Raw genomic sequence first — 57671 nt, forward strand, 5'->3', positions numbered from 1 at the left:
TGCCGGGCATCATGATTGACCCGGTGAAGCGCGTGGCCCGGGAAGCCGGCATGGCCGGCAACGAGCTGCAGCAGCAGACCACCCAGGAAATCAGCACGGCCATCGACCGCTCGGCTTCGGCGGCCAATTCCGTGGTGGGCGTGGGCGGCCGGGTGGCCGCCTCGGTGCTGTCGCGGCCCAAGACCCGCACCAAGCTGCGCGACGTGCTGCTGCCCGATGGCTACCCCATCCTGATTACCACCGCGGCCGCCGGCCAGCTGGGCCCGGAAGCCGCGAACCGTTAACCTTTTCTTTTCACCTAACCGGATACGACGATGAAAAAGATGCTTTTGCCGGCCTTCGTGGCCCTGGCGCTGGTTCTGATTCCGCGTGCTGACGCCGCGGCGCAAGCCGTGGTGAACGACCCGCTGCACATGGGCGTGCACATCGGCGACTTCGCCAAGCGCCTCGCTCAGTGGACCGAAACAGTCAAAAATTACCAGGTTATCAAGGACGCCAAGCAGATTGCTGGCGTCACCAAGGACATCACCGGGCAGGTCAAGGACATTACCGACGAGACCCTGCAGCTGCAGCGCCAGGTGCAGGCCGACCTGCGCAAGGTGCAGAGCATTCAGGATTTGCGCCTCTCCAACCCCCAGGAGCTGTTTGCCCGCGCCCTGGCCATGTCCGGCCGGGGGCAGAGCAACCAGTACATGCCCGTGTTCCAGAAGGCCGAGCGCCTGCGCCAGGCCCTGCAGCTCAACAACCCCCAGCAGGACCTGAACACGGTGTACGACGTGTTTTCGCGCTTCGGTTCGGGTGCCACGGCGGGCAACAACCGCATGAGCTCCCAGCAGTACCAGCTCAAGCGTGAGGAAGCGGCCGTCTCCACGTTTGCCTACGAGGAGATGATGCAGAAAAAGAAGATTGCCACGGCCTTCGGCTACTACAAGATTGCCGATGAGATGACCCAGCAGAGCATCGAGCTGAACGCCACGCTGAAGAACCCCGGCCGTTACGCCATGACCGAAGGCGAGCGGATGGTGGCCCTGAATACCTCCAACGACAACATGATTAAGGCCATGCAGCTGCGCCAGGAAGCCGACCGGCTGCTGGCCGAAGCCGCCCAGCCCGGTCCCTCGCGGCAGGCGGCCGAAATGGTCTATTCCGACATCCTGGTGCAAAACGCCCTTATCAAAGCTGACCGGGCCCGCCCCCGCAACTAACCCCGTATGAAAAACCTATTGCTAGTGGCCCTGCTGCTGGCGGAGGCCGGCGCCGTGCCGGCCTCCGCCCAGCGCCACGTTCAACACATTTCCAGCTGGGGCGCCCACCTGGGGCGCTCCGAGAAGGGCGACTACTACGAGCTGAGCTACACCAGCATGCTCACCAACCGCCTGGCCCTGCGCGCCAGCGGGCTGCGCGACGCCGGCACCCTCAGCGGCCGGGGTGAATACGCCAGCTACGTGGGCCGGGTGCTGCTCGCCCCGCAGCTGTTTCGCCTGGGCGAAGTGGCCTACGTGCACCTACTGCTGGGGGCCGCCGCCGGTTACGAGCGTACCGGCGAAAACGGCACTGGTGAGCTGGCCCCTGATGCCAAGGAGCCGCAACGCTTCACCTACGGCCCGCAGGCCGGGGCTGAAGTCGACTGCTTTCTGGGCAACCGGCTCTCGCTCGTGGCCACCGCTACCAAGGGCTACCTGTTCAACACCCCCCTCATCGACCAATGGCCGGGCTATGCCAGCGCCGGCCTGCGGTACCACTTCCGCTAACCCCTGCCTTTCTGACCTATGAAACGACTGACCTATCTGCTGCTCAGTAGCCTCTTCCTGGTTACTGCGGCCGGCTGTTCCAAGGACGATGCGACGCCCGCCGGCCCCAGGGAATACCAGGTTGAGTACCGGATTTCTTCCACCACCGCCCCATTGTCCGATTACCTCAGCTACGACAACGAAAGCGGCGGCACGACTACCCTAAGCAACGTCCCGCTGCCGGCCACCTACCGCTTCAAGCGCACCATGAAGCAAGGCGACCACCTCAGTTTGCTGGCCAGCCTCGACGGGGGCACGGCCGCCTCGGAAATCACGGCGGCCATTTTGCTTGACGGGCGGGAAGTGAAAAAGGAAACCGGCCGCGGCGCCGATGCCCAGGCCGTGCCCGTGTACGTGATTGGGCAATAGGGCAACGGCCGTGCGCCGTCGCATGGCCTAAAGCCATCAGAAAGCCCGTCCAGATAGCTGGACGGGCTTTTCTTGTATACGCTCGTTGCTACTCCGCTTTGGTCAGTTCGCGCTGCAGCAAGGCCTGCAGCTGGGAGTAGGAGTCCGGGCAGATGCGCACGGCGGGCTCCGCGGCGGTGCAGTACAGGAACGTGGGGTCGGCCAGCGCCACGGCACGGGCCCAGGCAGCTTCGGAAACGTGCGCGGAAAGGGATAATAAGGGAGTAAATTCTTCTTGGATGAGCCGAATGACCAGCGTTTGGATGGCAGGGCAAATGCTGGAAAAGCGGCGATACGGACTCGCAGCCATAGAAAATATCAACGGAAAGGGTGGAAAACGCCCCGCCTGCAGCCACGGATTGGGGCCGGGCAGGAAATAGCTTATCAGCCCAGCCGCCCGCTTGAGGGCGCTGCATGTTGCTGATTTCAGTAAGTCAGGGTGCGTTACGCGAAGGAGCCCACGAAGAGGGCAGGCCGCTGCTGGATGGGCAGCGGCTGCCGGTGAGCCCAGCGCAGCCAGTCCGCAGAATGAGCCGCTGACGAGGGGCCGCTAGGCAAAGCGTAGGATTTCTGAGCTAGCATACTCGGCAATCAGTTTGGCAGGCAAAGCTAGCCAATACGGGCAAAACAGGCAGCTGTTACGCTTTTTAACTCGCAAAATTGATAGCATCCGGTACCAACTTTTACCAAGACGGCAACTCCCTGCTTAGGGAGGCCTGTGGTCTACTCAGCAAAACAGGAGAGTCTGAGCTGTAACCGCATACCTTATCAGAATTCCACGCAATCAGTTGCGCAGCTGAGCCTACTTGACGCATTCAGACGCCTCTTATTGGAATTTATTCACCAATTTCCGCCTCATACTGGAATTTTATCCTCATTCGCTATCCCCTGCGGCGCCGTCAATGGAAAATCAGAACACCTGGGCCACTCTGCTGGAGCTGCTGCACCAGGTCGATAGGGACCTCGCTGACCCGAGCGTGTATTACCTACTAGGCGGGCACTACTACGACCGCGACAATCACCCGCGGCGCCGGCACTACCCGGCCGTGTTTTCCCTGCACCACGGCGAGGTCGCCAACCTTGAAATCGGTCCCGACTTCGTGGCCTTCGACACAGAGTTCGTGCGCCACCCGGAAGACGATGAGCCGCACGTCCCGGTCCCCTGGATTGACCGTTTTCGCGCCACGATTCCTTTCGAGCAGCTCTACCAGTTGCTGCGCAAAGTCATCCCGCCCGGGGAGGAAGTAGACGAGCAACTCTCCTTTCTACCGACCGAGTCGGTGTACTACAACGAGCGTATCCACCGCGAGAACTACCCCACCCCGTGGACTATTAACCAGCCGTAACGACCGTCTTATGCCCCGCGAGCCGCATGATGTAGCCGCCGTTCTGCACCAGGTGCACGCCGGCCTTTCCAACCCGCAGCATCACTTCATGGTGTGCACGACCTACTTTGAGACGGAGAACGGCCCGGTCATGCTCGGCACGCTGCATCTGCACCAGAGCACGATGTGGAATCTGCAAATCGGGACCGACGGTTTCGTGTGTGAGGTGCTGCTCCAGCCCGGCAGCCAGCAGCCCCGCTCGTCGGTGCGCGTAGCCTACGCCAACATCTGGCAGGTGCTGCGCGGGGATGGGCCCAACTTCAACGCCGGCAAGCGGGAGGGTGTGCTCTACGAAAACAACCACGTCTTATCCACCTTTGCCAAGCAGGGGCTGACTGAATAGCATGGAAGAACTGTTGCACCCACGCCACCCGCTCGACAAGCACCACCAGGCCCAGCTGCAAACCTTGCAGCAGCTGCCCGAAGGCCAGCGGGCCGAGATGGCCCGGCTGTTCCGCCTGGGCAACGCCACGTATCGGTACCAGCAGTTGGCCGACGGCGAAGTCACGGAGGAGGATTATCGGCACTGGCTGGAAGGATTGCCCGAACGTTTTCGCCAGGCCATGGAGAAAGGCGGCTTTGCGGGCGCTAAATCCAGCCTGGCCCTGCGCCGGCATGCGCTGGAGCGGCGCGACGTGGGCTATTCCGCTTTTATGCAGGCCATTTTGTCCCCGGAAGACTGGGCCTTCGAGCAGCAGCAGCGGGCTGCCGCCGGGCTGTAGAACAGGGTATCATCGGGGAACCTCAACCTGTTGCAAGCGCTGGCTTCTTCCCAAATCGAACGAGCCCCATACCGAGTGAGCCTATTGTGAGCCCATTGCTATGGCATGACCTCTCGCTAAAAAAGGCCCCTGCGTGCTGGAAAACCGCTTCCAACAAATCCAACTCCGGAGTGGTGAGCCCTTTGTGAGCCCATTAGGGAAAAAGTAAACATTAAAACAACCTCTGTTTTAATGTTTACGCTGGTTGTTGACCTTAAAAGACCTGTTTGGTCACCAGCAATATGGCGGATGCGGAGAATATCCTGCGTATTTACCGCATATTATGCGGAGAATAACCCCTTACATCCACCAACACGCTGCATAGCCAAATGCTCCCAGGATAGGCGGGCCGGGACATCGCCGACCTGGTAGAGAAAGTCTCGGCCGGGACAGCGCCGGCGGCCGCAGCACCAACTACCGCCTGCGGTGGCCGGATGCCTCTGGATTGGGTGAAAGCTTGCGCACTCCTTAATTAAGGAGGGGTACGACACAACGGGCACGTTTGATAAGGGCTTAAACCTGCACGCTCCATTTTATAGCGCCAGGCTTAAGCGTCATCGGATGTTCCACCGGGGAGCGTTGGGCAGGGCCGCAGTGGTGAGGCCGAGCCGGTAGGTGGTGAACGGGTTGAGGGTTATCCGCAGTCTAGCGGCCCCCTGTATATCGCCCTGTAGTTCCAACAGCGCACCGAGCACCGCGCGGGCGCGCGGCGGAGCCAGGGTAGTGGCCAGTCCCACAAGGCGGCGGCGCTCTGCTAGGGCAAGGCTTTTAATGTGGCTCTGTACCTGGGCCAAGACTTTATCGGGCCGGGCATCGGGAATGCGGCGCAGGTCGCGCAGTACCTCCAGCCACTGGAGCAACGGCACGTCGCTGGCACGCTCCGGCGCCGGGCGCACCACAAACGCTACCCGCTTTGGCCGGGTGCGCCGCGGCTTGGCTGTTGTCACTTTGATGGTGACAGGCACCTGGGTAGTCAGACCCAGCTGGTTATAAAGTGCGGCGCCAGTGAGGTAGGCTGATACTACTCCTTCTTGGGTAGTCAGGGTGCGTAGTATGGCCCCCTCGGACAGCGGCAGCGGGCCAAACCGGCTGTTCTGTGGCCGGTAGTACTGCCCCTTGGCGTAGCGGACCACCAGCCCTTCCCGGCCTAGGCGACTCAGGGCCGCTGCTACCGCGCCAAACTCTGACGGCTCCGTCACTAGGTCTTCGTAGGTCAGCAGATTACCGGGCTCAGCCGCTAACACCTGCTGGCGGACTCGATGCATAATAGACTCCGGCATAGGACGCGTTGAAATTGATTGGGCAAAGCACGTTACAGTGTCAAGTTTTTACAAGTAAAAACTTGACACTGTTTTCCCCTAGCCGGAGTTCTTGCCGCTGAACGAGCACTGGCTTGTACCCCGGCAAGTGAATCGGCAACACGGAGCAGTCCTGGTACGAGCGAAGAGGCCGGCTTCAGGTCGCTTAGCAGTGTGGTAGGTCACGCACAAATATTCTAGCCAGCCTTACCAAGCTCACCTAAGCCAGTGCCAAGTTTAGACATCATAATTGTTACTTATGATGCCTAAACTATTTTGGCTACTTTTGTCCGCATGAGCACCGAACTCACCCGCATCCCCGACCAGCCGCAGGCCTTAGGTTCCCAACTCGCTACCGCCGCCGATAACGTCGCCCGCTACCTCAAGCTCGGACTGGAGGGCGCTGACAATACGGTGCTCGCGTACTCGGCCGATTTGAAAAGCTTCGGGGAGTACTGCGCGCTGCACGGCCTGTGCCCGCTGCCGGCCGACGTAGCTACTGTGGCCCGGTATGCAGCTGACCTGGCCGACATCCCGCGTAAGCTCTCGACCATCAAGCGGCACTTGGCCGCCATTCACAAGCACCACCAGTTGCGCGGCTACCCCTCGCCGGTGCACGCCGACGAGTTGGCCCTAGTCATAGAAGGTATCACGCGCACGTTAGGCAAGCGGCAAAAGCAGGCGCCGGCGTTTACGGTGGAGGAACTCAAGGAAAGTATTCGTCGACTGGATGTCACCAAAACGGCCGGGCTACGTGACCGGGCCCTGCTGCTGCTGGGCTTCGCCGGGGCCTTCCGCCGCTCCGAACTCGTGGCCCTGAACGTGGAGCACTTGGAATTTACTGAGCGGGCACTGATTGTGCACCTGCCCAAAAGCAAAACCAACCAGGCCGGTGAGGCCGAAGATAAGGCCGTGTTCTATGCGGCGACGGCGGCCTTCTGTCCAGTGCGCTGCACCCGCGCCTGGGTACAACAACTAGGCCGGAGCACGGGACCTTTATTCGTGTCACTCAAGCGCGGCAAAGTCAAAGGCGAGGCGATACCCACTCAAAAGCGCCTGTCGGCCCTGCGCGTGAACAGACTGGTGCAGCTCCACCTGAACCACGACGAGGAAGGTCACAAGATTCCAGAGAAGAACTACTCTGCACATTCCCTGCGCGTCTCCTTTATAACAGTGTCAGTGATACGGGGCCAGTCCAACCGTTTTATTAAGAACCAGACCAAGCAGAAGACCGACGCAATGATTGACCGTTACTCGCGTCTGGATGATGTAGTCAGCTTTAATGCAGCGCAAAACTTAGGCTTATAAACACTATTAAAATGGTCACGAGCGTGGCCCTTATTTTTAGCAAAGCCCACCCTACATTCGAGTACATTTGCTCTTTGCTAGCACTTGAAACCATAGCAAACACTGGAAGGGCTTTCGTCTCGCCACCGACCAAGCTGGAAAGCAATAACAGAAACGAGCGCCCACAACAAAGCGCTAATTGACTTATAGATGAAGATTGAAAAGATAAAGCTCTCCCAGCTGGAAAGCTTTCTGATGAAGGCGGCCGACATCCTGCGCGGAAAGATGGACGCCTCTGAATATAAGGAATTCATCTTCGGGATGCTGTTCCTGAAGCGCATGAGCGATGTGTTTGACCAGAAGCGCGAGCAGTTGCGCCGGCGCGACTATAAGCACTTGGATGCTGACATTCTGCTCACGGTGCTGGAAGACAAGGACACTTACGGCGAAACGTTCTTCGTGCCCCAGCGGGCCCGCTGGAACGAAGGCTTTACGGACGAGAATGGCAACGCTCAGCCACCCATCAAGCACCTGCAGGCCAACATCGGGCAGATGCTGAACAAGGCGCTCGATGCCATTGAGGAGGCCAATCCCGACACGCTGTCGGGCATTTTCAAGGGGCGCATCAACTTCAACAAGGAAGTGGATGGCAAGCAAATCGTCAAGAATGTCGATTTGAAGAAGATGATTGACCACTTCAACGAGTTTCCGGCGCTGGTCAATGACAACTTTGAGTTTCCGGACCTGCTGGGTGCGGCGTATGAATACCTGCTCAAACACTTTGCCGACGAGGGTGGCAAGAAGGGCGGGCAGTTCTACACACCCAACCAAGTGGTGCGCCTGCTGGTGCAGCTCATCAAGCCCAAAGCGGGTATGTCCATTTACGACCCCACGGCGGGGTCGGGCGGGATGCTGATTCAGAGCCAGCAGTACGTGCAGGAGCAGGGCCAGGACGGAGCCGACCTGGAGCTGTTTGGGCAGGAAAACGACCCCACGGTAGTGGCCATCTGCAAGATGAACATCATCCTGCACAACATTACGCGCTACAACATCGAGTACGGCGATACGCTGGAGGAGCCGCTGAACGAGCGGGATGGGCGGCTAATTCAGTTCGACCGGGTAATTGCTAATCCGCCGTTTTCGCAGAACTACAACCGGGCCACTATGAAGCACCCGGAGCGGTTTCAGTATGGCTTCACGCCCGAAACGGGCAAGAAAGCCGACCTGATGTTTGTGCAGCACATGCTGGCCAGCTGCAAGCGCACGGGCAAGGTGGTGGTGGTGATGCCGCACGGGGTGCTGTTCCGGGGCGGCAAGGAAAAGGAAATCCGGGAGGGAATGCTGCGGGCCGACGTGCTGGAAGGCATCATCAGCCTGCCGCCGCAGCTGTTTTACGGCACTGGTATTCCGGCCTGCGTGATGGTGTTTGACAAGAGCAAGCCCGACCACCTCAAAAACAAGGTCTTCATCATCAACGCCGATAAGGACTACGCCGAGGGTAAAAAGCAGAATATGCTACGCCCTGAAGACATCGAGAAAATCGACTACGTATTTGAGCACAAGCTGGAAGAAGATGGCTACTCGCGGCTGGTAGACTTCGATACCATCGAGTCCAACGAATTCACGCTTAACATCCGGCGCTATGTGGACAACACCCCGCCACCCGAGCCCGAAGACGTGACGGCCCACCTGGTGGGCGGCGTACCGGTGGCCGAGATTGAGCAGGTGCAAACCACGCAGGCGCCCAAGTTCGGCTTCGACGGCTACCAGCTGTTTGTCGACCACAACGACCGGTATAAAGCGTTTGCCGTGGCCGAGAAGGCCGCCATTAAGCCGCTGGTGGAAGACGACCAGCAGGTGGAGAAAACGCTGACCGAGCTAGGCCTGCACCTAGCCGAATGGTGGCAGCTGGCTAAAGAAGACTTTTCTACCCTGGCACCCAAGAAAGTGCCCGATAATGCCGTGGAAGAGTCGATGGCCACCTACGTGGCGCTGAGCGGCGACAAGTTCCCCAAGGTGCGGCAGGAGCTGCTAGCCACTATCAAGGAGAAGTTTGTGCCGGTGGGCGTGCTCGATACCTACCAGGTGGCGGGCGTATTCGTGAACTGGTGGGACAACATCAAGTATGACCTCAAAACCATCATGCAGAACGGCTGGGAGGCCAGCCTGATACCTAACGCCTACATGATTGCGGCATTCTTCCAATCGGAGCAGGCCGCGCTGGAGCAGCTGGAACTGACCCAGGCCACGCTGGAAACCAGCCTGGAAGAAGCCGTGGAGGAAGCCCTGAACCTGCTGGACTATGAGGCCGATGAGGAAGAAGGCGAAGTCAAGCTGACGCCTGCCCTAGCCAAGAGCGAGCTGAAAGCCCAGATTGACTACTTGCTGGACGAAAAGCACGCCCCCGCCGAAGCCGAACCGCTGGAAGCCGCCGACGTCCGCATACGGGAGCTGGAAGCGCAGTTGAAGGACGGTAAAGCCCAGCTGAAAAAGCTACAAGGCGAGCTGGAGCTGAAACTTATTCTGAAGCGCTATGGGGCCGATGATGAGAAGGCCGAAAGCCAGGCCCTGCTGCACACTGCGCAGGCCGAGCTGGCCAAGCTCGACGCCGACGTGGACGACCTAATTGCCAGCTTCCGCAAGGAGCTGAAGGGCACCAAGGACTTCGCGGCCATTCGCAAAGCGGTGGGGACGCTGGAGAAGGAGCTGAAAGCCGACAAGTCTGAGCCTTACCAGTTGCAGGATGTGCTGGATGCCCAGAAGATGCTGAAGGAAATAGCCAAGCCCTACAACGCCCGCCAGAAAGACCAGGAAATCCTGCAAGCCAAGCTCGACAGCCTCGACCGGCTGCTGGCCGAAACCGGCGGCATCATCACAGAGGAAGAAAGCCAGCGGCTGATTCTGCAGAAGCATTTCGACATCATCAACAACCAACTGCAACGCTACCTCGGCACCGAAAAGCGGGCCCTGGTGGCCGCCTACGAAAACCTGTTCGACAAGTACTTTACCTCGGCCCAGCGCCTGGAAACCCAGCGCCACGACACGATGGCCGAACTCCACGATTTCCTGACCCAGCTAAACTACCTGAACTGATGGCGTATATGGAAATGAATGTGCCCGATGGGTGGGAGTCAAACAAGCTCGGGGCAATTTGCAAAATCAAGAAAGGCGTTCAATTCAATCGAATTGAACTATCTGATGCGGGAATGTACCCGTGCATCAACGGCGGCATTACACCTTCTGGCTATTCTGATTTATGGAATACGGAAGCCGAAACCATTACCATTAGTGAAGGCGGCAACTCTTGTGGCTTCGTCAATTATCTGACTTCTAAGTTTTGGAGTGGCGGGCATTGCTATTCGCTGCTGGATTTGAAAAAGGGCCTTGACAAAGGCTTTTTATACCAAGCATTGAAGGGCCGGGAAAGCCTGATAATGGATTTGCGGGTTGGCTCGGGCTTGCCGAATATTCAGCAAAAGGCCATCAAGGAATTCGAGCTCTTAGTTCCTGAGTCTGCTGACGAACAGCGCCAGATTGCCCGCATCCTGTCCAAAGTGGATGAAGCCATCAGCCAAACCGAACAGCTGATTGCCAAATACCGCCGCCTCAAAACGGGCCTGATGCAAGACCTGCTCACCAAAGGCATTGACGAGCACGGCAACATCCGCAGCGAAGAAACTCACGCCTTTAAAGACAGCCCGCTCGGGCGTATTCCGGCGGAGTGGGAGGTATCTGAATTCGGGAATTTTATCCTTGGAATCGAAGGCGGCAAAAGTTTGGAATGCCCAAATATTCAGGCAGGCGCTAACCAGTTCGGGATTATTAAGGTCAGTGCGATAAACAGGAAAGGATTTAAGGCAGAAGAGAATAAAGTTCTCTTAAATGAGCACCTGGCAAATGAGAAGTACCTTATAAATGATAGCGACTTCTTGATTTCCAGAGCTAATACCTTGAATCTAGTCGGTGAGGTCTGTATTGTTGAAGGCAAGTACCGCAAGCTTTTGCTATCTGATAAATCCTTGCGGATGACGTTGAATGAAAGTAAGATGCTAAAGTATTTTGCTTTTCATGTTTTGACTCAACCGTACCTAAGAATACAGATAGAAACCGCCGCTACCGGAAGCAGCGCTTCCATGAAAAACATAAGTCAGGCATCAATTGAAAAATTGCAGATGAAATACCCGACAAATGTTTCAGAGCAAGGCAGAATCATTGAAATCATTGACAAGAATCAGCGCTTTCTTGAAACTCTTACGTCTGGTTTACGCAAGCTCCACGCCCAAAAAGCTGGCTTGATGCAAGACCTATTGAGCGGCAAGGTGCGGGTCGGGCAGCTCATCCGCGAAACGGCCGACGTATGAACCTGAGCCCGGAATTAGTAGCCACAGTGCAGCGCCTCATTGCCCAGGCACGGGAGCGGGCCGTACGAGCCGTCGATGCTGAGCGGGTGCAACTGACTGGCATATCGGGCAGGCCATCGTGGAAGAAGAGCAGCACGGCGCCGACCGGGCCGCGTATGGCACCTTTCTGGTACAAGGGCTAGCCGATACCTTGCAGCCGCAGTTTGGCAGCGGGTTTTCGCGGCGGCAGCTGTATTGATATGTGCAGTTTTACCGGGCCTTCCCCATTGTGTCCGCAGTGCGGACACAATTCAGCTGGACGCACAAAAACAAGTGGTTGGCCCGGCAGCTGGAGCGTCTGCTGCTGAGCAACGACGTGGCCGCCGTGCTGGCCGTGGCCCGTGCCATTATCAAAGACGCGATGGTGTTAATGTCACGCAGCGCAACTACTTCATTGGAAACATATTCTGTTCTCCATTACTGAAGTACATCAGCTGGCTTTTAAGCTGATTCAAATAAGATGCCTGTGCATATAACTCCATCCGCGCGAAGTCCCAGTCAAAATATGGTTTTCCCTCAACATCCAAGTCGAATTCGCACCCGCGCACTTTACCAACGTTCATACTGGCATGCTCGATGGGGCGCGCTAATTTGCCAGAATGGTAAACACCCGTGGTAATGTCTCCTTGGATTGCTTTGATGTCCTCCTGATGCTCTGCGACCGACTTGGCGAATGCAGTGGCCTCATCCAAGGGTTGAACGATAAAGTAATTCATTAGCTCGTAATCATACTGTTCTTCTCCCGAGTAGGTAGTGAACAGCGCCAGGTTTTCCTGAATGGCCGACAGATTTTGTTGGGCGTGTCCATCAAGGAGCTTGCCGTCAAACTGCGTGGACGGGAATTTTATGCCGTGGTAGCCGTTAATCCGCAACGCTTCTGTTAGTATCTGGGCCGGGATGTATTCCTCAATAAACGTGTGATTATGGGTGCGTTTAAATGTACAAAGCTGAGTAAGGATAAACTTCTTGAAGTCTTTTTTTAAGTGCTTCAAGTTTGGTCTAAACCCTTCGTCGTCACAAGCCGGCACCCCGACCCCAGCCTGCATCAAACGGTGCAGGGTTTGGGTGATGGTTTTATGAATGTGATTGGTGACATCATACACTTTGAGTGGCGGAAATCGTTTTCCGGTTTTCTCGCTGATGGATGTCTCTATCAACGGGTCGTAGCCAATAGCTGCCAAGGCAATTTTCTGATAATCAGAAAGGTCGCATCTCAACTCGTATAATACATCGAGCACAGAAGACCCAATGTAAAGAATAGGTTGCCCGGAATAGCTAAACCGTTGGTTGGCTATCAAGAACCGCTTTTCAAAGCTGATATGATAGTAATAGTCGTCATCGGTGACCACATCGCCCGGGCGCTTGGTTCGGCCCTTGTAGTACAATCCTAATTCACCTGGTTCGATGACATCCGCCATGTCATACTTTTCCAGCACATCAAAGAGGTGCAGGGTGGCGTGGTAGTGTTTGCCTCGAACGAAAAGCTGGTAGGCATAAGAAATGTCATTGAACAAATTTTCGTATTCGTTAATCTCGCCTTGGAGCCCTTCCCGCACACAGTCTATCCAATCGTACAATCTCGGCTTGGTGTCGGAAACGGCATCCTGGAAGCTATCGACCGTGTGAGCCGAATCCAATCGTCTGAATTCGTCGAAGAAAGCCGCGAAATAATGCTTCAGTGCGTTTTCAAACCGGTTACCCGAATTGAGCGCGGCAGTAGCTTTAAGCTGGTATTGGAAGCTGTCCGATAAAAAACCGGTTAAATCAGGCATATTCGCTGGCTTTATGACAATGATTAGACTGAGCAAATGTAGCGGTCTGTCGCTGCTCTAAGCTCCTTAAAAAGAATGACCAGCAATTTTGAGCCGGACAACTCACCCTAAGCTCATCTAATACCATATCTAGCACCTTTCCTTCATGCAACTCAGCAACGACACCAACTACAAAGGCAACCTCGGCCAGTCGCTCAAGCTTGACGAGTACAGCCACGTCGAAAAGCCCTTGATGGAGCAGTTGCGGGGGTTGGGTTGGCAGCAGAGCGCAGAGGAAGGGCCCAACGAAGTCCTGGAGCTGCCCATGCAGCAAACCCCAGCTCAGAGCTTCCGAACTTCGTTTTCGGAAGTGATTTTGCCGCCCAAGCTGCGCACGGCCCTGCGCAAAATCAACCCGTTCCTGACCGACGGGCAGGTAGAGGAAGTAGTGCGCCGCATCAGCACCTTCGACAAAAACAGCCTGATTGAGAACAACCAGCAGGTGCTGCACTACTTACTGGAAAACACCACTGTAGCCGCCAACGAGCAAACCGGGGAGCTGAGCCCCACCGTGCGCTATATCGACTTCGAGAACCTGGAAAACAACGTTTTCACGGCTATTTCGCAGTTCAAGGTCAACATTCCGGGCACCAACCACCACATCATTCCCGACATCGTGCTGTTCGTGAACGGCCTGCCGGTGGTGGTGGTCGAGGCCAAGTCGAGCAAGGTGAAGGAGCCCATTCCCGAAGCCATCGACCAGCTGCAGCGCTATATGGAGCAGCGCGGCGTGACGGGCGAGGGCAACAAGGAGCTGTTCTATTACAACCAGTTCATCGTCACGACCTGCCGCACCGAGGCCAAGTTCGGCACCATCACCACGGGCATCGAAAAGCTGTTTTACCGCTGGACCGACCCCTACCCGCTCACGGTGAACGACTTGGCGCACGGTAAGTCGGCCCCCAACGACCAGCAGCGCCTGGTGGCCGGGATGCTGGCCCCGCGCAATTTGCTCGACATCATTCGGGTGTTCACGGTGTTTGCCAGCAACGATAAGGGGCACAAGATTAAGGTAGTAGGCCGCTACCAGCAGTTCCGGGCCGTAAAAGTGGCCACCCAGCGCCTGATTGACGGCAAAAACCCCTTGGAGCGCGGTGGCATCATCTGGCACACGCAGGGCTCGGGCAAGTCGCTGACCATGATGTTTATGGTGCGCGAAATGAAGCTGCGCCCCGCCCTTATGGGCTGGAAAATCATTTTCGTGACCGACCGCACCCAGTTGGAGGAGCAGCTGGCCGAAACCGGGCAGAGCATCGGCTTCACCATCAAGCCCGCCAACTTCATCAACCCCAAAGCTACGCCCGATGGCAAGAGCCTAAAGGAGTTGCTAAGCAACGACAACTCCGACCTGGTGATGGCCATGATTCACAAGTTTCAGGAGAACGGCGAGCTGAGCGGGCTGGAGCTTTTCCCGGAGCTTAACAAGAGCCCGCAGGTGCTGGTGATGACCGACGAGGCCCACCGCTCGCAGTACTCGATGCTGGCCGCCAACCTCGACCGCGCCTTGCCGAACGCCACCTCCATCGGCTTCACAGGCACGCCCACCGCCAAAACGGAGAAAAAGTACAAGGACTACATCGACAAGTACACCATGCGCCAGGCCATTGACGATGGCGTGACGCTGGAAATTGTGTACGAGGGCTTCACTCACAACGCAGAGGTAGCCGACAAGAAGGGCATGGACGCAAAGTTTGCCGACGTTTTCAGCGACTACAACCTCACCGAACGGCTGCAGATTCTGGGATTCGGCTCGCGCGATGCGTACCTAGACAACGTGCAGACCATCCGCGAAAAGGCCCGCAGCATGGTGAACCACTACGTGGAGCACATTTTCTCGGGTGGCTTCAAGGCGCAGGTGGTGGCCAACTCGCGCAGCGCGGCCGTGCGTTACAAAGCCGCCCTCGACGAAGCCTTGCAAGCCAAGCTGGCCGAACTGCAGGTAGCTAACCCCATGCTGGTAAACCTAGCCCAACTAGAGGCGTTAACTACCGCCGTGGTCATCTCAGGCAGCCACAACGACGAGCTGGAAATTAAGGCATACACCAGCGCCGATTACCACAAAAAGAGCATCAAGCGCTTCAAACTTCCCTTCGGCAAGACCGACGAGGAAGACAAGACCCTTAACGGCAACGTGGGCATTATTGTGGTGAACAACATGCTGCTCACCGGCTTCGACGCGCCCATCGAGCAAGTACTGTATCTCGACCGGGTCATCATTGCCCACAACCTGCTGCAGACTATTGCCCGCGTGAACCGCGTAGGGCCAGCCGGCAAAGAGCGCGGCTTCGTAGTGGACTACGTGGGTGTCGGCCAACACCTAAAGCGGGCGCTGGACGTGTATGCCGAAAAAGAGCTGCAGGAAATCGTGGAGTGTCTTTCCGATGACGAGGCCGAACTCAACGCCCTCATTAAGGCCCACCAGGATATCTGGAAATTCTTGGAAGGCCACGGTCTGACCGATCTGAGCGACTCTGATGCTTTCTTCGACGTGTTCTATGATGAGGATATCCGCTTCGCTTACATCAAGCACTACAACGAGCTGACCAGTTGCTTCAATAATGTGCTTCCCCGCAAGGAAGCGTTGGAGTATTTCACGGACTGGAAAGCCTTTACGGAGATAAACGCGCTGGCAAACAAGCACTTTCTGGATGGCCGTTTCAGCATGAAAGGCATTCCGCCTAAGCTGCGTGCCATTGCCGACGAGTTTCTAGTATCCAAAGGTATCGACCAGACCATTGCGCCCATTTCCATCATTGCCGACGACTTCCAGCAGCATGTAAAGGGCAAGGCGCGGGAGAAAACTAAGGCGGCGGCTGTGGAGCATGCTATCCGGCACTACATCAACATCAACATTGATGAAGACCCGGAGCTGTTCGCGTCCTTTTCGGAAGCTTTGGAGGAGATTCTCAAAAATTTCAAAGGCAACTGGAAGGTCATCTACGAAGAGCTGGAAAAGCTGCGGGAGAAAATCAAGAACCAGGAAAAAGAGCAAACCTTCGGCCTGGACCGCAAGAAGCAGATGCCCTTCTTCCGTATCTTCAAAGCCGAGCTGTTCGATAACCGCGCCCTGACCGAGGACGAAATCGCGCAGAACGTAAACCTGACGCAGCACGTCTTCCACCAGGTGGCCACTGAAATCAAGCTCACCGGCTTTTGGGACAGCGCCCCGGCACAGGCCAAGCTACGCGGCGAGCTGCAGAAGCTGCTGCTCTCGCCAGAGTTTATCAAAACGCCGAACATCACGCTCAAATACAAAGAGCTGGTTTCCCGCATCATGGAGCTGGCCAAAACCAACCATTTCAAAATCGTCCGCGACTGATGCAGCTGGAGTACGAGGTAAAATTCAGTGCGCGCAAAACGCTCAACATCACTGTGGAGCGCGACCGGAAGATTATCGTCCGTGCCCCAAACCACTTGTCCCTGGAGCGCATTGAAGCCATCGTGCAATCCAAGCGGCAATGGCTGAAGGAGAAGCTCAACCATGCTCAGAAGTATCCGGCCGTGCCGGAAACGAAGGAATTCATTTCGGGCGAGCACCTGATGTACCTGGGCCGGAACTACCAGCTATTGGTAGTGGATGAAGAGATAGATGGAGTTGAATTCAACCAGCGCTTTCGTATCTCCCGTGCCAACCAGTCTAACGCCAATGCTCTATTCAAGCAATGGTATCTGAAGCAGGCCTTGCTGAAGATTGAGCCCTTGGCCCAGGAATACGCGCAGCGCCTGGGTGTGCAGTACAACGAGTGCAAAACGTCAGAGATGAAGTACCGCTGGGGCTCCTGCACGCCCAGCAACAACATCATCTTTAACTGGCGCATCATTAAAGCGCCGTTGTACGTGGTGGGCTATCTAGTGGCGCACGAGTTGGTGCACTTGATGGAAGGCAACCACACCCCGCGCTTCTGGAACATCCTCTCCGTGCAAATCCCAAACTATCAGAAGGCCAAAGACTGGCTAAAGAAAAACGGGGATTTGCTAGAGGTGGATTTTTAGCATCCACCTGACTAATTCCTTGCTCAATCGTCTCAACTGGTTGTTCAATCTGATTAGCATTAGTAGTTAGTTCAGTGTAGGAACGTGAAGAACTGTTGATGATTACACTATACTTGCTGCCCCTTTACCCTTCCCCAGTCGGCAGTTATGCATCCTAAAGAATTCATTGCAGAATTATACCAGAAACGAGCTGTCTATAATCATCATAGTCAAGCCTATACAGTAGCTAGGTTGCTTAAAACAGTTTCGACAGATATCTACTCTGATAGTCTGCGATTTCTGTTTGAGTTGATTCAGAATGCTGATGATGCAGCACTAGGGACAGAAAACGAAGTTCACTTTCAATTTCTGCCAGGGTACCTCATTACTTGTCATCAGGGAAAAGCCTTCACTGAAGGGGATATTGATGCCATTACTGATGCGGATGCCAGCACCAAGACGGCTGACCCTACTAAGACTGGCTACAAAGGCATCGGTTTCAAAGCAGTATTTGCCAAGTCGAAGCGAGTTGTAATCTGGTCTGGAGGGTATCAATTTAAGTTTGACCAAGAAGCCAATCTACCCAAGTACCCTTGGCAAATCATACCAATTTGGGTAGAGTCAGACGAGCTTCCGACCGAAGTCGCTCAGTTCATAGCTCAAAACACCTACAAGGTTTACACATGCTTAGAACTGGATAGCACAACGAAACTGGAAGAAGAGTTAAAGCACCTCCTTAATCCACAATTGCTACTGTTCCTGCGGCGAGTTGGTCGTATTTCAGTGGCCTCTCCTACCCAGCCAAGCTACTCGATTTCCCGACAGCGCACAGACCACTCGGCCGCGTATCAGCATGTAACGCTCATCGACCAAGAACAGCGAACTGCTACTTGGCTGTTGAAGATTTTTGACCAATTACCAGTCCCAGAGGCGCTAAGCCTTGAGATGGCTGAAGATGATAAAACGCCAGAAAAGCTCCGCTTGGCAACCGTTACGGAGGTAGCATTTGCTGCACGTATAGAAGGTAATACGCTTATCCCACTTCGCCCTGAAGAAAGCCGGCTATACACGTATCTACCGACGGAGGAAACCGGATTCGCCTTTCCATTTCTAGTTAACGGCACATTTTTCACTACTTCATCGCGCCAATCGCTGCACGTCGATTCTAAGTGGAATCAGTGGCTATTCGAACTACTGGCCGAGAAGCTGCTCGATTGGCTTGAGCTGCTTGCGGGAAGTGAGTATGGCCTTCAACTGCTCGCCATGTTGCCAAAGCGCTTTAACAGTAGTTCACAAGTGTTAAAGCAGCGCTTTGACCAGGGGCTGGCCGCAACCATTGCAAGCCGCCGACTGGTACTCAGCACCGACCTTACGCCAAAAACTATTAGTGAGAGTCTGCTGGATGAAACAGGCCTAGCTGCGCAAAGCTTTATTGATCCGGCGAACATGCTGACCTTTTGGGCAGCTACAAAGGGCGCTGCCCAAGCTAATAGCTTCGTGAATCCTGCGTTCGCACATGCCACACGGCTTATGGATTACGGCTTAACTGTCTTCCGTCTCGAACATGTCGAGCCTTTTTTCAGGTCTTCGAACTTTACAGAACACCACGCTGTAGCCGACAACTTCGCACTCCTTGCTTACTTTAAGGAGAAAGCAGATTCTGACCATTCAGGTGATTGGTTTGCTACGCTACAAGACCTGCCATTTATCTACGACACTTCTGAAGTGTTACGCTCGCCAGAAACAGGCGTATGTTTTCCTGCTGAAGTTGGTGATGCCTCGACCGAGCTAGGTGACATTCCGGTGATTCATTCGGCAGTGTTTGATCAGCTATCTGCTGTGCCGCCGCTGCACAAGTGGCTAGAGAAGCTTGGCGTCAAACGGCCATCAGAAATCACTTACATAACCAACGTCTTAGTGCCGGCTTTACGGGCTGGGGAGGAAGTCATTACAGAAGCGAGCTACCTGCAGGTCACGAATTATCTATTTCGTCTGCACCAAGAAGGTTCGTTGAGCGCAGAACTGGTGGAGGCACTACGCGAGTTGCCACTGAAAACCAGCGATGGTCAGTTCGTAGCGGCGCAGCATTGCTACTTAGCCAGCGCTTACCATCCGCTACTACCGCTGGAAAAGACAATCGCAGAGCTTTCCTTCGTTAGCGAATCATATCTTGGCAATGGCTCCGGTTTCATGGAATGGAACCAGTTTTTCAAGCGGTTAAAAGTGAAAGACCGGATTGAACTGGAAGCTATTACGGCAAACAACTCGCTGACGGCACTGGCCTCTATCACCAATCCTAATTGGCTTACCGCGGCCGAAGCCCAGGCTCAGAAATTATCCAGAGGGTTTGGGTTCGGTAGCCACAACTTGATTGCGGGCCTAAAATTGCCTTCGTTTTTAAATCTAACAGCTAGCAACTTTAAGTACGGCCAACTCTTCTGGAATACACTTCTTAAACAGGAAGTTAGTCCCGAACCGTTGGTAGCCAAGGTGCTGTACTTCTATGGTGTAGGTGGAGGGCGTAATTCTTACCGTATACAAGTAGATAACTACTTCACTTGGTTTGTGGCTGAGCAGCCTTGTATTCCAACTACCACTGGTAAGTTGCTGCCTGCCCATGAGGTCTTTCTCAACAATAAGGATACAGAGGAAATTGCCGGAAAATACTTACCAGTATTTGATTGCTCTATTCGACCCAATCAAGCCTGGCGTGATGTTCTGAAACTACGCCTACAGCTACAAACTACTGATTACCTGTCCGTTCTAGGAAGCATCGCGACTGACGGAGAGCGCTCTCAGCCCACACCACGTGTACTAAAGACCATTGGCCTAGTGTACAAGGCACTAAGCTACACGGCTCTCGACGGATTGCCGGAAGACCATAAGGCCATTCGGCAGTGGGCTGCGAAAAATCGCCTAGTAAGCAGTACTCTAGCGTTTGAGCAGCCTAGTAACCTACTTTGGATAAAGCTGGATGGGTTTGCTAATCTGGCCGGGCAGGTGAAGAGCATGTACGTGCCAGCTAACGCAGACGCGACTTCAGCGGGATTCACAGCGCTGATGAATCTCTTTAAAATCCGCATTGTTGAAAGCTACACCCCTAATGTAGTCGACCCGCAGCCTGAACCGAGCCTAAAGAGCAAATTGTTGAACATTATGCCCGCGCTGGCAGCCTTGTATGCTAAAAAGCATTTCACAGAACTAGATGATATATACCAGCAGGCTAAACAGCAGGTTCTACAAACAACCTTCTATCAGGCTGCCGCAGTTCGCATCTGTTTCAGCGATAAAGGTCAAATTGTGGAAAGCGACCCCCTTGACGTCTTGCGAGAGCCACAATCATTCTTCTTTACTGCCGCATGGGACAGTCCACTAGCACTTTATTGGTTGCTGCCCGAACTGGAAAGCTTGCTAACAATTACTGGGCTGCGTCAGGAATTACGACTGCTGCTTGAACTGCAACCCGCTGTTGCACGGGGTTGGTTGGCAACCCAAGGGATTGACGAGGATGTAGTACTGGCCTATTGCCTAACATTAGATGCTCATACCACCTATGATGAGCCGGAAGCGGTTCCACTTCCTGTTTATGTGGACGTGCCACCATTAGGGGCAGCAATACGAACTCCATTTTCAACCCCTGTTACAGAGTCCTCCTGGTCTTTCAAGCCCTCAGTAACTCCTGAGGAGGTCGTGTTATCCGACCAACCAGTTGGCGCGAGGAGTTGGCATCCAGCCCCCATAGTGACATTTACTCCAACTGAGATGGCCGCCTCAGCTACTCGGCTAGCGAGTGAAGCTGACCGGGTAGCCAGTGGGGAATGGTCTGAAGCCTTTGTTAAGCGGCGATTAACCAGCCAGTCTAGTCGCTTCAGTTCCATAGAATGGGTCAACGAACATGGAGAAAGTAGGCTGCCCTATGATTTTCGAGTTGTTGAAAATGGAGTGGAGAAATACATCGAAGTAAAAGGGACCCCCTCGGCCGAGAAAGGTGAGTTCTATTATTCGGTGGCTGAGTGGAAATGGATGTTTGCTCATAAGGACCGCTATAGTATCTATCGCGTGTTCGAAGCTGGAGAGGATACAGCGTACGAAGTCGTTATCGAGAATCCAAGTGAGTATCTGCTTCGCGGAGAGCTTTTACCTGTGCCGATTGTACTAACGCTGTAGCTACTCTGACAAAAAACCCGCTTTATTTATAAGCAATTACCGGCTTTGCAACTAGCATGGCTTGCCATAACTTTTGTGCTTAATGCCAGAGTCGATATTTGACCAGCCTTTATCTGACCAAAGCGGCCGTAGCGCACAGCGTGGTTTCATCTATCAGAATCACCTGGGGGCTCGATTCTGTCTGGAAATGCTACTTGATGCCACGCTACACCAGGTGTGGATGGAAAGCCACGATGATATCACTTTGCTTTGGCAAACTGGCACACCTGAAGCAATTTGTGAGTTTGTGCAGGTTAAGCACATGGAACTGCCTTCGCGGTGGACAGTTGAAAAAATTACGTACCGAGAAGGCGGTAATGTTGGCACATCACTCTGCGAGAAATCCTTGGCTCAAAGTAGACACCAAGAGAAAGCTCGCTTTCGTATTGCAACTTCTTACGATGTCCACGATAAGCTAAAGCCGATAAAGTTACCTCTGGGTTCTCCTGAACGGATTGCTCAGCAAACACAAATCCACGAACTCATCACCAGTATCGGCCGGCGCTTCAATGGGAGTATGCCCTTCAGCCCCAATGGTGAGGACATTACCTACTGGACAGAAAACTGTTGGTGGGAAAAATGCCCGGACAGCATTGAAGCGTTGGAAGCCTTGAACATACAGCTCTTAAACCAAGTCCTGAGGGTAAAGGGGCTACGACTGGAAATTGAGCACCGGGATGAGCTGTATTTACAATTGCTGAACAAAGTGGTTCGCTGCTCTTACCAAGAGCCCTATCGAGTTAGGACCAACTTTAAACTGGAGCGCCAACAGCTAACTGATTGGCTTATTGAACGCGTAAACGCATTTAATCAAGGCCTAGCTGACAGCAATTCTTTAAGCGCCAAGTTACGAGATGCCGGTTTTTCTGCAGAAACCATTGCAATGGCGCAAGAGCTTAAGCTTAAATATGTGGGTGAGACCCTTTCCAACGACTTTTGTGAAGGTAGGACGCTGCGGCTGCTTGAAGGCGAAATACTCGGAGCCTTACTGGACTTACGAACCGAGAAATATTCCCCTGGCTCTACCCTCAGTCCTCGAGAATTTCATGACTTATGTGTGCAGACAGCGAAGGCCATTCTTCAAGGCGACACCCTTCATAATAGGGCAATTGGGGATAAGCCGATTCCAGGGTTTTTAGCCGTTGGGTATATGTACCAAGCAACGGACCGGTGCTTTGTGCAATTTGTTAACCCTACTTAGCCCATGGAATCGCTGAAAACTGCTGGCCGAATCTCCAAGGGACTAACCCTAACTTCGGACGATTTTATTGAATCACATGCTTCCCGTCTGCTACTGCTGGTTTTGCTATGTGGTAGTAAAGACCGTGCTACTTCAACTCAAAAAATTGAAGGCTTAACCAAGCTAGCCAAGCTTGATTTCTTCGTGCGTTACCCTGCTTTCTTTCAGCGGGCCGCTCAGGCGCTGGGGCACGGTGACCAAAGGATGGATAATAGCAGCTCCGATGCCAAAATGATTCGCTTTCATTACGGGCCTTGGGATAAACGCTATTATCAAGTTATTCCTTATCTCGAAGCCAAAGGCTTACTGATGGTATCTAAAAAGGGTAGTGCATACAACTTCACGCTAACCGAGTTAGGTACTAGCATCGCTCGACAATTAAGTGAAGGAGCAGGCTTTCAATCGCTAGTTGCTAAAATGGCTAAGGTGAAGGAAGTCATGAGCCCACTCAAAGGAAATCAATTGAAAGAACTCATCTACAAGCTATTTGAGCAAGAAGTAGCCAATAAGAATCTCAACGACATCATTTAATAATGGCTCGGCTACTTTTTATCCAGCACATCACTCGCATAAAGGCGGACGGGACAGAAGAAACCCTGGAGTTTGAACCAGGGGTTAACCTTCTCATGGGTCCGTCCAACAGCGGCAAAACAGTGTGGTTATCTATGTTGGACTACCTATTGGGTGACCGTAGTGGGGTAGAAGACGCATTCGGCGTAGAGGACGTCAATGGCAAGCTGCTACCTGATTTATATGTGGCGCTACGAGCTGTAGTACGAATTGGCGATGAAGAATTCCTTTTAGAGCGTCGCTGGAAAGAACAAGGCCTTAAAACCAAAACTATTGTTGATGGAGAGGCATTGGGCGCAGAGGAGTTTTCTCACTTTATGATGGAAAAGCTCGGTATCCCATTGCACCGATTCGTTAAGGGTAACCCGTATGCAGATTCCAGCTTAGTAGAAATCAGCTTTCGGATGATGCTTCGGCACATGTATCTACAGGAGCGGTTTTGGGATGATATTGCTGAACGCCAGCCCCCCGTGGAGCAGCATGCTGTATTGGCTCAGATACTGAGCTTAACGGATGCTATCTTCTCTCCCATCACGGAGCAGATTATGGAACGCCGAAAGGCTCTTCTATCATTACAGGCTGAGAAGAAGCAATTTGAGTCCGTGCTGGACCGCATCGTGCGCGGGTTTAATCATGAAGGAGGCAGCGACATCGTATACTCAAACGATGTAACGGCCCAAGCACGTATCCAAGAGCTCCAAACCAAGAATACGGCTCTGCTACAACTGCGCAACAATGTAATTGCAGGTGGGGTGACCACTGCCCTGCAACGCACTGATATTGGTAATTCAGTCGAAGTGAACCTATCGCAGTTAAAAGCTACACTCGTGGCTGACCAAGAGCGAATTGCGGAAGACCGGGAACGCCATACTCAACGGTTACAGAAGTTTGAAGGTATCCTCGCCAATGTCGATTTGGAATTAGACCGATTGAACCGACTGCAAACCGCTGGGAATGTGTTTGCTGACTTAAAAGTAACACACTGTCCGGCCTGTGACCAGCCTGTTGTCGACGACAAGTCCGACCCTGATAATTGCTTCCTATGCCATCGGACCTTGCCTGTGGAAGAGGTATCCAATAGACTGGAGTACGAACTGAAGCAGCTGGGGGACGAGCGCAGAGAACTAGTAGAAATCATTGCTCGAATGACAACTGAACTAGTTACTATCCAGAATACGGAGGCTAAGTTATTGGAACAAACGGCACGCATTGACCGAGATTTGGCGCCACTCCGCGAGCATGTTACAGCATTGGTTGACCCTCGGCTAAGCAGAATAGACGCTGAAAGGGGGCGTATTGCCGAACAAATTGAAAACTATCGCCGCATCGCCCGAAGCTTAGAAGTTCGGAATCAACTGGTACGAGACATCGATGTTGTCACAAAGCAGATTCAAGGCTTGGAGAAGACTGAAGCTCAGCAAGCGCCTGTTGACTTCCAGCTGCCAGCCGACGATTTGACTACTGGTATGATGCATTACATTAACGAGATTGCTAAAAGCAAACCTGAGCGGTGGCCACTGCAAGGCCGAATCGACCTAACCATCAATGAGCGCGGTTTCAACTTCAATATTGGCCGCACTAAATGGTCTTCTATTGGAGCTACCCTGCGCGCCTATTTTCTACTTGCTTACCACTATGGCTTGCTACGTCTGTCATTAAATGAGCAGTACAAGTATCCTGGCTTCCTTATCATTGATTTCCCAGCAGCGCTAGCTGATGGTGCATCTTTAGATGAAGCAGAAAACTATTTAGTACAGCCTTTTATCGACTTATGCAATGAGGCGGAAGTCGAGTTACAAGTTATCATTGCGGGCCGCTCCTTTGAAAACATTGAAGGAGCTACGCTATACAGATTTAACAAACAGCGCTAAGAGAAGTCTCCTGTTTAATGCTCTAAGCCTTCGGCACTGCGTCTTGGTATTTCCATGCTGCCACTGCTACGCTCTGGCGCGGGGGGCGTTTTTTCCATAATGCCGACCGCACTTTTAAGTTCGCCCAGTTGACTGCTATCCCTCAAGCCGGGAATTCGGTCGGCTGCGTCGATAGACTTACCCACGTTTTCACGATTCAGACCGCCGATGAACGGTGTGCGGTTAACATGCCGAATAACTTCCTGTAGTCGTGCCGAGTCCGAGACCTTCCCGTGTTCATGTAGGGCTTGGGCTACTTGGCCCGCTGCTTTTTGGAATAAAACTTGGGCCTCTTCGTGGGTTTTAGGCATTGGCATCTTCACTGTAGCTTCTTTTAACACAGCCAATTCACTCACCTGTTCAGCCGACACACGAAACCGCCTCGCATCCGACTGGTCCTGTTTTGCATTGGGTCCCTGCAAAGCAGGGTGCTTGATTATTTTCTCCGCTGCCTGCTGAAACTGCGCCAGGTGGGTCTGGATAGCCGCCGGATTCAGATTCGTCGACTCTACTCCCTTCCCCACCGCGACGCCTTTCTCGTAATTGCCAGCACCTGGCATATTGGCCACAATATCCATCACCCGGTAGCCCGTCACCTCCAACTCGCGTCGGGCATCAATGGCTTGCATCTGCGGGGATAAGGATGCCAGCGGCCGCGCCTGACTAGGGTCCCGCAGCTTTTCGGCTTCAAGGCCGGGTGCCGGGCTAATTACCTGCTCGAACATGGCTTTGAGCGCCTGCAGGTTCTTCTCCGCTTCCTGGGGCGCGTGCGAGCGCACCATGGCCAGGTCGCGGGCCCGGTTCAGTGTCGCTGGGTCGATGCGGGCGAAGTCAACTTGGTAGCCGGCTTCCTTGCCCAGCTGCACAAACGTGGCCTGCAGCGTGCGCCCATTGCCGTCGCGAAAGGCGTGGGTATGGTTGTACTGGTCGAGGTAGTAGGCGGCGCGCTCGGCAAACTTCTCGGCTGGCAGCCCTTTTAAGTAATTCTCCTTGCCCAGCTGCTCGCTGATAGCGTTCAAGCGCTGCTCAATCTCCTTGTGGGGCGCGTAGGTCATCGTTTCCTTGAAGCCGGTGACGTAGGTGGGCTTGTGCCCCTGAAACTCCCGGTCGGCCCGGGTTTCGCCCGCCCACTGATAGACGCCTTCAAAAAGCTTCTGGTGCACCTGCTTGAGGTGGGCGTGGTCGTAGCGCCCGCCGGGAATGCCGCCCTGCAGGTTGAGTCGCTGCAGGCGCAGCAGCGAGGAGTCGGTTTCGGCCTGGGCCAGCTGCTGGGGGTCGGTAATGCCCAGCCGGTTTATCCGCACTCCGTGCTCGTCGCTGAAACGGTCGCCGGCTACCATCAGAGTGCGGGGTTAGGCTCGGAGGTAGCGGAGCCGGCTGCCGGCCGGTAGCGGGCCAGCAGCATGGCATCAGTGAGCTCAATGGCCTGCTCGATGCTAATCTCCCCGTCCACGTGCCGCTGCAGGATGGCCAGGGCCTCCGGGCTGGGTGCGGGACCGTTGCTCATCAGGATGGCAATGGAGTTGTTGGCGTGCCGTTCCCGCTCCTGGCGGGCAGTCAGCTGTTCGGAGGTTAGGCCGGCCGGGGCGGGCGTGAAAAAGCTCTTCATCATATGGTTTCGGGTGAGGATACTGGGGTACTCGCTTAACAGCAAAAAGGGCGTAAACGTCGCTTTTTACGGGGTTTTTGAGGCTAATCCACCTCATTCTTTGTGCCTCCTGCTAAGGTGTTTACATGCAGGGCCAGGGTTTCCTTGACCTGCTGGCTGACCCGCCGGTAGTTCTCCTGCACCACTGTCGACAACGCGGCAGCGCTGTCTTCTTCACCGGTGCCAAACGTGGCCACAGGGTGCAGCGGAAATCGCTCCTGGGTTGCGTCGGCCCGGGAGATGACGCCCTGGAAGAAGGTATGCTCGGTTTCCACGGTCTGGCCGATAAACTCGCCCTGCTGCAGGCCGATGGCGTCCTGCACCCGCACCAGGCTGCGTTCCTGGTAGCTCGTACTCAGGTTGGAGCTGTGGCTGCCATGACTGCCGGCCCCGCCCTGACTCTTGCCGGTGCTGGTGCTGTGCATCTGCTTGTCCTCGCGGCCCACCAGCTCGGAAATGAACTTGGCCGTATCGAGCGAGTTGACCTTGCCGAAAAACTGGTTGTTGAGGTTACTCACCATAACCTTCATCTTTTCAGGCCCATAGGCGTCGGTCATTTGCGCCAGGTCCTGGGTCATGTAGATGGTGGCCACCTTGTTGCTGCGGGCCGTGGCCGGCAGCAGCTCCAGCCCCGGCACGTACACCGTGGCGGCCTCGTCGAGGAACACGTAGCTGCGGTGCTTGTGCTGCTGGTTCATGAGCTTGATGGCCACTGTGATGATGCAGCTGACCACCGGCGAGAAGGTTTCCTTCAGCGTGGGGTCGTTACCGATGCAGAGCAGCGCCGGCTGCTGGGGGTCGTTCAGGTTAAGCGAGAACCCCTCCCCTTTCGCCTCGTCGGGCGTGAGCACCCACACGATTTCCGGGGAGTTGATGCGGTTGAGAATCACCTGCAGCGTGCCCACGACGGCGGCCACCTGCTTCTCGGCCCGCTGCTCGACGGCCGTCACGATGCTGCGCACCATGCCGGCGCACTCCGGGTCGGTTTCCAGCATCGAGAGCACGTGCTTGAAGTCCTTGTGGATGGCCGTGGCCACCACGTGGGGGATGGTGCAGTAGCGCGGGAAGTACTTTTTGTAAAACCAGATGATGCCCGTCAGGTAGGCCACCGCGCTGATGTCGAAGAACTCCATCTTGCGGATGCTGGCCGGGTTTAAGTTGTTGATGATGGCCCGCGAGTATTCCTCGGCAAAGGCCACCACCGGCATGTCCTCGGCCCGCAACGGGTTCACCCGCTCGCTCCGGGTCAGGTCACGGAAGTTGATGACGTGCAGCACCACCGCCGGCTCGGGCTCCCCATCCGGTAGCAGCCGCGGCGGAGCCTGGCGGCGCCCGGCCAGTTCCAAGGCCTTCTGCGCCACTTCGGCCAGCACCGGAAACTTGAAGTCGTAGATGAGCCCGGCAAAGTTTTTGGCCGCCAGCTGCTCGATGAGTGGCTCGCCGATGGAGAAGGTCTTGCCCGCCCCGGCGCCGCCGAGTACCAGCACGCCGCGGTAGGGATTGGGTACGTTCACCCAACCGCCCCCTTCCGTGGGCAGGTTGAACCCGTCCGGCGTCTCCAGCTTTTTCCGCTCCACGCTCAGCCCAAACTCCGGACTTTTGGTGGCGGCCCGCAGCAGCCCTACCACAAAACCGCTGGCCAGCGTCACGGTCACCGCGACGGGGTAGCCCACCCGGATGAAGCCTGGCTGGTAGCTGGCCATGGTGAGCAGCACGTAGGCGCTAAGCAGAAACAGCCCCGCGCAGCTGGCCACGACGAAGCGCACGGCCCGAGGCCGCAGCGGATTGCGGCGAGCCGGGCCGCCGGGTTTGCGCTCGGGTGCCGGCAGCACGAACACCAGCACCCCGGCCGCGAGCAGCACCAGCCCGCGCAGGTATCTACCGGCCGCGTCATAGAATCGGCCGGCCTTGACCAGCAGTTTGCCTTTGAACCCCTGCCCGGCCGTGGCCACGCGCAACGCGGCGGCCCCTCCCCTACTCACCACTTGGTCGCCGGCCTGGCCCGTGGCCGTGGCCAACTCGGCGGCCGGCTGGCCCACTACGGGCGCTGCCTGGCGCTGCAGTCGGGCCCGGCGGGCTTCAGCCCGTTGCTGGTTAATAACCACCATTCGAGCCGCCAGGCGCTGGGCGGGCGTCAGGCTGGGGGTTTGCACGGCGCGGTGCTGGGCCGCCCGGGCTGTCGCTAGTTCCGCCGGGTGCTGTAGCACGTACCATTCGCCGGCCAGCAAGGCCAGAAGCAGCAGGCCGATAAGCAAACCGATGGCTTGGGATTGGGCCGCCGGCCGAGGTGGTGAAATTGTCATAGGGGATGGGTAAAGGATTCGATTGCTGGCGGGACTTACATCTCGATGTCGAGCTCTGCGCCGCGGCGCCCGGGCTTCTCGGCCACGTGCTCGGTGCGCTCGTCCTGGGCAGCTTGGGCGCGGCGTACCAGGTGCTGCACTGCGTGCAAGGCCGTCGCCGCTTGGCGCTGCGGGGCAGCGGCTTGTTCCCGGCCCGTGCTCAGCAGCTGCAGGGCGTTGTCAATGGGGCGGCCGTCGCGGGCCCGCTCCTCAACCCGGGCCAGCATCCGGTAAAAGGTCTTGTCAAATTCCCGGGCCACGGCAATGCCCTGCACTTTCCCGGGCACCAAGTGCTGCTCGCGGGGCACCAGCAGGTTGATGCGCGCCACGCGCCCGGCAATCTTCTCCAGCCGGCCCAAGTCGTGGGTGGTGTCCCGCTGCCGCGTGGCCTTGGGCCGTAGCTTTTCATGCTCCTGCGCCACATAGCCAAACTGCCGCTCGAACTGCCGGCCCGCCGCGGCCTGCCAGCGCATCAAATTAAACCGCTGCCGGCGCCCGCCGGGGTTGAGGGTAATCTTCTGCTCCGTGTCGCGGGCGCTCACGATGACATGCACGTGGGCCTGCAGGCCCGCCCGCTTCTCCCCTACCTTGGCTTTGCCGGCCACGACTTCGGGGTCCGTGCCCCGGTGGGTACGGTCCTGGTGGAGCACGGCGCCCCACACAATGTCCTGTTGGCTCAGCTGCCGGCCGCCGGGCAGATTAAAGTTCTGCGCGTACTGCTGCATCACCTGCCGGGTGTATGCCCTGAGCTTATCGGGGTCGCTGCCGATGTGAGCCAGCTCCTGCTCGCTTGGGCTCAGCACCAGGGAGTAGAATTTAGCCTCGCCAGACCGCAGGCCTTTGACGTTGGTGTCGACGGACTGCTGCACCTGTGCGGCGTTCAACTGGTCCGCGTCGGCGCTAAAAAACGTGGCTGCTTGCCCCTCCCCTACTGCTTCGTGCTGCAGGTACTGGAGCGTCTGCGCGCTGCTACCGGTGTTGGTATAGGCGGCTTTACCGTGCGTTTTGGGATTGATTAGCTTGGCGTACATTCGAGCGAAGACAGGTATTTTCCGAGTATTTTGCAGGTGCTTTTTCCTCCCTATTGCCCTTACTCTGCCGTAGGTTCAACTGGCTTATTACGCTTACCTGGCCCCGCTTTTTGGGCTGCTTCCAACGCTTCTTTTACCTGCTTTTCTACCGCTTCCTCGTTACGTTGACGTAGCAGCAGCAGGGCCTGCTGCTGCCGTTGCAGCTGCGCCTCGCTGAGCGTTTCCAACTGCGCGTTGAGGTTGCCCACCAGGATTTCATTCAGCCGCAGCACCCGCTCCAGCGTGATGCGCGTGCGAAGCATCTCCTCCAGCATGGGCGTGAGCAGCGTGCGTTCCTGCTCCTGCATAAACCCGAATACCCGGTTCCCGAGCTTCTTAATCTGCTGCATGATGAGTTGGCCCTCGCGGGCCTCCGTCTCACGTGGGTCCAGCCCCCGGGTGGCAAAGTATTCCACGGCCGCGCTGGCGTACACGCCCAGGCTGGCGCCGACCTCCGCCGCAGCCGCTTCGGCTTTCCGGTGGGCGTTGTTGTCCAGGGTGACCCGCTTGCGTAGCTCCGTGCTCATCGTGTTGCTTCCATTTAGCAGCCTTGTGGGCCATTTTCCATGCTTTGAATCAACTACTTACCTTGCCATGGCCCGTAAATCAGCTTTGCTGATTTATAAACCACTCAAGACTAAGGCATTAGCCGTTGGATTGGGGTGTTCTTCTTGCTGAGACTATTTTGTGGTTAGCAAAAAGTTAGTCATAAGCTAGTACGCAGCTTTACACCGCGGTGTTAGCAGTTGGCGCTTTTTTCCCCTACTGCCCTTTAATATCGGTCCCTGCTGGCCGGCGGATTAGACCGCTGCTTGTGGTTTCGGCAGCTGGCCTCGCCTACTGGTTTGGCGTCAGGCAAGGCTTCTCAGCCTTCGAAATAGCTTTCCAGAGCCAACCAGTGCGGTTTTCCATCCGGCATCCACTGCCTGTAGTTCTGCAATTCTGTATTTCTGTTGCAAATGCAAACTAAGCCTCCCAGCAGTAAAGCCACGTCATCAGCAACTTTCTGCTTTTCTGTTGTTCTGCATTTCTGTAATTCCGCAAGAATGGCAGCCACCCATGCCCCCTTGTATTTTCTGCTTTTATGCCATTCTGCTTTCCTGTATTTCTGTTGTTAGAAATACACCACCCGTTGGTGCTGCTTGTGAATTTCCTACTCTGCAACTACACAGTTCTGTAGAACCACCTTTCTGTTAATCTGCTGTAGTGTTATTATGCGTTTCTGTTTTTCTGTTGTTTTGCATTCATGTTGAAAAGCGTATTAACAGAATTGCTCCTCTGTGTTTCTGTGTAACAACATTTCTGCTTTTCAGCAAAAGTGGGGTTCTGTTTTTCTGCTTTTCTATTACTTTTGGTTTCACGTCCCGCTGGTTCCTGTGACCGGCCGCTACTCACGCCCTCAACCCCGCACCAACTATGTCCAAGGTTATCAGTTTTGCTACCCAGAAGGGGGGCTCCGGTAAATCCACCCTGGCCCTCGTGCTGGCCGCCCCGCTGGCCACCGAGTACGGCCTGCGCATCGCCGTTCTGGACTGCGACTACCAGCAGAGCATCGTCAAGACCCGCGAACAGGTGGACGCGGCCAACTTCGCCAAGCTGCGCGAAACCAACCCCGACGCCCAGTACCCCTACGACGTGTACCCCTGGCAGCTGAACCAGATTTTCGACTTCATCGACAACCCCGAGCACAACTACGACCTGATTATCATCGACGTGCCGGGCCGTGCTGACGGCGACGACGTGTTCAACGCCCTGACGGCCTGCGACGCGGTGATTGTGCCCCTGGTATCGGATTACCTGGACCGGGCCTCCACGGCCGAGTTCATGACCATCCTGGAAGCCATCAAGAAAGCGGCCGACGACGCCCAGATTGACTTTCAGTACTACGGCCTGCCCACAAAGCGCGTGGCGGGGCAGCGGGAGGAGAAGGAGATGGACGACTACATCGACGGACTGGGCCTCTCGCGCTTCAACTCCTCCCTGGGCCACCGCAAGGCCTACACCCGGGCCTCGACGCTCTACAGCCTGCTCAACCCGGCCTGGGCCCGCTACGCCGGCGGCACCAAGGACACCAGCGACGAAATCCGCCGCGTGTGCGAGGAGCTCATCGAGCGCCTGGGCCTGCCCGACCGCCGCGCCATCGCAGCCGCTTCTGTATCCACCGCTTCAACCTCCGCGAAATAATGGGCTTCGAGAAACCACAAATCACCCCGCGCCGCCGCATTGAAGTGCCCGAAGAAGCCCGCCAGCAGGCCCGGGCCGGAATGGGAGGGGAGGCCACCCGCACGGCCACCGCGCCGCCCGCACCGGTAGAGCCCATCGCAGCACCGGCCGCGGTAGCGGCTCCGACTCCGACACCCGCGCCCACCCCAGCGGAAGCACCAGCACCTGCCGCCGCTCCAGCAGCTCCGGCTGCTGCACCCGTACGAGCCTCTACACGTGGCCGGAAGCCCGCCGCGGCAGCTGCACCCGCGCCGGAGGCCGAAGTACCGCTGCACACGGTCCAAATCGCTAAATCCGTGGTGCAGGAGATTAAGATGAGTCTGCTGCTGGCCACACCGGGCCCGGACACGCCCACGACCATCAAGAACTACCTGGAAGCTGCTCACCGGCACTACGACGCGCACCTGCGCAAAACCGGCAAGCTGCCGCCGGCGAAGTAGCCCTTGCTAGGCTGCAGCAGCTAGAATCGCGCTGAGCGCCTACTGGGACTTACTGCACTTAGGCATCCACTTACCACAATCAGCCCATGCGTCCGGGTGGGGGAGGGGCTGCCCGATAAACTCTGTCCTTTGGTGAAAACACCGAAAGCCAAGAACCCTCGCACCTGGCCCCTGACCTTCAGGAGTTGGTGCGAGGGTTCTTGCGATGCGGCGGAGAATGCCGTCAGCATCCCAACAATGCGACTGTAACTAGCTTACAGAGCAGTGTTGCTAATCGCCTTTCTTATGCTTGTGAGGCTTTAAATCAGGATGTTTTGGTGCATTTTCCTTCGTAACCCTCCTTCGTTCGTCGGGTGTACCATCTTGCTTATTTGGTTTTGGTCCAGGTTTGATAGCCATGATGACGAGTGGGGTTTAGGGTTACAGATTGCTTTAAACCTTACAATAGAAGAATTTTCTCTTTGAAAGGAATAAACCAAAGATAACAACTTTGGGCTTTCTCGTAACGCCTAGCGTGTAGTACCGGCTTTATTGGGCGGTGGAGAAGGGGAGGGCCTAGCCGCTGTCTAAGTAAAGCAGTAGGGAGGGCTCCATCTCTCACATTTTATAAGCTTCGCTTCCAAAGCTTCTCGCCGGAGCGAACCGGGCGGTGGGGGCTTGATGGAGGCTAAAAATCCAACTAGACATGTCTGAAAGGCTCAAAACGCCGCTCTGGTAAGGCAAAAGCGTGGGTTTACTGTCCTTGTGGAGCTGAGGTTTCGCTTATAAAACGTGCTAGTTTGTTCCTCAACAGGCCTGGGCCGCTTATAAAAAGTGGTAATTAGCTATTAGTCAAAAGCTAGTAAAAAGTTAGCAGTGCTTGCCGGGTGCGTGAAAGAAGGTGAAATGGCTTATAAAAAGTGGTGCAAGGCTTTCAGAATCCCACGGCTCAGTTGCAACTGAGGCTACTTATAAAACGTGGTTTTAAGTGGCTATTATGAAGATGTTACTTAGAATAGTGCAATCCCTGTGGCTGTTAGGCTCGCCTGCTTTTTTTGTTGTTTTCTTGTTTGTTCTGGCCCGTGGTTTGAACCACCCCCCTAAAAGCTATTCCGAATGCGTATCAACAACCTTTGTGAGTTTATTTGTTTTTACTTGTCTATTTGTAGGGTTCATAAGTTCCTGATAATCAATAGTATATAATAGTATAAAACCACTTTTTATAAGCGAAAAACCACTTTTTATACCTTTTATTACCACGTTTTATAAGCGAACTCTCACGTTTTATAAGTCTAAAGACCACGTTTTATAAGCGAAAAACCACGCCCAACTACCACTGTGGTTTTTTATCTGCCGGCGGCTTACATTTGCTCTATTCCCGCCGCCTTATGTCCTAGTTTATGAAGCCTGAAGATACCGCCGTTGTACTTATAGACCCGGCCACGGTTCCCGTCGTCCGCCAGCACAACGCCATCACCCAGGCCCGCTACGACTACACGGCGTGTCAACTGGACATCTTCTTCTACTTACTCTCCCGGCTGCGCCGGGATGATACCCCGGACCAGGAATATACCATCTACGTGAAGGATGTGGAGGCCCTGACCGGGCGGCAGTGGAACTACCAGCAGCTGCGCGAAGCCACGGCCGACATGGGCTCGCGCATGTTTGAGGTGGAGAACGAACGCACCTATCAGCAGCTGTGGATGTTTCAGCGGGTGGAGTACATCAAGGGCAAGGGCTGCCTGCAGATTCAGCTGGCGGCACCCATCCGGCCCTTTCTGTTCAACCTCAAGGAAAACTTCACCTCCTACCAGCTGCACTCGGCCCTGAAGCTGAGCAGCAAGTACGCCAAGCGCATCTACCAGCTGGTAAGCCAGTGGAAGGACAAGACTTCGACACGCACCTACCCGCTGGACGAGTTCAAGCAGATGCTGCACCTGAAGGACCCCAAGGGCAAGGAGCCGGAGCTGTTTCAGAACATCAGCCAGCTCAAGGCCCGGGTGCTCGACATTGCCGTGCGCCAGGTCAGCGAGCACACCGACCTCAAGATTGACTACGAACTGGTCAAAAAGGGCCGGGCTTACGACGCGGTGCGCTTCACCATTGCCCGCCAGCAGCCCCAGCAGCTGCCGATTCCCTTCGAGCAGCCTTCAGAAGATGCCCGGGCCAACGCGGCCCGGCAAAGCCTGGAAACACTGGGCATCACCCAGCCCCAGCTGGTGGCCACCATCCTGGGTGACCCCAAACACCTGGACCAACTCTTCAAGTTTACTTATCAGCTCAAAACCGACAAGGTAAAGGCGACGAAGAATCCCGGCGGGCTGTTTTTGAAAATCTGCGGCCTGCGATAATCAGCCCTATTCTTTCACATGCTGGTTGTCGGTACCAGCTGCTTCGGTCCGTACCACGGCAAATAACTCCTCTTCGGACACATTGAGTACCCGGGCCAGTTGCTGTAGTTCACCCACCGTGCAGGTGCTGGGGCTGCGCTTGCGGGTGTCGTAGGTACGGGCCGATACTCCCCACGCTTCCACGATGCGCTTGCGGGTGCCGGCCACTTCCAGCAACTCCGCTAAGGTACCGGGGTGGTGCACCCGGGGCGGGCTGGTCAGTGGCTCAATAAAAGCGACCGTTGGGGCAGCAACTTTGGACATCAGAAAAAGCTAAAAAAGGCACAGAATAAAGCGCGTAAGGTATAGGCTTTACGTCGAACCTGAAAAACCAGCTTACCGGTTTTTAGAAAATCGGCCTTGAGTAAAAGTTTGGTACAAATGTTTCATCGCCATTAGGTCAGCCGAAAGTTTATTGCAACTCTGAACCACTAACTGCTGCGCCCCTAAACACAAAAATCCCCTTGGCGAATCGCCAAGGGGATTTTTGTGTTTGAGAATCCGGTTAGTTAGCCGGTGCGGGGGCCGCAGGCAAAGCTTTTACTTGGGCGGTTGTGGTGCTTTTCTTGGCGCAGCAGGCATCTCCTTTGACGCAGACAGCCTTGCTGGCCACCTTTTTGTCTTTTTTGCTCGGCTTGCCATCTTGGGCAGCGGCGGTGCCGACAACGGCGAACAGGGCGAGGGCAAACAGGGTATTTTTCATAAAAAAGGATTTGGGAGGTGAACAAAAAGGGGGTATTGTGGCAACGCAACAGATTCAGCGTTAACCCGGTCGCTTAACCGCAGCAGCTACCAGGGCCTTGCGCCTGAATCGGCGGGCAAGGCACGGAGCCGTAGGAGCAGTACACGCAGCAGTCGCCGGCCAGCGGCTTCAGGACCGTGTGACAGCTAGTGCATTCGTAGAACCATTGGCAGGCGTCGGTGGGCATCTGTTCGGCTTGCGCGTGCTGGCAAACCGGGCAGGTCAGGACGGAGGTCAGGAGGGGGGCTTTGGTTTCAGTGGGGAGCATGAGCAGGGGAATTAGAGCATGTAGACAATATCGGACGCACTGGTGGGGTAGGCGAAGACCAGCTTTTGCAGTTCGCGGGCCGGCAGCTTGGCGTGCATGGCCACGGCGAACAGGTTGATTACCTCGTCGGCGTTGGGGCCGAGCAGGTGCGCGCCGAGCACCTGGCCGCTGCCTTCTTCCACCAGCACCTTGTAAGCCGAGACGGGTTCGCGCAGGCGGCGGGCGGTAAACCAATCGGTGGTGAGTTCGCTCTTGGCGGTGAATTTGAGCCCTTGCCGGGTGGCTTCGGCTTCCGTCAGGCCCACGGCCGCGAGTGGCGGGTGACTAAAGACCGTCGTGGGCACCGCGCCGTAGGAAACGGGCGTGTAGTTGCCTTTGAGCAGGTTGCTGGCCGCCACGAATGCCGCTTTGGCGGCAACCGGCGTCAGGGGCAGGCCCGAGGCCGCCGCGTCGCCCGCGGCGTACACGTCGGGGTGGGAGGTGCTTTGCAAAAACTCGTTGACGGTGACCCCCGCCGGGCCATACGCGACGCCGGCCCGGTCCAGGTCCAGCGCGGCCAGGTTGGGTTCACGGCCCGCCGCGTGGACGGCCATCGCCGCCGAGTAGTCCGCGGCGTGCCCGCCCGATTCGGCCCGCAGCCGCAAGCGCCCGCCCGGCTCCTGCTCGATGCCGGTCACGGCCGTGCCCAACACCACTTCAATGCCGGCCTCGCGGGAAGCCGTGACCAGGTGGGCCACTAGGTCCGCGTCGAAGTGCTCCAGGGGCCGCGCCCCCCGGTGCAGGATGCGGGCAGCAACCCCGCAGCGGGCCACCAGGTGGGCAAACTCGAAGGCGATGTACCCGCCGCCAATCAGGGTGAGGTCGGCCGGCAACTCCGCCAACTCCAAAAAGGCCGTGCTGTCCACTAGCAATTCTTCGCCCGGAATGCCGAGCGGCCGGGGCCGCGCCCCCGCCGCGATGATGAATTGCTTTGCCCGCAGCTCCTGGTCGCCCACCCGCACCGCGTGGGGGCCAGTAAAGCGGGCCAGGCCGTGGTACGTGGCGATACCGGCCTTTTGCAAGCTGGCTTCGCGGCCGGCCGGCACCTTGCCGGTGAAGCTGTTTTTGAAGCGCATCAGGTCAGCCCAGGCCACCGTCGCGGCCGTGTCCAGGCCGTGGCCCAACATGTGCCGGGAGCGGGCCACCGTTTCGGCCGCGCCGATGAGTACCTTTTTGGGGTCGCAGCCACGCAGGGCGCAGGTGCCCCCAAAGGGCAGCACGTCCACGATGGCCACGCGTTTACCGGCCTTGGCGCACTTTTGCGCGGCCGTGGTGCCCCCTTCGCCCGTTCCGATAACGAGCACGTCAAAGTCGGTCGTTTCCATTAGCGGGGCGCGTTGGCGGGTAGAATGTGGTAGCCGGTGCCGTTGATGGCTTGCGCGACCTGCGCGGCGGGGCTTTTGGCCGCGTCGAAGCGTACCTGCGCGGTGCCCTGGTCGTAGGAGACGGTCACGGCCTGCACGCCCGGCAGCTGCTGCACCGCGTGCTCAACGTGTTTCGCGCAGGCGTCGCAGGTCATGCCCCCGATGCGGTAATTCACCGTTTGCCAGACCGGAGCGGCCCCGGTAGTGGCCACTGCGGACGCCGGTACGGGTGCCGTCGGGTACAGACGCGCCCCGTAGTAGGGAAAGGCCAGCAGCGACGCCGCCAGCACGGTCACGACACCTAAAAAGCCCTTGGATTGCAGCACGGAAGGTTTGGCGTCCACGGCGCAGCCGCAGTCATCGGCCAGCCGGGGCTTGAGCTTCTGATACCAGGCGAAGCCCAGCACGCCCACCGTGAGCGCAATGAAGTAGGGCCGAAAGGGTTCGAGCCAGGAGAAGGACGAGGCCACGCCGCCCAGCCCGCCCACGATGGCCAGCAAGGGGGTGATGCAGCACAGCGAGGCGGCCAGCGCGGCCAGCAGGCCCGCGCCCACCAGGGGCTTGTCGGCGGAAGAAGGGGACTGGTTCATTGGGCGGGTTGGGGAGAAGGCGCGGCCGACAAGCCGGCCAGCAGCGGTTGCAGGACGGGCAAATGGGGCTGGCTGAGGGCGTAGAACACCGTCTGGCCAACCTTGTGGGCGTGCAGCACGCCGCCGTCTTTGAGCTTGCGCAGGTGCTGCGAGACGGCCGAAACGGTCATTTGCAGCACGTCGGCGATGTCACACACGCATAACTGCTGCTCATCGGCCAGCAGGAACAGAATTTTCAGGCGCACCTCGTTGCCGGCCAGGGCCAGGACGGAAGCCAGCGACTGAAGGGCCGGCTCGACGTGAGCCAGGCGCGTTTGGCATTGCCGAATGTGGTTGGTGTCGGCAAACACCCGGATACACGCGGTAGATTTCATGAAAACGATTTTGGCAAAGGTAGCATTCGCTTAATTAAGCAAAAGCTAAAATAAAAAGGTTCACCATTAGTCGTTCATGCTCTCCTACTAAGCTTAGTGACGAACTTTTGGCTGTCCTAATGGCGAAGTAACATTTGCACCAAACTTTTATTCAAGGCCAAAATCGGGCCGGCGATGCATTCGCACTTGCCTTGCTACCGGCCCTTACCATTGACCCGAGGGCTCACCCCAGAGCAGCAACCGGTGGCGGCCGCCGCACTGGGCCGCTTCCGTGGCCAGGGCCTGCTCTTCCCAGCGTCCGCACTCGGCAACGGCCAGCGCCAGCCACTGCCGCAGTTGCTCTGCGGCCGTGCACCGGCTGATGTAGTCCTCGGCGGATTGCTGACGGGCCAGGGTAATGGCGGGGTGCTGCAAGATGCAGCGCAACTCGGCGCGCAGTGCCTCGACTTCCAGGGTCCCGCGCAACTGGGATGATGCAGGCATGAGGGACTGGGTAAAGTGATGCCAGGCGCGCGCTCAGCCGCCCCGGATTCTGCCGGAGCGGCCGGGTGCGGGCGGCGTTAGCGCATCAGGTTGGACTTCATCAGCAGCACCGGGCCGGCCACTACGTCCACGGGGGCGTACTGGTCGAGCGGGTAAGTCTCAAACCAGGCGGCCGTGGCCAGCGGGTTGATGGGCCGGCGGTCTTTGCCCTCGTCGTCAAACACGAGGATATATCCCTCGTAGGGTCCGTGCTGCGGGCAATGCACGTCGATGTAGTTTGCTTCCAGCGCCGCGCACAGCTGGGCTAGCGGGAAGGTTTTGCGGCCTTTCTCTGGGCGCACCTCGCGCACGCTGCCATCCACGCCCAGCAGCATGGCCGCGCCCTCGGCGGGGAGCATCGCGGCGTGCTGGCTCCGGAAGTATTCCCCCAGCGCCTCCCGGGAGGGGTATTCCAGCGCGCCCACCACCTGCAGCGGACTGCGGTCGTAGGTTGTGGTGGGGAAGAGGTTGCCGGTAGTGCCACACAAGGCCACAATCTGGGTGGGCTGGCCGGCGCGGGTGCGCAGAAACAAGCGGGGAGGGAGGGGGAAATTAACTCCTCCCGGCTTTACCAGTTCCGTGTTATGCAGGCTAAAGAGCAGGGACTGCGGGCGCGTTGGAACAGGGGCTTTTTCCATGATACAGAGCTGATTTGTTGCTAATTGCTTCTGTATAGTAAACGACTTAACGCAGCCTCAAGTTCTCTTTTTGCGCTAAATTAAATATCTTTTTGCTCTTTTAATCACACCTTCTTTGCCCCACTGCCCAGCACTCTCAAGCCCCCCAGGTGCAACGGGATGGCTCAGCTGTTGCGCCCGAAATAACAGCACTTAGTTCACGGCAAACATGGTTGCCTGCCGGGCCATCAGCGGCAGAGGCATGAGCTCGGCCTGGGCAATGGCCTCCTCGACCGCGTGGCGGTCCGGAAAACGCGTAAGCTGCCGGCGGGCCGCCTGCCGCACCAGTTCCACAAACTGCGGCGCGGCGGGCAGTTGCCGGAAAGCCAGCAGTTGGTTGGTGCGCGCATCGAGCAGCACAAAGGTGAGGGTAGTGGGCTCGTCGTGCTCAGGCCAAGCCGCCCGCTCGGCCGGGTCGGCCATGTGGTGCCAGTTCAGGGTCACATCGAACACCCAGTTTGCGGCCGGAAACCGGGTAATGATAAATGGCACCCCCGGCGCGGCTTCACAGATGCCGTACTCGAAGCAGCCGCGCCAGTGCTGCACCTCAGCTGGCTTGGGGTTGAGGATGTAGTAGACCACGTTGAAGAACGTGGGCGTCAAATCCGCGCGGGCTTTTTCCTGCCCATTGGCCTGGTTGTGCACCGGGTAGGGCTCCCCTAATTTGAATACGTACACGGGCCGGCCGAATTAATAGGTTTTATAAGCCAAAAGAAACGGTTTTCTGCTGCCCGAGCCAAATCAGCCGCCTTCGCAGGGGCCCGCCTTCAGGACGGGCCGGCAGCCGGTGGTACCCCTGGAATTGCCAGGCGCCGGTGCGGGTTCCAGCTGGTTGCGGGCGTCTGCCCCAGCGAGGGCTTAAACCAGTCCCGGTAGGCAGTCGTCAGCCGGTCGGCCACGATGGCCAGGCGCGCGGTTTCGCCCGCGCGCAGCATCCAGATGTGGGCACTGCCGCAACCGACCTCGTAGCCGGTGCCCAGCAATTTCTTCACTGCCCCCGCCAGCCCGCGCAAATCGGTGGTGTGGGTGTGGGCCTGCACGTGCCGGCGCAGGGAATCCAGGCGGCGCTTTTCGGCGGCGTCAGCGGGTTTCTGCTCAATGGCCAAGTAGGCCTGCTGGGGCGGGAAGGGATTAGCTAAGGGAGCGGATTTCAGGGACTGAGTCATATGAGTAGGGTAGGGGTGAAGGAAAGCCAAAGCGCCGGCGCTGCTCAGCGCGCATTCAGGTAGCGAATGTCCCGGAAGCCGGCCAGCAGTCGGGCCGTGGCAAAAGCCTGGGCAAACCGGCCGCGGTGGTAGTCGGCGCGCAGCTGCCCGACGTGGGTGAATTCGTAAGTCAGGCCGGTCGGGCCCAAGGGCTGCAGGAACTGGTCGGCCTCCTCGGCACTGAAGCCGCTCAGGTCGCGGCCGTCACTGAGCACGCTGGCCTGGGCCGCGCTCATAAACCTCGTAAACCAGGCCTACCGCCTGCTCGCGGGGGTAGAGCACGGCGTCGCCAACGGTCAAATTGTGGGGAATCGTCATCTTGATGGGGTAAGTGGATTAAAGCAGCAGCAGCACAAACTGCCCGCCCTGCTGCTCGCGCGTGGCGCGGACGGCCTCGCGGGCGATGGGACGCAGGGCCTTTACCAAGGCTTCCAGCACCTGAAAATCCTCCACCGTGGCCACGCCCAGCGGCAGGCGCTCGGCTACTTCCAGCGTCAGGCCTTCGAGGTTGAGGCCGTAGCCGCGCTGCTGCATGTCGGCTTCTACGTCGGTCAGCGCTTCGGCCACCCGGGCACGGTACCGGTTCCATTCAGGGTCCCCGAAAACGGGGGCTTCGCTTGCATTCATGGGGCGGTGGGGAAGGTAATGGGAGCATCAGGGACCAGCCGGCTGGGCGGCCGCCGGTAGCGGCCGCCCGCGGCAGTACTCAGGCCGCGGCCAGCCAGCTGAGCTCCGCTTCCCGGTATTGCCGGCTGATTTCGTCTTCTTCGTGGGCGAATTCCAGCACGCGGGCAGGAGCAGGGGCGGGCACGGCTTCCCCTTCCTCCGGCACGCCCAGAATCAGCTTGGCGGCGCGCTGGGCCTTGCTGGCCGCCTGCAACACCAGTTTTTTGTCGTTTTTGAGCCGCTCCAGCCACGTCTGGATATAGGCCACGGCATTGGCTTCGGTCTGCTCGGTGTTGAGGCCGGCGGCCGCGCACAGAAACGACGCGCCCATCTCCGCCGTCAGCTCCTCGCGGGCGTAGCTGGCCGAAAGCTTGCCCTCGCCGGCCGTCAGGTCCGGGCGGTCCAGCCGGGAAGCGTGGCCGGTGCTGTGGGTCAACTCGTGAAACAGGGTGGCGTAGTAGCCTTCGCCCGTGGTGAAGGTATCCCGCGCGGGCATGTTGACCAGGTCCAGCGCCGGGGCGTAGTAGGCACGCTGGTGCCGGTGCTCAATGGCAGGGCGCCCTTCCCAGCTGCTCACGATGGCTTCGGCCGCCTCAATGGGCGTGTGGTTGTGGCGCTCCACGGCGGGCAGGTCAAACTCAATGCCCTCGATGTCTTCCACCGAAAACACCGTGTAGTACTTCAGGAAGGGCAGCTTTTCCTCTTTGCCGGTCTGCTCGTTCTCGCGCACCGACACGTTGTAGTACACCACCGGATGCCCTTTGGCACCCTTGCGCACATTACCGCCCAAGGCCAGCGCCTGCTTGAAGGTCAGAAAGAAAGGCAGGGCCCCGCTAAAGTGCAGCAGAAAGGCGTTGATGCCCGAGTAAGCCGCACCGGTCGCGTAGTTGCGGGGCAGCCCATATACCGCGCTCCACGGCTTGCGCCACGGAATTACGCCGCCTTCCAGCGCCGCCACAATCCGGTCGGTCACAATCTGGTACACATCGGGGCGGGGAGTAGCGGCGGCAGCTTTACGGGTGGCGGGCTTGCGGGTCTTTTTCATACTAAAGCGCTGTTTTTGTGAGCGTTCGTTATACATATTAAACGAAAATACCCGCCCCGTAGTTTACTTTTTGCTCTTTATTTTATATCTTTTTGCTATTTTTATTCACCCTTCTTTTCCTACTGCCCCCCTACGGAGCCGGGTTTTAAAAACCACTTTTTATAAGTGCAAGCCGCCCCCCAGCCTGCTGTTGGGTAGCCTAGCGGTAGAGTAGGATATTGTAAAAGGGGCCGGGAATGTGCCCAGAAGTGATGAGGCAGTTACGTACCAGTTGACGCGGCCTTACCTGAGGCCAGTGAGAAACTGAGTAAACCTTTCGTGCACGGTAGCAGTATTTAGGATAGTCTAAAAATTTATTTAGATTAGCTTAAAAACACCCTTAAATACGCCTGCATGCTTCGACTTCCTACGTTTCTGAGTGGGGTGCTCTACCTACATGGCACGCCCGCACTAGCCCAGCAACCCCTCCAACTTACTGACCGTGACTCGCTGCTGCTCAGCCGGCAACGCTACTCGCTTTTCCGTCCGGTACCGCGCGCCCGCTTGCGGCCCATGAGCACCGACCGACCCGATGCCACCGAAAGCGCCTACTCGGTGGACGCGGGCCACTTTCAGGTGGAAACGGATGTAGTCCGCCTGGGCCAGCAACGGTTTTACGGCGAGGCCAGTCAGCAGCTGGCCTTCAACCACGCCAATATCAAGCTGGGCCTGACCCGGCAGATGGACCTGCAGGTGGTGGTGGACTCCTACACCATCCAGACCGAAGACGCCGAGCAGCCCGTGCGCCGCGCCGGCTTCGGTGACGTAACCCTGCGCCTCAAGCGCAACCTCTGGGGCAACGACGGGGGCGCCACCGCCCTGGCGCTGATGCCTTTTGTGAAACTGCCCACCGGACGCAGCTGCGGCAACCGGGCCTGGGAAGGCGGCCTCGTAGCCCCTTTCGCGTGGCAGCTGCCCCGCGACTGGTCGTTTGGCTCTCAACTGCAGGCTTCCTGGAACCGCGACCCGGAAGCGCAGGCACATTACCTGGAGTTAGCCCCTACCGTGACGGTGGGCCACGACCTGTACCGCACCCTCGGCGGCTTTCTCGAAGTGGCCGCCGCCTGGGACACGCGGGCGCCGGCCTGGACGGCCACGCTCAACGGTGGTCCCATCTGGCGGGTGACCGACAACGTGCAACTGGACCTGGGGGTGAACCTGGCCCTTACCCAGGCCACGGAGACCAGCTATTTCCTGGGCTTGAGTTTTCGGCGCTGAGATGTAAATCAGCCCCTGTATCAAGGCAGTACTATGCAAGGGGCCGCAAGCTGTTCCAGGTAACGTCGGGCCTCTGGATGTTCTCCCCGCGTTCAGCGGTCTGTCTTGACGCAGGCCTCCAAGCTGGTATTGCCCACCCATATAACTTTATTAGCCCGCCGCTCGTGCTGGTCACTATGCATCTAGGCCGCTTTTCCGTTTTTCTTCCCGCTTATTTTCGGCTGGCCGCGCTAGCCCTGCCGATGCTGGCAGCACCTCGGCTCCCAGCTGCTCTGCCCGCGGACGAACCAAGCCGCACCCCTGTGGTCGAGGCTGCCGTGCGGCAAACGCTTCTGGTCTATCGCCGCGCACGGCAAGCGGGTGACTCGGCGGCAGCCGTGGCGGCGTTTACGCCATCGGGCTGGATAGTGAATCAGGCGGAGCGGCCCGTACGCGCCCGCTTTGTGCGGCTGGCCGGCTGCCGCGGCTGGTGCCGCCCGGCCCCGCTGCCGCAGGATTACCAGGTGAGTGTTCTGCCGGACTCGGCCCGCGCGCTGGCCGTGGAAACTTATTGCCTGTCTGAGCCCGTTTCGGCGGCAGCGCGTCGCCGGCGCCGGCGCTGTTACACCGTTATTTCCGTACTTACCTGCCAGCAGGGGCAGTGGCTGATTCACTCGCAGACCTTATCCTGCCGGCGGCCTGATTAGCCCGGTACGTATCCTTATTGGCGCACATTCCGTAGGTTTGCACCGTCCCGTCTTTCCGACATGCGTTTCTTTTCCGTGTTCTTTGCGTTTTACCTGGCCTTGCTGGCTTGTCTGCCCTGCGCAGACACGGCCCCGGTGCGGGTCAGCGGCACGGAAACGTACGTCGCGGCCACGGAACACGAATCCGAGGCCCACTCCCGCCTGGACTGGTGCTCGCCTTTGTGCCAGTGCCAGTGCTGCTCGGGCACCTCGCTGCCCACGGCTACGGTTGTTGCCCTGACGGCTAAACCACCCTTCTTTATCCCGCCGGGCCGGTTTGCCCGGCTCGCGCCCCCCGCCCCCCGGGAGCGGGCGGGCAGCATCTGGCAGCCCCCCCAAGCCTAGTTTCCTGTTTTTCCGGTTCCGTCGCGGGACCGGGCACGCTACTGTGCCCGGTCCCGTTGGCGCATGCGCACGTGTTGTGCCCTGCCGGCCCCGCCGCCGTTGAGCTTCTTGCGCTCCGGCCGCCTTCTTCTCAGGATTTCTAGTCTTACCCCCACGCCAGCATGCTCAACCGGCTGATTTATTTTTCCATTCACAACAAGCTCATCATCGGGCTGCTGACCCTGGCGCTCATGGCCTGGGGCGGCTACTCGCTCTACCGCCTCCCCATCGACGCGGTGCCCGATATCACCAACAACCAGGTCGTCGTCTACACGGTGGCCCCTTCGCTGGCCGCCAACGACATCGAGCGGCTGGTGTCTTTCCCCATTGAACAAAGCGTGGCCACGATTCCGGGCGAGGACAACGTGCGCTCCTTCTCCCGCTTCGGCCTTTCGGTCGTGACCATCGTCTTCGAGGATGGCATTGACATTTACTGGGCCCGCCAGCAGGTGGCCGAGCGCTTGCGCGAAGCCGAAAGCCAGATTCCGGCCGGCGTCGGCCGGCCCGAGCTGGCCCCCGTTTCCACCGGCCTGGGCGAAATCTACCAGTACCTGGTGCGGGCCAAGCCCGGTTACGAAAAGAAGTACGACGCCCGCGAGCTACGCACGATTCAGGACTGGATTGTGCGGCGCCAGCTGCTGGGCACCGAAGGCGTGGCCGACGTGGCCAGCTTCGGCGGCTTGCTCAAGCAATACGAAGTTTCCCTGGACCCGGAGCGGCTGCGCTCCCTCAACATTACCGTGGACGAAGTCTACCAGGCCGTCTCGCGCAACAACCAGAACACCGGCGGGGCCTACCTGGATAAGAACCCGACGGCGTACGCCATCCGCACCGAGGGGCTGGTCACCAACCCCCAGGACATCGGCAACATCGTCGTGAAAAGCACGACTTCCGGGCTGCCCATTCTGGTGCGTGACGTGGCCAACATCCGTCTGGGCTCGGCCGTCCGCTACGGTGCCATGACCCGCAACAACGAAGGCGAAGTGACCGGCGGCATCGTGCTCATGCTCAAGGGGGCCAACGCCAACGAGGTCATCAAGGCCGTCAAGGAGCGTATGGAAACCGTGCGCAAGTCCCTGCCCGAAGGCGTCACCGTGGACGTGTACCTGGACCGCTCCGACCTGGTGGGGCGGGCGATTCACACCGTCACCAAAAACCTGATTGAGGGTGCCCTCATCGTGATTTTCGTGCTGGTGCTCTTCCTGGGCAATCTGCGCGCGGGCCTGGTGGTGGCCTCCGTGATTCCGCTGGCCATGCTCTTTGCCATTGCCATGATGCAGCTCTTCGGCGTGTCGGGCAACCTGCTCTCGCTCGGGGCCATTGACTTTGGCCTGGTGGTGGACGGGGCCGTCATTATCGTGGAGGCCATCATCCATCGCCTGCATTCGGGTCACGCCGGCGCGGGCCACGCCAAGAGCGGCCTGCTCAGCCAGCGGCAGATGGACGATGAGACGTACCACGCCGCCGCCGGCATCCGCGACTCGGCCGGTTTCCCGGAGGTCATCATCTTGATTGTGTACCTGCCCTTGCTGGCCTTGTCCGGTATTGAAGGCAAGATGTTTAAGCCCATGGCCCAGACCGTGGCCTTTGCCATCGTGGGCGCCCTGATTCTCTCGCTCACCTACGTGCCGATGATGGCCGCGCTGGGCTTGAGCCGCAACACGACGCCCAAGCGCACCTTCTCCGATAAGATGATGAGCTGGCTCGAAGCCCGCTACCGCCCCCTGATTAGCTGGGCCCTGCGTAGCAAGGCCATCGTGCTGGGTACGGCCGTGGCCCTGCTGGTGGGCACCATCCTGCTGTTCCGCACGCTGGGCGGCGAGTTCATTCCCCAACTCTCCGAGGGCGACTTCGCCATCGAGATGCGGGTGCTCACGGGCTCGTCGCTGAGCTACACCATTGAAAAAGCCAACCAAGCCGGGGGCATTCTGAAAAAGCAATTCCCCGAAGTCAAGGAAGTGGTGGCCAAGATTGGCGCCGCCGAAATTCCCACCGACCCCATGCCGGTGGAAGCGGCCGACGTGATGGTCACGCTTAAAGACCCCAAGGAGTGGACGTCGGCCACGTCGCAAGCGGAGCTGGCCGAGAAGATGGCCCACGCCCTGAGCGTGATTCCGGGCGTCACCTTCGGTTTTCAGCAGCCCATCCAGATGCGCTTTAATGAGCTTATTTCCGGCGCCAAGCAGGACGTGGTGCTTAAAATCTACGGCGAGGACCTGGACCAGCTGGCCGACTACGCCGCCCGCACGGCCGCGCTCGTGCGGCAGGTGCAGGGGGCCGAGGACGTGTACGTGGAACAGGTGACCGGCCTGCCGCAAATCGTCGTCAAGCTTGACCGCAACAAGCTGGCCCAGTTCGGCCTGAACGTGGAAGACGTGAACCGCACGGTGCAGACGGCCTTTGCCGGGCAGAGCGCCGGGCAGGTATTTGAGCAGGAGCGCCGCTTTGACCTCGTGCTGCGCCTGCCCCCGGCCCTGCGCAAGGACATTGAGAGTGTACGCCAGCTGTTTGTGGCCACGCCGCGCGGCGAGCAGATTCCCCTGGAGCAGGTAGCGGACGTGAGCCTGGTGGAAGGCCCCAACCAGATTCAGCGCGACGACGCCAAGCGCCGCATCACCGTGGCCTTCAACGTGCGGGGCCGCGACGTGGAAAGCGTGGTGGAAGAGTTGCAGGGCAAGGTGGACCAGCAGCTCAAGCTCGCCCCGGGTTACTACACCACCTACGGCGGGCAGTTTGAGAACCTGCGCGAAGCCTCCCAGCGCCTGAGCATCGCCGTGCCGGTGGCCCTGCTGCTAATTTTTGCGCTGCTCTTCTTCACCTTCCGCTCCCTGCTGCAGGCCACGATGATTTTCACGGCGATTCCCCTCTCGGCCATCGGCGGGGTGCTCTCGCTCTGGCTGCGCGGCATGCCGTTCAGCATCTCGGCCGGGGTAGGCTTTATTGCCCTGTTTGGGGTAGCCGTACTCAACGGCGTAGTGCTCATCGGCTACTTCAATCAGCTCAAGAAAGAGGGCGTGACCGACTTGACCGAGCGCATTCTGCAGGGCACGGCCACCCGCCTGCGACCCGTGCTGATGACGGCCACCGTCGCCTCGCTGGGCTTTCTGCCCATGGCCCTGGCCACTTCGGCCGGGGCCGAAGTCCAGCGCCCCCTGGCCACCGTCGTCATCGGCGGCCTGGTGACGGCCACGCTACTCACGCTGCTGGTGCTGCCGATTCTGTATGCTTTGGTGGAAAGCCGGGTGAAGAAATCGGCCGATGACGAGCAGGACTTGCACGAGGAGGCGCCGACCACGGTGCCGGGTGCTGCGCCAACCACCCCGCTGGTAGCCGGGGCCATAGCCCTGCTGTTGCTCGCTTTCCCGCTTACGGGCCAAGCCCAGCAACCGCAGCTGACGGTCGGCGGCACCCCGTTCACGGCCCAGCAGGCCGTCACCCAGGCCCTGCAGGCCAACGGCACGGTGCAGGTAGCCCAACGCTCGCTCGAAGCCCAGCAGGCCCTGCGCCGCACGGCCACCGACCTGGGCCGCACCACCCTTGGCGTTACCTACGGGCAGTACAACACCTACCGCAACGACAACCAGTTCAACGTCAGCCAAACCTTCTCCTTGCCGGGGGTGTACCGCAGCCAGGCCCGGCTGCTGGACGCGCAGGTAGGGGGGCAGCAGTTGCAGCTGGCTCAGGTGCAGGCCGACCTGCGGCGGCAGGTGCGCCTGAGCTACGAGCAGGCCGTCTACGCCCGCCACCGCCTCAAGGTGCTGCGCGGCCAGGACAGCCTGTACTCTGAGTTTTTGCGAGCCGCCAACCTGCGCTTTAAAACCGGCGAAGTGGCCCGGCTCGAACCGGCCACGGCCCTGGTGCAGCAGGGCGAAACCCGCGCCCTGATTCGGCAGGCCCGCACGGGCTACCAGGTGGCCCAGCGCCAGCTACAGGCCCTGCTGCAACAGGCGCAGGTAGTGGACGTGGCAGATAGTCTGCTGCGTCCCCTGGAACCCGTGGTGCTGCCGGCGGCGGGCGACACGACCCGCCTGGCCCAAAACCCGGATGCCCAGGTCTTGCGCCAGCTGATTGCCCAGCGCCAGGCGGCCACGCGCGCCGAGCAGGCCCAAGGGCTGCCCAACGTCACGCTGGGCTATTTCAATCAGTCGCTCATCGGCCCGCAGACCATCGGTGGGGTAGGAGGGGATGAGCGTTACTATTCCGGCAGCAACCGGTTCCAGGGAGTCCAGGGCTCGGTGGGCATTCCCATCCTGCGCGGCCCCCAGAAAAGCCGGGTGCAGGCCGCTAAGCTCCAGGAGCAGGTGGCCACCGCCTCGTACCGGCGGCAGCTGGCCGAACTGGCCGGTCGGCAAGACGAGTTGGTGGCCCGCCACGCCGAGCAGCAGCAGCGCCTGAACTTCTACCAGCAAACGGCCCTGCCCCAGGCCAACGTGATTGTGCAACTGAGCACCCGGGCCTTCAAGGCCGGCGAAACCGGCTACAGCGAGTACCTGCTCAACCTGGAGCGGGCCCTGAATCTGCGTACGGCTTACCTGGAAGTGCTGTTGGAGCACAACCAAACGGTTATCGAGCTGGACTACCTGCTCAACAGCACGGCCCAGTAACGTCTCTTTTCTCCTGACTTGTGAATTTCCCCATGAATAAAATTGCATTCCTGACGCTGCTGGGCCTGACCCTGGCCGGCTGCGGCACCGATAAAAAAGAGAATACCCCCAGCGAAGCGGCTACCGAAACGCCCGCCGTAGCCACAACGAATGACAAGCCCGCGGCCGAAGGCGCGGAGGAAAAAGAGCCCACCCAAACCACCCTCTCGCCCGAGGAGCAGCGCTCGGCCGGCATCCGCCTGGGCAAGGTGGAGGACCGCGTGCTCAGCGGGGGCCTGAAAGTGAACGGCACGCTCGACGCGCCGCCCGAAAACGCGGTGACCGTCAGCGCCCTGCTCGGCGGCATCGTCGAGCGCACCACCCTGCTGCAGGGCTCCCGGGTGCAGGCCGGGCAGGTGCTGGCCACCATCCGCAACCCCGAGTTTCTGGAGTTGCAGCAGAACTACCTGGAAACCAGCAGTCAGCTGGAGTATGCCCGCTCCGAGTACGAGCGCCAGGAAGAGCTGTACAAACAGGAAGTGGCCCCGCAGAAAAACTATCAGCGGGCCCGGGCCGAATACAAGGCCCTGCAGGCGCAGGTAGCAGCCCAGGCTGCGCGCCTGCGCCTAGCCGGGCTACCCGTGGGCGGCAAGCTCACGACCTCCGCCCCGGTGAAAGCCCCGCGCGGCGGCTTCCTGAAGGCCGTCAACGTGAGTGCGGGCCAGAGCGTGACGGCGACCGACGTGCTGTTTGAAATCATCGACCCCGGCCACCTGGACGTGGTGCTCAACGTGTTCGAGAAAGACGTACCGCAGTTGCGCACCGGCCAGACCGTGCGCTACTCGCTGGCCAACGACTCGGTGGGCGCCGACCACCAGGCCAAAATCTACCTGATTGGCCGCACCGTGGGCGAGGACCGCACCGTGCGGGTGTACGCCCACCTGCGCCACGAGGACGCCAGCCGCCTGCCCGGCACCTACGTGCGGGCCATCATCGAAACCAACTCGGCCACCGTGCCGGCCTTGCCCGACAAGGCGCTGGTGCAGTTTGGGGGCAAGAGCTTCATTTTCGTGGCCGATGGCCGCCAGGCGGGTGAAAAGCAGGAAACCCGCTACCGCATGGTGCCCGTGGAAGCCGGCGTCAGCGAAAACGGCTACACGCAGGTCACATTGCCCGCCGGCACGAGTGCCACGACGGCGAGCATCGTCACGGAGGGGGCCTACTCGCTGCTGGCCAAATTGAAGAATGCGGAGGAGGAAGAATAGCCCCCTACCCCTGACCAGTTAACGTTCCGCTTCGTACCGCTGCTTATGCTAAACCTGCTCACCGGTTGCCTGCTGCTTAGCCTGCTCCACGCCGCGATTCCCAACCACTGGGCGCCGGTGCTGGCCGTGGCGCGGGCCGAGCGCTGGCCGCTGCGGCGGGCGGTGGGCGTGACGCTGGTTGCCGGCCTGGCCCACGTGCTGAGCACGGTGCTGCTGGGTTTGGGGCTGGGGTTGCTGGGCTGGCGCCTGTCGGCGCAGTTTTCGCAGTTCGCTGGCGTAGCGGCCCCGGCCCTGCTCGTGCTCATCGGCATGCTCTACGCCTTGTCGGGTCCGGGTCACACCCACCCGGACCCGGCCGCCGTCAGGCCCCGCGGCCGGGTGGTGCTGGGCCTGGCGGCGACGATGTTTCTGGCGCCCTGCCTGGAAATTCAAACGTTCTTTCTGGCCGCCGGCACCCGGGGGCCCATGGCCCTGGCCCTGCTCATGGCCACCTACCTGGTGGTGTCAGTGGGGGCCATGAGCGCGCTGGTAGCGGCGGCCTACACCGGCCTGCGCCGCCTGAACCTCGCGGGCCTGGCCCGGCATGAGCGGCGCTTTACCGGGGCCGTGCTCGTCGCAGTGGGCGTGGCCGGCTTCTTCGTGGACTGGTAAGTTCCCCGCCCCGCCCACCTTATTTTTCAACCTGATGCTTCCCTTGTCTTATGCCTGACCCAACCTCCCCCAACACCGACGAAGAGCTCAACACCGCCAAGCAGGTGCAGCTCGAAAACGTGGGCGCGCTCAACCGCGACCAGCTCACGCCTGAAGCAGCTACTGCGCCCGAGGGCCACGACGTGCCCGGCCACGACCATGCGGAGCACGACCATAGCGGCCACCACCACCCCGCCGGCAAAAAGGTCGTGGACCTGGGTGCAGCCGCCGACGAGCACGCCGGGCACGACCACGGCAGCGGCGACGACCACGACCACGGCCCGGCCGGCGACAACCCCTACCTGTGGCCCGGCGTGAGCTTCGCCCTGCTGCTGGCCGGTATTGCCCTCGACTACTACAAAGTCGGGTTTTTCACCGGCTACGTGCGTCTGGTATGGTACGGTATCGCCTTTCTGCTGGTGGGTTGGAAAGTGATTCGCTCGGCCGTGCAGAGCATCCCTTCGGGCAACGTGTTCAACGAGTTTCTGCTCATGAGCATTGCCACGCTCGGGGCTTTCGCCATCGGCGAATACCCGGAGGGCGTGGCCGTGATGCTGTTCTACACCGTGGGTGAGTTGTTCCAGGACGCGGCCGTGAACCGGGCCAAGCGCAGCATCAAGGCCCTGCTGGAGATTCAGGCCACCGAAGTCACGGTTATCCGCAACGGGCAGAGCGTGGTGCTTGACCCCAAGGAAGTGGTGGTGGGCGACACCATCGAGGTGAAGCCGGGCGAGAAGGTAGCCTTGGACGGCACGCTGGCGAAGGGACCGGCATCCTTTAACACCGCGGCCCTCACCGGCGAGTCGGTGCCCCAGACCAAGCAGACCGGCGAGCCGGTGCTGGCCGGCATGGTCAACCTGGAAAGCCTGATTCAGGTGGCCGTGACGGCCAATTACAAGGACACCAAGCTGGCCAAGATTCTGGCCATGGTGCAGGACGCGGTGGGCCGCAAGGCCAAAACCCAGCAGTTCATTACCAAGTTCGCCAAAATTTACACGCCCATTGTGGTGCTCCTGGCGGTGCTGCTGGTGGCCGTGCCCGCTGTCGTCGTGGACGATTACGTGTTCCGCGACTGGCTCTACCGGGCCTTGGTGTTCCTGGTGATTTCCTGCCCCTGCGCGCTGGTTATCAGCATTCCGCTCGGCTACTTCGGCGGCATCGGGGCGGCTTCCAAAGCGGGCATTCTCTTCAAGGGCTCCAACTTCCTGGACGTGATGCGCGAGTTGGACACCGTCGTGATGGACAAGACGGGCACGCTGACGCAGGGCGTGTTTGCCGTGCAGCAGGTGCAGCCCGTGGGAGTGGAGCAAGCCCAGTTGCTGCGCCTGGTGGGAGCCTTGGAAACCAAGTCCACCCACCCCATTGCCAAAGCAGTGGTGGGGCACGTGGGCCCGGCCGCCACGGGCGTGACCGTGGAAAACGTAGAAGAAATCAGCGGCCACGGCCTGCGCGGCCGCGTGGACGGGCACGACGTGCTGGCTGGCAACACCAAGCTGCTGACCAAATTTAACGTGGCGTACCCGGCCGAAGTCGACCAGATTCAGGACAGCATTGTGGTGGCGGCCGTGGACGGCCAGTACGCCGGCTACCTCACCGTGGCCGACGCCCCCAAAGAGGATGCTGCCCGCACGGTGCAGGAGCTACGGGCCGACGGCATCACTAAAATCGTGATGCTCTCGGGCGACAAGGACAGCATCGTGCAGCGCGTAGCCCGGGAACTGGGCATTGACGAGGCCCACGGCGGGCTGCTGCCCGAGGACAAGGCGCGCTACGTGCAGCAGTACAAAGATGCCGGCCGCAAGCTCGCCTTCGTGGGCGACGGGGTGAACGACGCGCCCGTGGTGGCCCTGGCCGACGTGGGCATTGCCATGGGCGGCCTGGGCTCGGATGCCACCATCGAAACGGCCGACGTGGTCATTCAAACCGACCACCCCAGCAAGATTGCCACCGCCCGGCGCATTGCCCGCGCCACCCACCGCGTGGTGTGGCAGAACATCTGGCTGGCCTTTATCGTGAAGGGCATCGTGCTGGCGCTGGGTGCCGGCGGCCTGGCCACCATGTGGGAAGCCGTATTTGCCGACGTAGGGGTGGCCCTGCTCGCCATTTTGAACGCCGTGCGCATTCAGCGCATGGACTACGCCACCCCCGGCACCACGAAAGAGGTAGCCCCGGCTCCGAGCACAGGGGCAGGCCCCGGGCAGGCATCGGTGGTGGAAAGCATGCCGCAGCAATTGCGCCAGGGCCCGCATCACCACAACGACCCCGCCGCATGAGTGGCACCCACGGCATGAGCGGCAGCGCCGCCGCGCGCAACAAGCGCCCGCTGACCATCGTCTTTTTTCTGACCCTGACCTACCTGGTAGCCGAGGTGGTCGGTGGCTGGTGGACGGGCAGCCTGGCCCTGCTGGCGGATGCTGGCCACATGCTCACCGACGTGGCCGGGGTGGGGCTGGCCCTGCTGGCCATCCGCTTCGGCGAAAAGCCCGCCACGGCGCAGCGTACGTTCGGCTATTACCGCTTCGAGATTCTGGCCGCCCTCACCAACGCGGTAGTGCTGATTCTGATTTCGATTTACATCCTCTACGAGGCCTATTTCCGGTTTTTGAATCCGCCCCAAGTAGAAAGCGGCACCATGAGGTGGGTGGCCGGCGTGGGCATGCTGGTGAACCTCTACGGCGTGTATCTGCTGCGCAAAAGCGCGGGTGAGAGCCTGAACATGAAGGGGGCCTACTTCGAGGTGCTCAGCGACCTGCTCACGTCCGTGGGGGTGATAGTGGCCGGCCTCATCATGCTCACCACCAAGTGGTACTACGCCGACCCGCTGCTCTCGGCCGGCATAGGGCTGTTCATTCTGCCGCGCACCTGGGCCCTGCTCAAGGAATCGGTGAACGTGCTGCTGGAGGGCACGCCCGCCGACGTGAACCTGGAGACGTTGCGCCAGGGCCTGCTGCAGGTGCCCGGCGTGGCGGCCGTGCACGACCTGCACGCCTGGGTGCTCACCTCCGGCGTGAATGCCCTGAGTGTGCACGTGGTGCTGACCGACGAGGCCCGGCACGAGGACGTGCTGACCCGCGCCCAGGACTACGTGACCACCAAGCATCCCATTCAGCACGCCACCATTCAGGTGGAGCGCGGCGACTTTGCCCAGCACGAAACCCATCTGTAGTGACTCTCGGGTCACTATTGCGTGGCGATAACACCTTCACTCGCTATGTCCTTCACTTTCGTTGAGTTGCAGCCGAACCAGCGTACTCCACTGCCAGCGTGGGTAACGGCTGCGGCTCTGGCGTTGCTGGTTTTTAGCAAGTGGGCCGTTGGGGTGCAAGCAGCCTCGCACGCACTGCTGGCCGATGCCCTGGCATCCGCGGCCCAGCTAGGGCTTCTTCTGATGAGCCGCACCGGCCGGTGGTCAGTCGCTGACTCTCCACAGGGGCTGGCCGCCCGGCAACGCGTGTGGACAACCGTCGGCGCCGGGGCATTGGTTACCGCAGCATTCGGTGCCGCCTGGTACTGCATTCGGGTGATGAACGTTCCGCACCCGCCGCCGACCATTGTATCAGCGTGCGTGGCCGGGGTAGCCATCGTGCTGGAAAAGGCGCGTACCGGCAGCTGTTTGGCCCCCCTAACTTGGGTGAGTTCCGGGCGTGGTATCACCCCAGCAATGCGTTGCCGTCCAACCTCGCGCTCGTCGGCATCAGCCTGTCCATTCTGGGCGGCCCTGGCTACGAATGGGCCGATGACTGGGCGGCCCTGGGCATTTGCGCGCTGCTCGTGGGCAATGCCTACCGCCTATTGCAGCCAGCCTCGGTTGCCGGGCCAACGGTACGCCGGCAAGAATGGAAAGCCTGGCTGCAGTGCTGTACTCAGACGATTCCGGGCATCACCCTCGCCGAGGCCCATCTTGAGCCGTCCGAAACCGGTTCCGTTCTGCATGTATGGGTACGCGTATCCAGCCCCCTGACGGTTGCGCAAGAGCACGCCATAGCCCAACAGGTGCAGACTGTTCTGGCACCCGTCCAACCGCCTTCATCAACGCTGCTCGTGCGCATAGTCCCTTCGTAAGCCTGCACAACCACTCTCCCCCTTTTCTCCACAACCATGACCTCCTACGACGTAATTATTATCGGCTCCGGCCCCGGCGGCTACATCGCCGCCGTGCGCTGCGGGCAGTTGGGCCTGAAAACGGCCATCATCGAAAAGTATCCCACCCTGGGCGGCACCTGCCTGAACGTGGGCTGCATCCCCAGCAAGGCCGTGCTCGAATCCACCGAACTCTACCAGAAAGCCACCCACCAGTTCGCCGAGCACGGCATCGACGCGGACAACCTGCGCGCCGACCTGCCCCGCATGATGGCGCGCAAGGACCAGGTGGTGAAGAAGGTGTGCGACGGGGTGGTGTTTCTGATGAAGAAAAACAAGGTGGACATTCTCCACGGGGTGGCCTCGTTCGTGGATGCCACCACCGTGCAGGTCGCGCCCGTGGGAGGGGGCGCTGGGGAAGCGCAGCAGCTTACGGCAAAAAACATCATCATCGCCACCGGCTCCAAGCCCAGCACCCTGCCCTTCATCACCCTGGACAAGGAGCGCATCATTACCAGCACCGAGGCCCTGGCCCTGCGCGAGCTGCCCAAGCATTTGATTATTGTGGGGGGCGGGGTTATCGGTCTGGAACTGGGCTCGGTATACGCCCGCCTGGGCAGCAAGGTCTCAGTGGTCGAATACACCGACGCCATCATCCCGACCATGGACCGCACCATGGGCAAGGAGCTGCTGCGCTCCCTGAAAAAGCAGGGCCTGGAATTTTACCTCTCGCATAGGGTGACGGCCGTGGAGCGGACCGGCGACACGGTCACGCTCACGGCCCAGGGCGGCCCGAGCGCCGAGCTCAAGCTGGAAGGCGACTACTGCCTGGTGTCGGTGGGCCGCCGGCCCTACACCGAGGGGCTAAACCTGGCCGCGGCCGGCGTGGAGCTGGACGAGAAGGGCCGGGTGAAAGTCAACGAGGACCTGCAGACGTCCGTGCCCGGCATCTGGGCCATTGGCGACGTGGTGCGCGGGGCCATGCTGGCCCACAAGGCCTCCGACGAGGGCGTGTATGTAGCCGAGCTCATTGCCGGCAAGGCCCCGGAGGTGAACTACCTGCTCATTCCGGGTGTGGTCTACACCTGGCCCGAAGTGGCCAGCGTGGGCTACACCGAAGAGCAGCTCAAAGAGCAGGGCAAAGCCTACAAAGTGGGGACTTTCCCCTACTCGGCCTCCGGCCGGGCGCTGGCCGGGGCCGACACCGAAGGGTTGGTGAAGGTGCTCACCGACGCGCAGACCGACGAGATTCTGGGCGTGCACATGATTGGCGCGCGCACGGCCGACATCATCGCCGAAGCTGTGGGCATCATGCACTTCCGCGGCGCGGCCGAGGACGTGGGCCTGATGTCGCACGCCCACCCCACCTACGCCGAAGCCTTCAAGGAAGCCTGTCTCAACGCGGCCGGTATCGGGGCCCTGAACATGTAATGACTCACCATGACACTGCTGCTTTCCGTTGCCCCGCCCGTCACCCCCTCCTGGACCCAGGTGCTGCTCTACGCGCTGGTGCCCGCCGCCGTGATGGTGGTGGGCGCCGTGGTGGCCGTTCTGCGCCCACCCGGGGCGGCCATCCGCAGTGCCATTCTGCACTTTGCCGCCGGCGTGGTGTTTTCCGTGGTGGCCGTCGAGCTGCTACCCGACATCGTGGCCCGGCACCGGCCGCTGGAAGTCGGCTTGGGCTTCGCCATTGGGGTCGGGGTGATGCTGGCCCTGCGTTCCTTTACCCGCAAGGCAGCCGAAAAGGAAAAAGCCCTGCCCACGCCGGCCCTGCCGCCCGGGGTGCTGTGGGCTTCCCAAACCGCGCCGGACGAGGTAGCCAGTTCCGGCACGCTGCCGATGGGCCTGCTCACCGGGGTCGGCATTGACATTCTCATCGACGGGCTGCTGCTGGGCATCGGCTTTGCCGCCGGGGCAGAAGAAGGTATGCTGCTGGCCATTGCCCTCACCATTGAAGTATTGTCGCTGGGCTTGGCCACGGCCGTGGAGCTGCGCCAGGATGGACAGGGCAAAGCCCGCACCGTGGGCATCGTGGCCGCACTTTCGGCCCTGCTGGTCGTGGGGG

The 57671-nt window shown here is 59.0% G+C and carries 51 protein-coding genes (1 of these 51 running past the window's edge); 30 read left to right on the forward strand and 21 right to left on the reverse strand.

From position 1 onward, the window contains the following. The 4 genes from EWM57_RS21030 to EWM57_RS00015 all read left to right on the forward strand — a co-directional run. Positions 1 to 284 (forward strand): hypothetical protein (locus tag EWM57_RS21030; RefSeq protein ID WP_165370349.1); only part of this gene is annotated, 284 nt, incomplete at its 5' end. Positions 285 to 314: 30 nt separating this feature from the next. Further along, positions 315 to 1205, forward strand: coding sequence for a hypothetical protein (locus EWM57_RS00005; RefSeq protein WP_129919082.1), 891 nt, complete (start codon positions 315 to 317; stop codon positions 1203 to 1205). Between the two features lie 6 nt (positions 1206 to 1211). After that, positions 1212 to 1751, forward strand: a complete 540-nt coding sequence (locus EWM57_RS00010; RefSeq protein WP_129919083.1) for a hypothetical protein — start codon at positions 1212 to 1214, stop codon at positions 1749 to 1751. An 18-nt stretch (positions 1752 to 1769) separates the two neighbouring features. Continuing rightward, positions 1770 to 2159 carry a hypothetical protein gene (locus tag EWM57_RS00015; RefSeq protein WP_129919084.1) on the forward strand — a complete coding sequence of 130 codons (390 nt, stop codon included), beginning with the start codon at positions 1770 to 1772 and terminating at the stop codon, positions 2157 to 2159. 88 nt (positions 2160 to 2247) lie between these two features. On the opposite strand, the gene EWM57_RS21710 is transcribed toward EWM57_RS00015, so the two are convergent. Next, positions 2248 to 2370: a hypothetical protein gene (locus EWM57_RS21710; RefSeq protein WP_262708219.1), complete on the reverse strand. Its 123-nt coding sequence runs from the start codon at positions 2368 to 2370 to the stop codon at positions 2248 to 2250. 730 nt (positions 2371 to 3100) lie between these two features. Between EWM57_RS21710 and EWM57_RS00020 the strand changes: the two genes are divergently transcribed. From EWM57_RS00020 to EWM57_RS00030, 3 genes are read left to right on the forward strand one after another with little or no spacing between them, the layout of a single operon-like run. After that, positions 3101 to 3544 (forward strand): hypothetical protein, encoded by a 444-nt coding sequence (locus EWM57_RS00020; protein WP_129919085.1) that lies wholly within the window; start codon positions 3101 to 3103, stop codon positions 3542 to 3544. Positions 3545 to 3554: 10 nt separating this feature from the next. Beyond that, the gene (locus EWM57_RS00025) at positions 3555 to 3926 is read left to right on the forward strand and encodes a hypothetical protein (RefSeq protein WP_129919086.1); all 372 of its coding nucleotides are present in this window, start codon (positions 3555 to 3557) and stop codon (positions 3924 to 3926) included. Between the two features lies 1 nt (position 3927). Further along, positions 3928 to 4305, forward strand: coding sequence for a hypothetical protein (locus EWM57_RS00030; protein ID WP_129919087.1), 378 nt, complete (start codon positions 3928 to 3930; stop codon positions 4303 to 4305). A gap of 593 nt (positions 4306 to 4898) precedes the next feature. Here EWM57_RS00030 and EWM57_RS00035 read toward each other — a convergent pair. Then, a complete protein-coding gene (locus EWM57_RS00035) occupies positions 4899 to 5609 on the reverse strand; it encodes a DUF6088 family protein (RefSeq protein WP_129919088.1) in 711 nt (236 codons plus the stop codon). A gap of 327 nt (positions 5610 to 5936) precedes the next feature. On the opposite strand from EWM57_RS00035, the gene EWM57_RS00040 reads away from it, so the two are divergent. The 4 genes from EWM57_RS00040 to EWM57_RS21875 all read left to right on the forward strand — a co-directional run bounded on the left by EWM57_RS00040 (position 5937) and on the right by EWM57_RS21875 (position 11528). Then, entirely contained in the window at positions 5937 to 6950 is a 1014-nt protein-coding gene (locus EWM57_RS00040; RefSeq protein WP_129919089.1) for a tyrosine-type recombinase/integrase, read from the forward strand. Between the two features lie 189 nt (positions 6951 to 7139). After that, on the forward strand, positions 7140 to 10022 hold the full coding sequence (locus EWM57_RS00045; protein WP_129919090.1) for an HsdM family class I SAM-dependent methyltransferase: 2883 nt from the start codon (positions 7140 to 7142) through the stop codon (positions 10020 to 10022). Beyond that, positions 10022 to 11290, forward strand: a complete 1269-nt coding sequence (locus EWM57_RS00050; RefSeq protein ID WP_129919091.1) for a restriction endonuclease subunit S — start codon at positions 10022 to 10024, stop codon at positions 11288 to 11290. Before EWM57_RS00045 ends, EWM57_RS00050 begins: the two co-directional genes overlap by 1 nt. Positions 11291 to 11393: 103 nt before the next feature. Further along, the gene (locus tag EWM57_RS21875; RefSeq protein WP_394345388.1) at positions 11394 to 11528 is read left to right on the forward strand and encodes a DUF1016 N-terminal domain-containing protein; all 135 of its coding nucleotides are present in this window, start codon (positions 11394 to 11396) and stop codon (positions 11526 to 11528) included. Positions 11529 to 11715: 187 nt separating this feature from the next. Here EWM57_RS21875 and EWM57_RS00060 read toward each other — a convergent pair whose 3' ends face one another. Beyond that, entirely contained in the window at positions 11716 to 13101 is a 1386-nt protein-coding gene (locus tag EWM57_RS00060; RefSeq protein WP_129919092.1) for a hypothetical protein, read from the reverse strand. Positions 13102 to 13246: 145 nt separating this feature from the next. On the opposite strand from EWM57_RS00060, the gene EWM57_RS00065 reads away from it, so the two are divergent. The 6 genes from EWM57_RS00065 to EWM57_RS00090 all read left to right on the forward strand — a co-directional run bounded on the left by EWM57_RS00065 (position 13247) and on the right by EWM57_RS00090 (position 24999). Next, entirely contained in the window at positions 13247 to 16459 is a 3213-nt protein-coding gene (locus tag EWM57_RS00065) for a type I restriction endonuclease subunit R (protein WP_129919093.1), read from the forward strand. Beyond that, positions 16459 to 17133, forward strand: coding sequence for a M48 family metallopeptidase (locus tag EWM57_RS00070; RefSeq protein ID WP_129919094.1), 675 nt, complete (start codon positions 16459 to 16461; stop codon positions 17131 to 17133). Before EWM57_RS00065 ends, EWM57_RS00070 begins: the two co-directional genes overlap by 1 nt. Positions 17134 to 17280: 147 nt before the next feature. After that, positions 17281 to 21279, forward strand: a complete 3999-nt coding sequence (locus EWM57_RS00075; protein WP_129919095.1) for a DUF3883 domain-containing protein — start codon at positions 17281 to 17283, stop codon at positions 21277 to 21279. 82 nt (positions 21280 to 21361) lie between these two features. After that, entirely contained in the window at positions 21362 to 22519 is a 1158-nt protein-coding gene (locus EWM57_RS00080; RefSeq protein WP_129919096.1) for a dsDNA nuclease domain-containing protein, read from the forward strand. Positions 22520 to 22522: 3 nt separating this feature from the next. Beyond that, entirely contained in the window at positions 22523 to 23089 is a 567-nt protein-coding gene (locus EWM57_RS00085; protein ID WP_129919097.1) for a hypothetical protein, read from the forward strand. 134 nt (positions 23090 to 23223) lie between these two features. Then, complete coding sequence (locus EWM57_RS00090; RefSeq protein ID WP_165370350.1) at positions 23224 to 24999, forward strand: hypothetical protein; 1776 nt, start codon at positions 23224 to 23226, stop codon at positions 24997 to 24999. Between the two features lie 14 nt (positions 25000 to 25013). Here the strand turns inward: EWM57_RS00090 and EWM57_RS00095 are convergent, their stop codons facing one another. The 5 genes from EWM57_RS00095 to EWM57_RS00115 all read right to left on the reverse strand — a co-directional run bounded on the left by EWM57_RS00095 (position 25014) and on the right by EWM57_RS00115 (position 30625). Further along, positions 25014 to 26378, reverse strand: coding sequence for a Fic/DOC family protein (locus tag EWM57_RS00095; protein ID WP_129919099.1), 1365 nt, complete (start codon positions 26376 to 26378; stop codon positions 25014 to 25016). Further along, positions 26378 to 26650 carry an antitoxin VbhA family protein gene (locus tag EWM57_RS00100; protein ID WP_129919100.1) on the reverse strand — a complete coding sequence of 91 codons (273 nt, stop codon included), beginning with the start codon at positions 26648 to 26650 and terminating at the stop codon, positions 26378 to 26380. The genes EWM57_RS00095 and EWM57_RS00100 overlap by 1 nt, the downstream gene beginning before the upstream one ends. 80 nt (positions 26651 to 26730) lie before the next feature. Then, on the reverse strand, positions 26731 to 28989 hold the full coding sequence (locus tag EWM57_RS21715; protein WP_129919101.1) for a type IV secretory system conjugative DNA transfer family protein: 2259 nt from the start codon (positions 28987 to 28989) through the stop codon (positions 26731 to 26733). 35 nt (positions 28990 to 29024) lie between these two features. Further along, the gene (locus tag EWM57_RS00110; RefSeq protein WP_129919102.1) at positions 29025 to 30059 is read right to left on the reverse strand and encodes a DUF5712 family protein; all 1035 of its coding nucleotides are present in this window, start codon (positions 30057 to 30059) and stop codon (positions 29025 to 29027) included. A gap of 59 nt (positions 30060 to 30118) precedes the next feature. Beyond that, positions 30119 to 30625, reverse strand: a complete 507-nt coding sequence (locus EWM57_RS00115) for a BfmA/BtgA family mobilization protein (RefSeq protein WP_129919103.1) — start codon at positions 30623 to 30625, stop codon at positions 30119 to 30121. 889 nt (positions 30626 to 31514) lie between these two features. Here EWM57_RS00115 and EWM57_RS00120 point away from each other — a divergent pair. The 3 genes from EWM57_RS00120 to EWM57_RS00130 all read left to right on the forward strand — a co-directional run bounded on the left by EWM57_RS00120 (position 31515) and on the right by EWM57_RS00130 (position 35091). Continuing rightward, entirely contained in the window at positions 31515 to 32282 is a 768-nt protein-coding gene (locus EWM57_RS00120) for a ParA family protein (protein WP_129919104.1), read from the forward strand. Further along, positions 32282 to 32761 carry a hypothetical protein gene (locus EWM57_RS21360; RefSeq protein ID WP_207218254.1) on the forward strand — a complete coding sequence of 160 codons (480 nt, stop codon included), beginning with the start codon at positions 32282 to 32284 and terminating at the stop codon, positions 32759 to 32761. The genes EWM57_RS00120 and EWM57_RS21360 overlap by 1 nt, the downstream gene beginning before the upstream one ends. A gap of 1379 nt (positions 32762 to 34140) precedes the next feature. Further along, on the forward strand, positions 34141 to 35091 hold the full coding sequence (locus EWM57_RS00130; RefSeq protein ID WP_242509931.1) for a replication initiation protein: 951 nt from the start codon (positions 34141 to 34143) through the stop codon (positions 35089 to 35091). A gap of 6 nt (positions 35092 to 35097) precedes the next feature. On the opposite strand, the gene EWM57_RS00135 is transcribed toward EWM57_RS00130, so the two are convergent. The 13 genes from EWM57_RS00135 to EWM57_RS00195 form a co-directional block, all read right to left on the reverse strand. Continuing rightward, positions 35098 to 35394 (reverse strand): hypothetical protein, encoded by a 297-nt coding sequence (locus EWM57_RS00135; protein ID WP_129919105.1) that lies wholly within the window; start codon positions 35392 to 35394, stop codon positions 35098 to 35100. A 241-nt stretch (positions 35395 to 35635) separates the two neighbouring features. Next, on the reverse strand, positions 35636 to 35833 hold the full coding sequence (locus tag EWM57_RS00140; protein WP_129919106.1) for a hypothetical protein: 198 nt from the start codon (positions 35831 to 35833) through the stop codon (positions 35636 to 35638). 73 nt (positions 35834 to 35906) lie between these two features. Beyond that, positions 35907 to 36140, reverse strand: a complete 234-nt coding sequence (locus tag EWM57_RS21475) for a GDCCVxC domain-containing (seleno)protein (RefSeq protein WP_129919107.1) — start codon at positions 36138 to 36140, stop codon at positions 35907 to 35909. Positions 36141 to 36151: 11 nt separating this feature from the next. Beyond that, positions 36152 to 37504 carry a dihydrolipoyl dehydrogenase family protein gene (locus EWM57_RS00150; protein WP_129919108.1) on the reverse strand — a complete coding sequence of 451 codons (1353 nt, stop codon included), beginning with the start codon at positions 37502 to 37504 and terminating at the stop codon, positions 36152 to 36154. Next, positions 37504 to 38133, reverse strand: a complete 630-nt coding sequence (gene merTP, locus EWM57_RS00155; protein WP_129919109.1) for a mercuric transport protein MerTP — start codon at positions 38131 to 38133, stop codon at positions 37504 to 37506. The genes EWM57_RS00150 and merTP overlap by 1 nt, the downstream gene beginning before the upstream one ends. After that, complete coding sequence (locus EWM57_RS00160; protein WP_129919110.1) at positions 38130 to 38507, reverse strand: ArsR/SmtB family transcription factor; 378 nt, start codon at positions 38505 to 38507, stop codon at positions 38130 to 38132. Before EWM57_RS00160 ends, merTP begins: the two co-directional genes overlap by 4 nt. Positions 38508 to 38711: 204 nt before the next feature. Beyond that, complete coding sequence (locus tag EWM57_RS00165) at positions 38712 to 38990, reverse strand: hypothetical protein (RefSeq protein ID WP_129919111.1); 279 nt, start codon at positions 38988 to 38990, stop codon at positions 38712 to 38714. A 77-nt stretch (positions 38991 to 39067) separates the two neighbouring features. Then, entirely contained in the window at positions 39068 to 39562 is a 495-nt protein-coding gene (locus EWM57_RS00170; RefSeq protein WP_129919112.1) for a hypothetical protein, read from the reverse strand. Positions 39563 to 39859: 297 nt separating this feature from the next. Then, positions 39860 to 40384, reverse strand: a complete 525-nt coding sequence (locus EWM57_RS00175) for a hypothetical protein (protein WP_129919113.1) — start codon at positions 40382 to 40384, stop codon at positions 39860 to 39862. Between the two features lie 89 nt (positions 40385 to 40473). Further along, positions 40474 to 40872 (reverse strand): hypothetical protein, encoded by a 399-nt coding sequence (locus EWM57_RS00180; protein ID WP_129919114.1) that lies wholly within the window; start codon positions 40870 to 40872, stop codon positions 40474 to 40476. Between the two features lie 44 nt (positions 40873 to 40916). Continuing rightward, positions 40917 to 41147, reverse strand: a complete 231-nt coding sequence (locus EWM57_RS00185) for a hypothetical protein (protein WP_129919115.1) — start codon at positions 41145 to 41147, stop codon at positions 40917 to 40919. 100 nt (positions 41148 to 41247) lie between these two features. Beyond that, on the reverse strand, positions 41248 to 41538 hold the full coding sequence (locus tag EWM57_RS00190; RefSeq protein ID WP_129919116.1) for a hypothetical protein: 291 nt from the start codon (positions 41536 to 41538) through the stop codon (positions 41248 to 41250). Positions 41539 to 41617: 79 nt separating this feature from the next. After that, the gene (locus tag EWM57_RS00195; protein ID WP_165370351.1) at positions 41618 to 42622 is read right to left on the reverse strand and encodes an ArdC family protein; all 1005 of its coding nucleotides are present in this window, start codon (positions 42620 to 42622) and stop codon (positions 41618 to 41620) included. Positions 42623 to 43015: 393 nt separating this feature from the next. Between EWM57_RS00195 and EWM57_RS00200 the strand changes: the two genes are divergently transcribed. The 10 genes from EWM57_RS00200 to EWM57_RS00245 all read left to right on the forward strand — a co-directional run. Next, positions 43016 to 43879, forward strand: coding sequence for a transporter (locus tag EWM57_RS00200; RefSeq protein ID WP_129919118.1), 864 nt, complete (start codon positions 43016 to 43018; stop codon positions 43877 to 43879). Positions 43880 to 44625: 746 nt separating this feature from the next. After that, positions 44626 to 44949, forward strand: coding sequence for a DUF6660 family protein (locus EWM57_RS00205; RefSeq protein ID WP_129919119.1), 324 nt, complete (start codon positions 44626 to 44628; stop codon positions 44947 to 44949). A 161-nt stretch (positions 44950 to 45110) separates the two neighbouring features. Continuing rightward, positions 45111 to 49592 (forward strand): CusA/CzcA family heavy metal efflux RND transporter, encoded by a 4482-nt coding sequence (locus tag EWM57_RS00210; RefSeq protein ID WP_129919120.1) that lies wholly within the window; start codon positions 45111 to 45113, stop codon positions 49590 to 49592. Between the two features lie 32 nt (positions 49593 to 49624). Beyond that, positions 49625 to 50836, forward strand: coding sequence for an efflux RND transporter periplasmic adaptor subunit (locus EWM57_RS00215; RefSeq protein WP_129919121.1), 1212 nt, complete (start codon positions 49625 to 49627; stop codon positions 50834 to 50836). Positions 50837 to 50881: 45 nt separating this feature from the next. Continuing rightward, entirely contained in the window at positions 50882 to 51487 is a 606-nt protein-coding gene (locus tag EWM57_RS00220) for a hypothetical protein (protein ID WP_129919122.1), read from the forward strand. Positions 51488 to 51537: 50 nt separating this feature from the next. After that, positions 51538 to 53799: a heavy metal translocating P-type ATPase gene (locus EWM57_RS00225; protein WP_129919123.1), complete on the forward strand. Its 2262-nt coding sequence runs from the start codon at positions 51538 to 51540 to the stop codon at positions 53797 to 53799. Then, complete coding sequence (locus EWM57_RS00230) at positions 53796 to 54692, forward strand: cation diffusion facilitator family transporter (protein WP_129919124.1); 897 nt, start codon at positions 53796 to 53798, stop codon at positions 54690 to 54692. The genes EWM57_RS00225 and EWM57_RS00230 overlap by 4 nt, the downstream gene beginning before the upstream one ends. 500 nt (positions 54693 to 55192) lie before the next feature. Then, a complete protein-coding gene (locus tag EWM57_RS00235; RefSeq protein ID WP_129919125.1) occupies positions 55193 to 55588 on the forward strand; it encodes a cation diffusion facilitator family transporter in 396 nt (131 codons plus the stop codon). Positions 55589 to 55624: 36 nt separating this feature from the next. Further along, complete coding sequence (gene lpdA, locus EWM57_RS00240) at positions 55625 to 57037, forward strand: dihydrolipoyl dehydrogenase (RefSeq protein ID WP_129919126.1); 1413 nt, start codon at positions 55625 to 55627, stop codon at positions 57035 to 57037. A 9-nt stretch (positions 57038 to 57046) separates the two neighbouring features. Then, positions 57047 to 57671: the 5' portion of a ZIP family metal transporter gene (locus EWM57_RS00245; protein ID WP_242509932.1), read on the forward strand. 92 nt of this gene lie beyond the right edge of the window; 625 of the gene's 717 nt are visible here — the first part of the coding sequence; its start codon is at positions 57047 to 57049; the stop codon falls past the right edge of the window.

Origin of the sequence: Hymenobacter persicinus, assembly GCF_004167665.1 — a bacterium.
GTDB classification, from domain to species: Bacteria; Bacteroidota; Bacteroidia; order Cytophagales; family Hymenobacteraceae; genus Hymenobacter; species Hymenobacter persicinus.

What these genes read in the sequence shown, in the direction of transcription:
- EWM57_RS00005 (WP_129919082.1), top strand. Translation starts at nt 315, where the DNA reads ATGAAAAAGATGCTTTTGCCGGCCTTCGTGGCCCTGGCGCTGGTTCTG.
- EWM57_RS00010 (WP_129919083.1), top strand. Translation starts at nt 1,212, where the DNA reads ATGAAAAACCTATTGCTAGTGGCCCTGCTGCTGGCGGAGGCCGGCGCC.
- EWM57_RS00015 (WP_129919084.1), top strand. Translation starts at nt 1,770, where the DNA reads ATGAAACGACTGACCTATCTGCTGCTCAGTAGCCTCTTCCTGGTTACT.
- EWM57_RS00020 (WP_129919085.1), top strand. Translation starts at nt 3,101, where the DNA reads ATGGAAAATCAGAACACCTGGGCCACTCTGCTGGAGCTGCTGCACCAG.
- EWM57_RS00025 (WP_129919086.1), top strand. Translation starts at nt 3,555, where the DNA reads ATGCCCCGCGAGCCGCATGATGTAGCCGCCGTTCTGCACCAGGTGCAC.
- EWM57_RS00030 (WP_129919087.1), top strand. Translation starts at nt 3,928, where the DNA reads ATGGAAGAACTGTTGCACCCACGCCACCCGCTCGACAAGCACCACCAG.
- EWM57_RS00035 (WP_129919088.1), bottom strand. Translation starts at nt 5,609, where the DNA reads ATGCATCGAGTCCGCCAGCAGGTGTTAGCGGCTGAGCCCGGTAATCTG.
- EWM57_RS00040 (WP_129919089.1), top strand. Translation starts at nt 5,937, where the DNA reads ATGAGCACCGAACTCACCCGCATCCCCGACCAGCCGCAGGCCTTAGGT.
- EWM57_RS00045 (WP_129919090.1), top strand. Translation starts at nt 7,140, where the DNA reads ATGAAGATTGAAAAGATAAAGCTCTCCCAGCTGGAAAGCTTTCTGATG.
- EWM57_RS00050 (WP_129919091.1), top strand. Translation starts at nt 10,022, where the DNA reads ATGGCGTATATGGAAATGAATGTGCCCGATGGGTGGGAGTCAAACAAG.
- EWM57_RS00060 (WP_129919092.1), bottom strand. Translation starts at nt 13,101, where the DNA reads ATGCCTGATTTAACCGGTTTTTTATCGGACAGCTTCCAATACCAGCTT.
- EWM57_RS00065 (WP_129919093.1), top strand. Translation starts at nt 13,247, where the DNA reads ATGCAACTCAGCAACGACACCAACTACAAAGGCAACCTCGGCCAGTCG.
- EWM57_RS00070 (WP_129919094.1), top strand. Translation starts at nt 16,459, where the DNA reads ATGCAGCTGGAGTACGAGGTAAAATTCAGTGCGCGCAAAACGCTCAAC.
- EWM57_RS00075 (WP_129919095.1), top strand. Translation starts at nt 17,281, where the DNA reads ATGCATCCTAAAGAATTCATTGCAGAATTATACCAGAAACGAGCTGTC.
- EWM57_RS00080 (WP_129919096.1), top strand. Translation starts at nt 21,362, where the DNA reads ATGCCAGAGTCGATATTTGACCAGCCTTTATCTGACCAAAGCGGCCGT.
- EWM57_RS00085 (WP_129919097.1), top strand. Translation starts at nt 22,523, where the DNA reads ATGGAATCGCTGAAAACTGCTGGCCGAATCTCCAAGGGACTAACCCTA.
- EWM57_RS00090 (WP_165370350.1), top strand. Translation starts at nt 23,224, where the DNA reads ATGTTGGACTACCTATTGGGTGACCGTAGTGGGGTAGAAGACGCATTC.
- EWM57_RS00095 (WP_129919099.1), bottom strand. Translation starts at nt 26,378, where the DNA reads ATGGTAGCCGGCGACCGTTTCAGCGACGAGCACGGAGTGCGGATAAAC.
- EWM57_RS00100 (WP_129919100.1), bottom strand. Translation starts at nt 26,650, where the DNA reads ATGATGAAGAGCTTTTTCACGCCCGCCCCGGCCGGCCTAACCTCCGAA.
- EWM57_RS21715 (WP_129919101.1), bottom strand. Translation starts at nt 28,989, where the DNA reads ATGACAATTTCACCACCTCGGCCGGCGGCCCAATCCCAAGCCATCGGT.
- EWM57_RS00110 (WP_129919102.1), bottom strand. Translation starts at nt 30,059, where the DNA reads ATGTACGCCAAGCTAATCAATCCCAAAACGCACGGTAAAGCCGCCTAT.
- EWM57_RS00115 (WP_129919103.1), bottom strand. Translation starts at nt 30,625, where the DNA reads ATGAGCACGGAGCTACGCAAGCGGGTCACCCTGGACAACAACGCCCAC.
- EWM57_RS00120 (WP_129919104.1), top strand. Translation starts at nt 31,515, where the DNA reads ATGTCCAAGGTTATCAGTTTTGCTACCCAGAAGGGGGGCTCCGGTAAA.
- EWM57_RS21360 (WP_207218254.1), top strand. Translation starts at nt 32,282, where the DNA reads ATGGGCTTCGAGAAACCACAAATCACCCCGCGCCGCCGCATTGAAGTG.
- EWM57_RS00130 (WP_242509931.1), top strand. Translation starts at nt 34,141, where the DNA reads ATGAAGCCTGAAGATACCGCCGTTGTACTTATAGACCCGGCCACGGTT.
- EWM57_RS00135 (WP_129919105.1), bottom strand. Translation starts at nt 35,394, where the DNA reads ATGTCCAAAGTTGCTGCCCCAACGGTCGCTTTTATTGAGCCACTGACC.
- EWM57_RS00140 (WP_129919106.1), bottom strand. Translation starts at nt 35,833, where the DNA reads ATGAAAAATACCCTGTTTGCCCTCGCCCTGTTCGCCGTTGTCGGCACC.
- EWM57_RS21475 (WP_129919107.1), bottom strand. Translation starts at nt 36,140, where the DNA reads ATGCTCCCCACTGAAACCAAAGCCCCCCTCCTGACCTCCGTCCTGACC.
- EWM57_RS00150 (WP_129919108.1), bottom strand. Translation starts at nt 37,504, where the DNA reads ATGGAAACGACCGACTTTGACGTGCTCGTTATCGGAACGGGCGAAGGG.
- merTP (WP_129919109.1), bottom strand. Translation starts at nt 38,133, where the DNA reads ATGAACCAGTCCCCTTCTTCCGCCGACAAGCCCCTGGTGGGCGCGGGC.
- EWM57_RS00160 (WP_129919110.1), bottom strand. Translation starts at nt 38,507, where the DNA reads ATGAAATCTACCGCGTGTATCCGGGTGTTTGCCGACACCAACCACATT.
- EWM57_RS00165 (WP_129919111.1), bottom strand. Translation starts at nt 38,990, where the DNA reads ATGCCTGCATCATCCCAGTTGCGCGGGACCCTGGAAGTCGAGGCACTG.
- EWM57_RS00180 (WP_129919114.1), bottom strand. Translation starts at nt 40,872, where the DNA reads ATGACTCAGTCCCTGAAATCCGCTCCCTTAGCTAATCCCTTCCCGCCC.
- EWM57_RS00185 (WP_129919115.1), bottom strand. Translation starts at nt 41,147, where the DNA reads ATGAGCGCGGCCCAGGCCAGCGTGCTCAGTGACGGCCGCGACCTGAGC.
- EWM57_RS00190 (WP_129919116.1), bottom strand. Translation starts at nt 41,538, where the DNA reads ATGAATGCAAGCGAAGCCCCCGTTTTCGGGGACCCTGAATGGAACCGG.
- EWM57_RS00195 (WP_165370351.1), bottom strand. Translation starts at nt 42,622, where the DNA reads ATGAAAAAGACCCGCAAGCCCGCCACCCGTAAAGCTGCCGCCGCTACT.
- EWM57_RS00200 (WP_129919118.1), top strand. Translation starts at nt 43,016, where the DNA reads ATGCTTCGACTTCCTACGTTTCTGAGTGGGGTGCTCTACCTACATGGC.
- EWM57_RS00205 (WP_129919119.1), top strand. Translation starts at nt 44,626, where the DNA reads ATGCGTTTCTTTTCCGTGTTCTTTGCGTTTTACCTGGCCTTGCTGGCT.
- EWM57_RS00210 (WP_129919120.1), top strand. Translation starts at nt 45,111, where the DNA reads ATGCTCAACCGGCTGATTTATTTTTCCATTCACAACAAGCTCATCATC.
- EWM57_RS00215 (WP_129919121.1), top strand. Translation starts at nt 49,625, where the DNA reads ATGAATAAAATTGCATTCCTGACGCTGCTGGGCCTGACCCTGGCCGGC.
- EWM57_RS00220 (WP_129919122.1), top strand. Translation starts at nt 50,882, where the DNA reads ATGCTAAACCTGCTCACCGGTTGCCTGCTGCTTAGCCTGCTCCACGCC.
- EWM57_RS00225 (WP_129919123.1), top strand. Translation starts at nt 51,538, where the DNA reads ATGCCTGACCCAACCTCCCCCAACACCGACGAAGAGCTCAACACCGCC.
- EWM57_RS00230 (WP_129919124.1), top strand. Translation starts at nt 53,796, where the DNA reads ATGAGTGGCACCCACGGCATGAGCGGCAGCGCCGCCGCGCGCAACAAG.
- lpdA (WP_129919126.1), top strand. Translation starts at nt 55,625, where the DNA reads ATGACCTCCTACGACGTAATTATTATCGGCTCCGGCCCCGGCGGCTAC.